Source organism: Nibrella saemangeumensis (genome assembly GCF_039541915.1).
Classification (GTDB): Bacteria; Bacteroidota; Bacteroidia; order Cytophagales; family Spirosomataceae; genus Nibrella; species Nibrella saemangeumensis.
The window spans coordinates 1-57671 of record NZ_BAABHD010000074.1 but is presented as its reverse complement, the minus strand read 5'-3'; the positions used below and the strand labels follow the sequence as shown (position 1 = coordinate 57671).

Genomic DNA, 57671 nt, shown 5'->3' with positions numbered 1-57671 from the left:
CTTTGTGTTCAGTATACGGCATTGCCCACCCTGGGTGTGCAGGATATTACGCCCGATAAAGACCCCACCCGGCTTTGGGTAGCAACTACCAATGGTCTGTATCTGCTGCGGGCTGCCGACGGAAAAATTCTGCGTTCCTGGAACGAGAAAGATGGACTGCCGCACCGTGTAGTCTACAGCGCCCTGCCCGACCGGCTGGGCCGGCGCTGGCTCAGTACGAACCGGGGTATCGCCGTCCTCGATCCGCAGACGGGGCAGATCAGTCAGGTGCAATCGATTGAACCGGCCGAGTTTAATAACAGTGCTTATCTGCTGACCAGCTCGGGGGAAATGTACTTCGGCAGCACCAGCGGTTTATATCGTTTTGACCCATTGCGGCAGCGGTTTCAACAGCAGGCCGTGACGGTGAACCTGACCCGGCTGTTAATCAACGACCGCCCGATCGATCTGGATTCCAGTCTGGCGGAGATACACCGGATAGTACTACAGCCTGACCAGCGTACGCTGACCCTGCAGTTTGGGGCTATTGATTATTTCAGTGGCGGGCAGAACCGCTATCGCTACCGCTTGAAGGGCTACGACCAGAACTGGGTCGAGAGCGGTCTGGCGAACACCGCCCGATACGCCAACTTACCCCCTGGTGACTATACTTTTGAAGTGCTGGCGGCCGATGCCGAAGGTCGTTGGATGAACCAGCCACGTCGGTTGGCTGTAGTGGTAAAGCCTGCTATTTGGCAAACCGATTGGTTTAAGGCGGTTAGTCTGTTGCTGCTCGGGGGAATTATCTATGCCGGTTTCCGTCGGTACCTGCGCCGGCGTCTGCGGCAGCAACGGCGCGAGTTCCGGTTGCAGGCCACCACCCAGCAGGCCGAGCGGGAACGAATTGCCCGTGATCTGCACGACCACATCGGTCCGGACCTGGTAGCGCTGAAGTTGCAGCTCGAAGCGATCCGGGAGGATAAGGCCGACTTATCCCTCCGGCAAATGCTTAACCAAACCATTGCACAGGCTAACCGCATTGTGACCGATCTGCGGCAGGTATCGCATGCGCTGATGCCCGTCAATTTGCAGCAGCAAGGCTTGATTGATACGCTGGAAGACTTTATCCGGCAGGTAACCGCCGGCCCGAACAGCCCGGAGATAAATTTCACGCACGAGCTGGCAGCGTCTTTACCGGAGACCATACAGCAGTCACTGCTACAGATTGCAAAAGAACTCATTCATAACGCCCTGAAACACGCCCAGCCTACCGTGATTGATGTGGAGTTATACCAGGAGAACGGCCGGGTTTTATTAGCGGTATCAGACAACGGCCAGGGCTATAATCCTGAACTGGTCATGCAGCAGGCCAGGGGCATCGGATTCCGCAATATTCAGGCGGTTGTGAAACAATTAAAAGGGCAACTGGAAATTGTTGCGAAACCTACTGGTGGTATGCGGCATCTGGTGGAGGTATCAGCCTATAAAGAATAGAGAGAAATTCCATCAGATAGTAAAAGCGACCTGAACAAATATATTCAGGTCGCTTTTACAATTTTATAACAGATACTGCCAAATTTAGGACATAGTTTCTCTTTACTCTCAAGTTCTTCTCATCCGTTTACAGTTGTTTCAATACCCGCTGGCGGAACAGCACTCCTTCTGAAGTTTCAATGCTAATGAGGTAAATGCCTTCCGGCAGTTCTGATATGCCTGCTTTCAAATGCCCGGTCCCATCCTCTGGTTCGATCGACCAGTTACCGCGCATACGACCCTGCAAATCATATAGCCTTACTTTAGCTGGTACACTCAGTCCCTGTATCTCTATTTGTATGAACTCTGTAACGGGGTTGGGGTACACCTGCACCTGCACCATCTCGGCAGATATAGTCCCCTGACGGGCATTACTCAACGAACAACTGCCGTCTAGCAATGTTTGGGCGCTACCAGTGAGACCATTCACGTCGGTTACCGTGAGCTGGACTAAATACCCCTGCAACCCGTTGAAGTTACCTTTTGTTCCGGTGATTTCTAGCGTAGGCGAATTAGCTACTGGTTTAAAGGTAACCTGGCCGATTTTGACCGCATTGGTCCCGATAGGCTTATAACTGGTAGAGTTAGGGGCCTTGTACGACCAAGTGTATGTATACGGAGCAGCGCCATTGGTCACGGTCATAGTTATCGGTAATGTTAGCGTGGTTTGCGTGGGAGGGGCCGTTTTGACGCAGATGTTGATTGGCCCCTCCACATTAAGACCGGCGACAATTACATAACCTAGTATCTGAATGGTGCCGGAGTTTGAGCAGCCATTGACGTCGGTAACTGTTACAGAATAAGGCGTTGTGCCTAGTGGTGGATTGATAACAGTGGTTTGCGTGGTGGCTCCGGTACTCCACTGATAACTAGCTCCCGCGCTGGACGTTAACGCCACATTCTGTAACGCCAGTACGACTGTAGTAGCGGTAGAGATAGTTACTAATGGTAACTGGTTAATATCAACGGTAGCAACTGATGAGTAAGCCGGATCACAGTCACTATTGGTCAATTTTGCCTGAAAATAGGTTTTAACCGTCAGGTTACCTGTGTTTAGCGTTGTTCCGGTTTCTTCAGGAATATCCGTCCAAGTGCTGTTGTCGGTACTCTTCTGCCATTGAATATTGCCGATCTGTCCTGTCAGGCTTATGGTTGTGCCGCTACCGGAACAAACCGAAGCAGAAGCGGCAATGGCCGTTCCTCCCACTGGTGCCGGGGTGACGCTTACTGTGGCGACGGAGGAGTAGGCCGGATCGCAACCACTTTCGGTTAACTTAGCCTGATAGTACGTAGTGGTCGTTAAATTACCTGTGTTGAGAGTCGCACTGGTTTCTCCGGGAATATCTGTCCAACTGATATTATCGGTACTCATTTGCCACTGAATGTTGCCGGCCTGACCCGTTAGGTCTATCGTAGTGCCAAAACCTGAGCAAACAGAACTGGATGTGGCGGTGGCTGTTCCACCCACAGAGTTACAGCCCCCAGTAATATTTACCTGTAAGGTAATAATGGTTGTTTTAACCGGACTGCCGTCGTCTGTTGCGGTCAACGTAATGGTAGAACTGCCGATATTGCATTCGGCAGCGGTAAGCTGAAGGTTTACGGTTGAGATTACCCCATTCGTTACCGATGCAGTGGTATTGCATAGTCCGCTGGTGTTAACGTCCGTAGTGACGCTTTGCCCAACTTCAGGGCCGATAAATTCAATGGTATATGATGCTGCCTCACCCACCTGTAAATTAATGGTGTTGTTGGCCGGAAGATTACTGGCAATAGGGGGGATGTTTTCAGCCGAGCTTACGTTAAAGCTAAAGCATTTGCCATCCAGATAATCGACACCATCGTTGGCCCCGCCGGGACCATCATAAGCACTGCCGGGTACATTAAATCGGCCAACTTGGATGTAATTTACACCATCGCCTTTATTAACTCCAACTGTAGCCGGAGACCCCTCAAAACCTCCTGCTCCACCCGATGCATCACCGGTTGTCCATTGCATATCATCGTAATAAAAGGCTACGTTATTGCCTATGCCAATGATAGGGTCTGCTCCGTTACTAATAATGATTTGAAAGGTGTTTACTTTATCCCCTTTTACCTCATAATAACCAACGGCATCCCAAGTAACAATCATGTAGGTAGGTGTGACTTTGTAATAAATAGCTCCTGGTAAGGGGCTTCTGGTATCAACATCAGCCCAGAATGCCGCGACCATTGGAAAAGAAAACGGAAAACCAGTGGGGGTATACTCTTCATAGGGACCCGTAAATGTTAAATTTCCGTTGGTATTTATGTATACACTATTGTAGGAGGAGCCATATAAGTCAAATGTAAATGGTAATGGAATTGGTCCCAAGGAGCCATCATCATTGCGAGGCACAGCGGTATAAGAACCGTCAACAGGAATAAAACAGGTGGAAGCAGCCAATCGGGCAGAAGAGGCTGTTTTCTGTTTAGCTGAAGATTCGAAGACTTGTTTTTGTTATTAGATGTAGCAGGGACAACAGCCATTCGGGCTCTGGTATAGCTAGATACCTTCCTGGCTTTCATTGTTTCATAATCAGGATTTTGTTGCGCAGGGTCATGAACTTGCTGCCCAAATGTAGTGCCTAAAGGAACTGCAAAACTTAACAGAAAGATAAATAATATTTTATAATAATTATACACGCTTATTTGCTTTCTACTAATGCTAAAAAGTGCCCTTTCAAATTTAAAATCAAATTCTCTGTCTGGAAGAGAAGCCATTAAAGGCATTAAAATTTCGATGATGTTTTTGTAAAAAGTTGACATGATAAAGAGGATTTAGTTAAGAATAATATATTTTTATAAATAGTTGTCAATATGATATCTATAGTGTACTCTTCAAGTAGATAGATTTATTCGTGAACAGAAGAATTTAGGTATGTTTTCTACATGTAAAGCTATTTGTTGATTCGATAAAAGTCCATACGCTAAAAGGTGTATTTTTGATATACGTATTTCTACGTGTTCAGCGGGTTTTCTGTTTTAACTCATCCCTGTTTCCTACCTACTTTTAGCTATATACGCCTATAAAATATATTCTTGGAGCTCAGCAGCAATACCCCAAAAGGGTATTTTTCTTATCATAACTTATCGTTATTTTGAGACCTGAAATATTAACTGAAAGCTAAACCAACCTTAGTATAGACAGTGCATGAAAGGAGTTTACTGGAGTTTACTGTTTCTGCTGAGTAGTATACACCTGGTGGCCCAGGTGCCGCTGATGCGTAATTTAACCGTGGGCGATGGTTTACCCAGTTCGTTTGTGTACCGGGCGTTTCAGGATTCGGAGGGATATATGTGGTTCTGTACCGACAAAGGCGTGGCCCGCTACGATGGCTACAAGTTTGAGGTGTTCACCAGCCAGAACGGCCTGCCCTACAATGATGTATTTGGTTTGATTGAGGACCGGAACAAGCGGCTCTGGTTTACCAGTTATGCCTACGCCTTCAGCTACTATGACATCGCTACCCACCAAATGAAGGTGGTACCGAATACCGTTACGCCAGCTACCTCGGAGCATACCTGGGGCATTGTCAGTTTTGCCAGTGGGGCAACTCATATGGTCCTGAGCGACCTGTCGGGAGTAGTGGTTACCCAGCAGAATGAGGTGCTGCCGGCCCGGAGCGACAGTCTGCTGCAGCGGCATTACTTTCTCGGTCCTGTTTTTAGCCCCAGATCGTTTAATAAATCAACCAGCATTTACGAAAACAGTTCTTTCCTGACTTTAGGTGGCAGACCGCTTGTGCCACCTGCCGACAATATGAACCGGCATGCCATTGCTACCTTCCTGTATTATCCGTATGGTACCTACTATTGCACCGATACCCAACTCTTTCTGTGGGACGGGGACCGGCTGGTGTCTAAATCGGTCGCCGATCTGAGCCGGTTCGGCAATGACCGTATTATTCGGCTGAGTAAGATAGGCGCGTCCCGGCACATCCTGGTGATAACCGAAAAAGGGCATTTTGTTATCGATGAGCGGCTGAATCGGGTTACGGAGTTCGATTTTATTGCCGAATTCAAAGTAAACAGCCTGACGCTTGATCGGGATAATAACCTCTGGATAGCGACCAAAGACAGGGGTATTTTTCTGTTGCCCCGCAAGCAGTATAAAGCCTGGATGTATCCAGAGTTAACCGATGTGTCTGTCAAGGCTATCGCCACTGATAAATCGGGTCGGCTTTGGCTGGGCAGTAGCCAGGGGGATGTGTACGTTCTGGAGGATCGTCAGTTGCATAAGATTACTCTAAATATCCACTACCGGTTACCCGTCAAAAAGCTGTTTTTGACTAACAATGAATTGTTTATTACCTGGGAGGACTACCTGAGTGCGATTATCCCGCTGAACCAGATCCGGAACTATACGGTGCCGGCGGTACAGGAGCAGGATGTCCGAACGGCAGACATGCAGGTAATCCTGATCCGTGCCGAGGCCGGTAAACCCTGCGTATTCCGATGGAAAAATATTAAAGACATTTGCCAAGATTACACGGGCAACATTTATCTCTCGACCCCCAACCATGTGTATCGGTTAACCGCTCTCCCAGACGCCAGAGAAATACGGTTTATTCCGGAGACGGGAAGGGTGCTGGCGTTAGCGGCCGACCGCCAGAATACGGTTTGGGTCGGGGCTCCCTCCGGACTTTCTATGATCAGGGACAACCAAGCCAATCGTTTGCCCGTACATACCGCCCGGCATGCTATTACCCAAAAGCCTATCAGTGCCATTGTAACCGATCTGTTGGGTGGTGTATGGGTGGCTACTGACGGTTATGGTTTGTATAAACTCATGGCCAATAGGGTACAGACTATTCCGGAACTGACGGGAGCCAGTATAAAATCACTTAGCTATGATCAAGGCCAACAACGTTTATTTGTCTTAACGAACCGGAGTGTTTATGTGATCACCAACCGGGCCGGAGGGGATGGATATACCCTGAAAGAACTTACGCCGGATGACGGCTTGCCTGCGCACGAAATTCAATGTGTTGCGTACGTTGATACCTTTCTGTATGCAGGTACCGACAAAGGGCTGCTGAGGTTCAACCCGGCGCTTTACATTAACCAGCAAACCAGGACTGACCTTCCGCTGTACATACGAGGCATTGAGGTGAACAACCGCGATACAGCGGTTGCCGATCGCCTGGAGCTAACGCACCGCCAGAATACCATTCGGTTCAATTTTATTGCCTTATCCTACCACAACGCTAAGCAGGTACAGTATGAATACCGGATGCTGACGGATAATGGATTCTTCGATGCGCACTGGCATCCGGTAAACGGCCAGTTGTTCAAGGAGTTTCAGAACCTGCCGCCGGGTGAGTATCAGTTTTTTCTCCGGGCGTCTGATCCGGACGGCAACAAAACACAACGGAAGGCACCCCTTACGCTGGTAATCCAACCGCCCTGGTGGCAGACTAGTTGGGTGGTCATATTTTCAGCCGTGCTACTGATGGCGGGCCTGTATTACGGTGTTCGTTGGTATACCAGCCGCAAATTATTGCACCAGCGAAACGTGCTGAAATGGACTCTGCTGGCTCAGGAAGAGGAGCGTAAACGGCTGGCCGCCGATCTGCACGATGACCTCGGCGCGACGCTGGCGGCTATCAGGGTGCAACTGGAGTCGTTTCAGCAGCCTGCGTCTTTGTTGTCGGGTTCAATTAAGATGATGGACAAAGCCCTGCGTGACCTCCGGTTTATCTCGCATAACCTGATGCCGCCCGAGTTCTCGCAATTAGGGCTGGCGGAGGCTATTCACGATGCCGTCAGCCGGCTGGAGCGTGTTTCGGGTCGCGAGGTAGTATTCGTTTCGTACGGCGATGAGCAGAGGCTTTCGGCCGAAGTGGAGCTGACGGTGTATCGGATTGCGGTAGAACTGATTAACAACGCGGTAAAACACGCCAACTGCCGGGTAATTAATGTTCAGCTTATATTCTTCCCAAATCGGCTGACGCTCATGGTCGAAGACGACGGGAATGGGTATATAAAACCGGATTCCGGCATAAAGAGCGGAATTGGCGACCGGACAATTCGTTCCCGCGCTAAATTTTTGAATGCTAAACTACAGGTCGACTCCGGTGCTAGAGGAACAACTGTAAGTCTGGAAGTGCCCGTCTGAGTAAATCAGCCGGTACGGGACACCTACTCGGCCGGTAGGTACACCGTGAAGACTGAGCCCTGGTCCGGCTGGCTGCGGACGCTGATGTGCCCGCCATGATTGTCGACTACTTTTTTGCAGATCGCCAGGCCCATGCCGGTACCTTCGTACTGGCTGCGGCCGTGCAGCCGCTGGAAAAGCCGGAAGATACGGTCCTCGTACTTCTGGTCGAAACCAATGCCATTGTCAGCAACCGAAATGGCGACGTAGGCCGGATGCCCGGTGAGCAGCACATCAGCGGGGAGCTGGTCGGCCGGCAGTTTATTCACTGTAATATGGATGACCGGTGGCTGGTCGGGTTTGGCAAATTTAAGGGCGTTGGACAGCAGGTTCTGAAAAAGCTGGCGTAACTGCATTGGATCACCGTTGATACGGGGCAGTGGTTCTGAATCAATCGTAGCTTCCTTCTCCTGCACAATGGTTTCCAAATCGCTTAATACCCCAGCAATCACTACGTTCAGGTCGATAGGCTCAAACGCCTGCTGATGCGTAGTCAGCCGGGAGTAGGTGAGTAGGTCTTTGACCAGGGCCTGCATACGGCCGGTCGCTCCCTGCATCCGCGTGATCAGGTCGGTTCCGGTACTACCCAGGTCTGGGGCAAACTGATCTTTCAGAATATCACCAAACGACTGAATTTTGCGGAGAGGCTCCTGCAGGTCGTGGGAAGCCACATAAGCAAACTGACTCAATTCAGCATTGCTGCGGTTCAATTCACTAACGGTCGACTCCAGTTCGCGCTGCGATTGTTCCAGCCTCTGTTTGGCCAAAGCCAGCTCTTCGTTCTCCCGGAGGGTCTGGCCCACAATCTTCTGGGCGTGGATATTGACCACAAAGCCTGTCCAGGCGGCTATTTTATCCGGTTCGCTCTTAATCGGCTGCATCGAGAACAGATGCCAGAGGTACTCCTGCGTGGCAGCGTTTTTCAGTCGGCATTCCTGATCAAAGGGTTTCCCGGCGGCCGCCTGTTGATTCCATAAGGTCCAGAATCGGTCAAAATCATCCGGGTGAATGACCTTCGCCCATTTCGTCTGGTTTAGGGCCTGGATAGACTGCCCCGTAAAATCAGTAACCCAGGCGTTGGCGTAAATAAACTGGCCGGCCAGATTAGCGGTAAAGATCATCAGCGGGAGGGCGTCTGTTACCCGCTTATAATGGTGTTCGCTATCTTGCAGACGTACGGCTAACTCCTGTAACTGCTCGTTTTTGCGTTTTATCTCGTCATAAGCCGATAGCGGCTGGTCACTGCTGAACTGAGACCGCCAACTGTCAATCAGCCCGGCATTGATTTTACGGGAACCCGGCAGGCAATAGTGTAAAGTAATCCGGCTGCCCTGATCTGTATTGGTTACCTCCAGTCGCTCTACCAGCCGCTGGGCGTACAACAGGCTTTGGTTGGTGGGATTGTCGACCGATAGATTCGAGTCTTCGATGACTGCTACCAGGTATTGATTTTTGCGGGAAGCTCCGGAGGGGCGCCATTCGGTGGCGTACAGCAACAGGACCGGTGCGGTTCCCTGTTCGATCACATAACGGGCTACCTCCGATACCGCCGTGGCAAACGTAGTTTGCGCTGCCAGGGATAAGCCTGCCAGTTCCCCCAGTTTCATAGTCCGTTTGTGGGCCAGAATCAGGTCCATTTCGTTGCCCAGTGATACGCTAACTAACTCCTCCATAATCTCTCTGCATACGGCCGATAAACAAAGATGAATCATCTGTTTGGCGGGCGTAGTCTTTATATAAGGCGGCAGCCAGAATGGTCAAATCGTACCGGAGAATAAACGGGTACTTTAAATGATCCCAGCGGGATTGCAGCCCATCGGAACACATCACCAGAAGTTGTCCCCGTTCAAGGGGTAATACATGATCGTTCATCGTATGGGGAAGGTTCATCCCGATAATTCCGTTATACGGCAGAAAATTTTTGGTAATCATGGGACCGCTAAGCCGGGTAGAAATGTTGCCGACTCCGCACCAGGTCCACTGCCGCGTTTGAGTATCATAGACAACAACGGAGCCTACCAATCCGCGGGTTTTGTTTACCGAACGGTGGATATGCCGGATAATATCAATCGGGCGATGATCCGGACACAGCCGAAATGCCTTGATGGCGGCCTGGACGGCCGCGTTAGCCTCGGGTCCATGTCCCAAACCGTCGCCCAGAAACAATTTAATGTGACCAGGCATCAGTTTAACAGAGCAGCCATCGCCACACAGGGTTTCGCCCGGCTTGGGGACTAGCAGTGACCGAAACTCAAAGCCAGGAGGGGTATTAGCTACCGGGTTTCTGAATATCCTGACCAGCAGAATAGTCCCCCAGCCTTTGAGCGAATACAGTTGCGCCTGATCGGCCAGGCGCTTAATCGAGCCCAGTCCGTGGCCTAATGTACCGGTGGTAGAGACCCCATCCTCCATCATCTTCGCCGGATCAGTCATGCCGGGGCCGTTGTCGATACTGATGAGCTCAAGACCCGAATTGTCGTTTGTCCGGAAATGCCGGACCAGTACGTCTCCTCCTCCGGCGTGTTTGATCAGATTGGAAGCCATTTCGGCAACAATCAGATCTATTTCGCTGAGCCGGTGGGGCTGAAAGCCCACCTGACCTGCTATTTGACTAATTCCTTTTTTGAGAAGAGCCAGATAACTCCGATCGGTTGCCTGAAATCGTACATGCGGGGAGTTATCCATTTTTCCATTTGATAATAGTTACAGTGGTGCCTTGCCCAACCGTACTTTTGATGTCAAATTCGCTGGCGAGCCGTTTGGCACCGGGCAAACCCAAACCCAGACTCTTACCGGTGGAGTACCCGTCCTGCATCGCCAGATTAATGTCGGCAATACCCGGACCTTTGTCGGAGAACGTTAGCCGGACACCCGTTTCGCGCCCTGTACTCACAACTTCGATCCGGACTTCGCCACCGCCGGCGTAGCGAAGCATATTCCGTACGAGTTCGCTGGCAGCCGTAATGAGTTTTGTCTGGTTGACTACCCCCATCCCGATCTTTAAGGCTACTTCTTTTACGCGGTTTCGAAAGGGGACTACATCCTGTTCTCTCGTAATGGGCACGCTGTCTTTACTCAGTGTCGTCAGCATCGTCATCCGCCATTTCATCATCAGCATCAGGGCCAAGCTTAGTCTGCAGGAGGGCCATACCTCGTTCTACGTTGAGGGCGGTATGGACTCCGTTCAAGGATAAGCCCAGCTCAATAAGCGTAATGGCGACCGCCGGCTGCATACCTACTACTACGGTTTCGGCATCAAGCACGCGGGTCATACTGGCAATATTGCCCAGAATGCGGCCCATAAATGAATCGACGATGGATACTGCCGAAATATCGATCAGCACACCACGGGACCCTGTTTTATGAACCATATTGATTAGGTCGGTTTCCAGGCTCAAAGCCAGCCGGTCATACAAATCAACCTGAATGGTTACCAGCAGAAAAGGCCCCATTCGCAGGATGGGTATTTTATCCATATGCAGGCTGATTTAAAGGGCCTTTTTTTCGATTTCCTGCCGCTTCACAACCAGTTTATGCATACTGAAGGCTTGCTTGAGCGCACTGGCCAGCGAGGCTTTAGTGGTGATATTGGATAAATCGATACCCAGGTGAACGATGGTCTGAGCGATCTCGGGCCGGATGCCGCTGATGATGCAATCGGCACCCATCAGCCGGGTGGCACTCACGGTCTTCATCAGGTGCTGGGCCACCAGGGAGTCAACAGCCGGCACCCCTGATATATCCAGGATGGCAATGCTGCTGCCGGTGTCAACGATCTTCTGGAGGAGGTTTTCCATCACCACCTGCGTCCGGGAACTGTCGAGGGTACCAATAATAGGCAACGCCAGAATGCCTTCCCACACCTGAATAACCGGCGTAGAAATGTCGCTGATTTCTTCGGTCTGCCGGAGTATAAGCTCTTCACGACCTTTAATAAAAGTCTCGAACGTAGTGATGCCGAAATTATCCAGCAGCCGGTTGACCTTTACGCTTTCGTCAAATAACAGCCTGGGGTCGGCTGCCATTTCCCGCTGGAGCAGTTCCAGAATAGCCTCTTTCAGACTAAAGATGTATTGCCCGGTTTCGCGGGGAGAAAACCCTTGCCGGGCACGGGAAATAGAAATACCGGATAATATCTCAAATACCTCGTCAAAATCCGTTGACTCCGCATTACTGATATTTTCGTCTGTCAGTGTCCTGGATAAGCCATCGATGAGATCTTCGGACTGCGCACGCAATTCGTCATTCGTCATCAGATCGTCTCGAAGACTGTCACTATTGAGTTGTTTTTGTATCCAGATGTCGAGAAGGTCCTTCTTGTTACTACGGATTAATCCGGTGACGCTATTGGCCATGTCTATTGAATTTAAGCAGGCTAAAAGTAGCTCACAAAAACATATTTATAAATTGAAATTATTCAATGGACCGGCCAACGGGTAATTGCCTACTGTGAGCCGCCCTTGCCTTTAACGTCAACTACATATAGAATGGCAAGCGAACCCGTCGCAATCAGGAAGAAAAGGAGGGCTCCTCCCGGTATGCTGGTAATAGTCGGAGCCTGTTGGGGCAGCTGCTGTTTATTCGAAAAGGTCAGGTGCTGAACGATCAGGAGGCTTAGGGCAAAGAGCACCATAAGACTAAAACGGAGCGTCTCATTTTTGATTTTCATAAACGCTTTCTCTTTAAATGTCGTGGTGTGGCTGGTGATTGGCACAAAGAAAACATTTATGTATGAAAAAAGTATAGCCAATTTAGTGAAAGGTTTGGGCTGAGTTACCGGATGGTGCGGACTTTGGCAGGGAAATTGTAAACAGATAGTGTGCAGAGGCTGCTTAACGGCTTTCTCCGATAAGCGATCTGATCCGGAGGTCCGGCAAGTGCTGACAGGAAGTGGAAAACGATGCCGGAAATGCCCTGGGTAGGGCACCTCTGATTTACTCAACAAATACACAACGTTATGAAAGCTGAAATCTTGTATAAACTGTGTGTGGGGACATTGGTACTCGTTTTTGTAGCCATGCTTCTCAACTGTTTTATGGTAAAGGATTATGGTATGGGCACGCTGGTGTGCTTTGGTTTCCTAGTGGGCTATCGGCTTTTTGATAAGAAGACCGTGTTGCATGAGGAGCAACAGATTGTGGAAGAATTGAAACAGCGTGACACATCCAAACGACATTAATGGGATGCACTAACAACAAAACAGCCCGGCAGACTAGTCTGCCGGGCTGTTTTTATACCCATTGGGCGCTACAGATAATCGACCAGCCGCCGACCATCGAGGGCGTTCTGAAATTCTTTGCGCAGTACCGCCCGCCGGCGTCGGGGGTGCGTTGAGACATAAAGTGCCCGCATCTTCAGCAGAAAGCCTGCCAGGAGATAGACGAAAAAGAGTGCCCCCAGAATCAGCAGCGACTGGGTGTTGGTGATGTTGCGGTGAAACATAAAGAACAGCACAATGTTGAACAGCGAGGTACTGCACAGAAGCGCTGTAGCACCGGCATGCGACAGGCCGTTGTCCAGCAGAATATGGTGCATGTGGTTACGGTCGGCCGAGAACGGTGAACGCCCGGCCAGGATGCGCACCATAAATACCCGCAACGTATCGAAAATGGGGATGATCAGAATTACAATGGCAATAATGGGTGCGTCGAAGAATGAGGTTGGATCGAAGCGGTACGACGAGTTGAGGTTTACAAAGCGAACCGCAAAGAATGCCAGCATAAAGCCGATAATCAGCGAACCCGTATTGCCCATGAATATCTTGCTGGTCTTGGAGAAGTTGAACCGGAGAAAGCCGATAAGGGCTCCCGCCAGCGTAAAGGCCAGACAGGCCATGGCAAAATGATTGGTTACCAGAAACCAGACGCCAAATGTGCCACTGGCAATGGTGGCCACTCCCCCCGCCAGCCCGTCGATACCGTCGATTAGGTTGATGGCGTTGGTCAGGGCGATAAAAATAAAACAGGTAAGCGCTACGCTGATCACCTCCTCAATATGATTGAAGCCCATAATGCCGTACAGGTAATCGACGCGCAGATCGCCAAAGAAAATCAAAATGAGCGCCGGCAGTACCTGAAAGAAAATCTTTTTGTTGGGGTCAATGCCAACCAGGTCATCTTTGATGCCGATAAAGAACAGAATTGTCATACCGACAATCGACAGGTTGGTCCGGTATATATCCGTCTGGTCGATACTTGGCCAGAGAAAATAGCTGATGAGCACGGCCGCAAAAATGGCAATGCCACCAAACGTCGGCGTCGGCGTTTTATGCGCCCGGCGCTCGCCCGGTTTTTCCATCAGGGCCTTTAATTCCGAAATTTTAATCACCACCGGAATCGATACCACCGATACAAAACAAGCCACCAGAAAAGACAGCATACACTGGTACAGACCCAGCATAAACAGCTCGTCGTTAAGCTTATTCTGAATAAAGGCGAGTAGTAGATCAAGATTCATACGATTGGTTGCTTATACGGTATAGGTATTGCCGGTACAGCAAGCAGACAGGCTGCAAAAAATTGCATTTTTTCTGTATTTATCAAGTAACCGGCCCTAAGTTATGGTTGTTTTTACCTTACGGTATGCTTAACTGCCACTGGGACCTTTGCTTATAAACTGTCCAATCTTGCGTAAGGGTTTCAGCCATAGTGTAAATATATACGGTTTTAATCCGTTCAGTTCCCAGGCAAGCTGGTCTTCACGGTTCGCCTTTAACCGGTTTTTCAGCGAACTGTTGCTCATGCCACCTTCCCGCATCACTACCAGAACCTCATGCAGATAACTAACACTGATTCTGTGTTTATGGATGAAGCGGAGCATCAGTTCATAGTCGGCTGCGCTACGGAGCTGAAGATTAAACAGTCCATACTGATCATAAATACGTTTGCGGGCAAAGAAAGCCATATGGCCGGGCATCCAGCCCCACAGGAAAGCTCCGTCGCGGTACGGCCCGGAATTCCAGTACCGCTTTACCTGCTGAATATTATCGCGGTTAACGTAGAGCATATCGCCGTATACGGCATCGCTGCCGGTTTGCCGGAACCGCTCTGCCACATGGGCAATGATGTCGTTGTGCGGGTAAAAGTCGTCGGCGTTCAATAAGCCGATTATATCGCCCGTTGCCATCCGGATACCTTTGTTCATGGCATCATACAAACCCTTGTCGGGTTCAGACACGAACCGGGCGAGCCGGTGTTCATACGACCGGATAATGTCGACGGTACCGTCGGTCGACTGCCCGTCGATCACAATGTATTCAATATCCGGGTACGACTGATTCAGAATAGATTCAATGGTGCTGCGGATGGTGGCAGCGCCGTTGTAAACGACTGTTATGAGGGAAACTTTCACGCGATAATGGCTCTTTTTCTGACAAATAGCGCCGGATTGCCCTGGTATATGCCGTAGGCTTCCAGCGGTCGGGTTGCTACGGAGCCAACGGCCAGTACGGCATGGGAGTGGCAGGTAACCCCCGGACACACCACCGACCGGGCACCAATCCAGACACCGTCTTCCAGCACAATGGGTTTGGTCGTCAGGTCGAAGGCCGGGCTGCGGTAATCATGATTGCCTGTGAGTAGCATAGCCCCCTGGGAAATGCAGACATGACTGCCGATCGTAACCGGCGACAGGTTGTCGATCCAGACGTTCTCGCCGATCCAGACATGATCGCCTAGCTGCAGAAACCAGGGATATTTGATGTTCACGGCTGGTTTAATAACGGCCCCGGTACCAATACGAGCGCCAAACAGCCGCAGAATTGCCACCTTAACGGCTACGGGTATAGGTAAATAGGAATTCAGAAAAACGGCGTTGGTCAGGAACCAGAGCACAATTTTCCATTTTGGCCCCGGCTGGTACCAGTCGTTATTGAACCGGGACAGGTCCGTTCTGGTGCTGGTCGTCGGGGAGAAGGTCTTTTCCATATTCGTCTTTAAAGAACTTAACGATAGCGGCTTTGTCGCGGCCGGCCCGCAGGTATACCTCCAGCAGCTTGGCATCGACCAGAAAACGGTACCACAGACCCTGTAGAAAATGCCAGACGAAGCCTTTGCTGCCATCCAGAAAACCGAGCCGGATCAGGTAGCGATACACAAAATACAGCACCGGCCGGGTAAACAGCGGCAGACTGGCATACCGTACCTTGAGGTATCGTTTCCGCTGCTCCTGGGTGCCAAAGAGTTTTGGGTCTACCCGAATGGTTTCGTCAAAGTTATACCGAATATTCAGCAAATCGATGACTTCCCGAATGGCGTACAGATTGTGTTTCTGGGTCCACCAGGTCAGGTTATTGAGGTTATGGTCGACAATATCGTGGGCGAACTGGATGGGTTGCCCGGCGGTGAGCTTAATATGCTCGTCCATCCAGGTCTGTTCGCACAGGCCCTGGCCGCGACGCCACAACCGCAGCAGCCAGATGGGGTAGTAGCCACCGTACCGGATCCATTTCTCCATAAACACCACCCGTCGCTTGACATAAACGCCACTGACGCCGGCCGGTAACGTGGTCAGGCGCTGGCGGATTTCGTCGGCCAGTTCGGGGGTTACGTATTCGTCGGCATCCATACGCATCAGCCACTGCGTCTGGTAAGGTGTGTGCTCAATGCCGAAGTTAAATTGGGTAGCGTAGGTGATCCAGGGATTTTGCACCACCTCGGCCCCCAGACTGCGGGCTATCTCTACGGTTCGGTCGGTCGAGTACGAATCCACGATAAATACCTTGTCCGTAAACCGGTGAAGGCTTCGGAGGCAGCGGGCGATGTGTTTCTCTTCGTTATGCGTCAGAATGATAACAGATACATCGGTCATCGGCGGAGAATTTTGTCATACTCATCCAGCAGCCGTCCGGCAACGACTTCTATATCATATTGTTCGCGAACCAGGTTCAACGCATTCTGCCGGACTTGTTCCCGGTACGCATCGTTGTGCAGAAGTTCTTTTAACCCGGCATATACACTATCGGTATTTAACTCGACCAGACAGGCTGCTTTCCGTTGGCGAATCACCTCACCAAACCCCACGCGGTCAGACAAGAGTGCGGGCAGGCCGGCTGCCATCGTTTCCAGCACGGCCATCGAGAAGCCTTCTGAATAGGACGGAAGCACAAAAATGTTGGCATCCGCTAAAGCCGCTTTCTTGGTATCGCCGGTAATCATACCAACCCGGATTATCCTGTCCTGAAGACCATGGTCTGCAATATAGGCATTGGTGGCTGCCTGATAACCATCATCCGGGCCGGCCAGTACCAGTACCGCATCGGTATAGTCCCGGGTGTACCGATGAAAGGCAGGCAGAAGCAGGTCCAGCCCTTTTTTACGGTTCAGGCGACTCATAAAGAGCACCATCTTTTTATCGGCCGGTATGCCGTACTGCTGCCGGAAGGAACCCTTTGGCGGTAGCACCGCGAAATCCTGCAACGGAATACCGTTTGGAATGATAACGGTGTTTGGGTGGCGATGGCCCAGGTACCGTAGCAAGTCCTGTTCTTCATCGGTATTGTTGATCTGAACCAGATCGGCCCGTTCGACAAGTCGTTTCTGGAGGACGAACGACATAAGTTGTTTCTTCCAGTAGCCGACGCGGTAGGTCCAGCGGTCGAGCAGGCCGTGAATGGTAATGACTTTCGGAACGGTTCTGTCAATCAGGAAGGGAGCAACACTGCCAAAGTGCCAGATGCCGTGACAATGGATAATGTCGTACTCGTGAATGTGCTGCTTAAGGTACCGGTACAACTCAACCGAGAATTCTTTAAAGTAGTTGCTCACCGGTGGGTTTCGCAGGCAGGGGATAACGCGGGCCCCTTCCGGTACAGGGTAAATTTCGTCGCCCGGAGACATCGGACTTAAAATATCAACCTGATGGCCCCTGGCAATGGCTACCTTAGTATGATCGTAAATAATTTTGGGCGGACCGCCTATTGACCAGGTGTAAGCACAAATGTTGAGTATCCGCATAGGGGAGCAGGACGTATCGCTGGTGCAGAGCAGCGCATAAAGCCAGATGTTGAGTGTATATTATTGAAAAATTGCCGCAAGTAACTATGAACCGTTGAGTTTCACAAATCCCTGAAGCATTTCCCGGGCAACGGCTTCGGGAGCATAGGGTTCGATGAGTTGACGGGCAGCCTGACCCATTTGCGCCCGGTTTACGTCATTGTTCATGAACATTGTCATGTAGTTTGCCAGTTCTTCGGGCTTATAGGGATTAATTACAAAGCCATTACGGCCATGCTGAACCAGATCAATAGCGCAGCCACAACGCTCTGAGACAATAACAGGCATGCCGCATACCATAGCTTCGTTGACAACGAGCCCCCAGGTTTCAGACCAGCTCGGCAATACCAGCACATCGGCTAGTGACAGCGATTCCGGCACACGGTACCACGGCTGGCCGGGCAGAAACCGGACCAGATGCTGCAGGCCCAGTGCCTGAATGCGTTGGCTGAGCTTTTCCTGAAGCGGGCCCTCCCCAAATAGAATCAGACCCCACCTGGACAACGCTGAGTCTGTAGTCGCCTGAACCTGCTGATTGGCCAGGGCAAAGGCTTCAATAAGAGTTTCCAGATTTTTTACGTCGATCAGACGCCCAACAAAAATGAAGTTGTTGGCGGGGAGCCCCAACTGTTGCTGGCGCTGGGTTCGGGACGGCAGCGATTCCTGGTATGTTTTCAACAAAACGTGATTGTCGACCGCATTTTTCCGCAGCAGTATTTTGTTGGGGGGGACCCCGAGTTGTATCAGGTAATCTGCCGATCGGCTGCCAAAACAAAAGAAGCCATCGCTAAGCCTGGTAATGCGCCGTTTTACCCATTCTTTCCAGCCACCTCGCTGGTGATCGGCAGCGGTGCTCTCATTTTGTATAACAACCCGGATATTCTGCCATCTGGCATAAAATAGCAGGAGAATCTGCGCCGGATCATAGTAGCCTGTGAGATAAATAACATCCGGCTTAAACTGTCTGGTCTGGGCCAGTAAGCCCCGGAACCGGTCCCTCACACTCAGATCTTCGATGAATTGGTCGTACAGCAATGTGTAGGGATATGTATAGACGGGTGCATTTGGGTCTGCCGCTGCTTCAAAACTGGCCCGCGACCTTTCGTTGCGGGCAATTTGTACAACTTTGATCGATATATCTGGTGACGACTGGGTTTGTTTAAAGAGCTCCTGAAAAATTAAAGATTTATAGTGCGCCCAGAGAATATTATGAACTACCAAAACTTTCATGAGCCTGAAGATGTGACAATTTATGTCAGGATGCTAATCCGTTGGACGCCACAACCCCATTTGGCTGCTCAACAGCCGTAAGGGGTGGATGATTCATTAAACGAGCGGGCAACAGATGGTCTATTCCCAGAAAACGGATCATCAGGCACAACGGGTGCCAGAACGACGTATCATACGGCCGCCCGTTGGTAAATAATTGGACAAAAATAAGGAGATAAAAATAAGCCAGAAACGTTGCCAATGGATTTGGATTACTCTTGATTGTCCGGAAGGCATGATACAGGATTATGCAATTCATTCCGGCAAATAAAAAGAAACCTAGAATTCCATGATTAATTAAAGCCTCCACGACTGGTATATCCAGATAAAGGAATTTGTAGCCTGCTCCTAGTATCAGCAGGTGCATATGGCCAATCAGAACGTTATTTAAGAATGTGGCACTAACGGCCCGGTTACCGGCGGAGGCATCAAACTCAGCCTTATAGCTCCCTACTTTTAAGCCTAACAGGGCGTACATGTTTTCCAGATTACGCTCAACGAAGGCGATGATGTAACTGTACAATAACCCGTATATTTCGTAGTATCGACGAAAGAAGAAGATAATACCGATAAAGACAATACCCATTGTAATGATCGGTAGCGGCCTGAATAAACCACGGACTGCCGACTTGATCTGAGCTGGCCTGGCATGAAAAAATATGAAAGCCAGAACAACCAGAACGAGTGCCACAATGCTGGACCGCGTCTGGGTCATAACCAGAATCGCCATGCTGAAAACACCGGCGAACAAAGCCATAATCCTGCCGATGAAATTGGTTTGCGGCCTGAACACCCAGACACTACAGGCAATTACACACATCAGGGCATTACGGGCAAATACGTGCGGGTTTCCCGAGCGTTCATCATCTGTTCCGTACGTAATGGCCGCCCGCTGTCCCAACGCCCAGGTGGGGTCGGTAATCATCGCATAAACCAGCGCCAGGTTAGAGATGAGGGTAAAGGCAATAATGACTGGGATACATACCTCAATGATGTCATTGGGTATATTGATAAGCAGGAACAGGAAAATGAAAATATACAGAAAGTAAAGGAGGTCTTTTGTATAGTCGCTGAATAAAGGATCTCCTCTGAATACAAACATGTAAAAAATGCATAGTAAAATGAAGGCTATCCCCATCCACATTACCGTAAAATTGGGTTTATAGAGCCTTCTAAACAGCGTGAATGGAATCATCAGCGCAAAGCCTAATGCTAAAACCAATGCTGTAAAGGCCGTACTGCCGGGGGCTAAGCGTAACGTTTCCTTGAAAAAGAAAATGAGAGGGTACCCATCTATAACGATGCAGATGCCTAAGACCATCCGCATCCAATCCAGTCTTTGTAAGAGCCGCATCATTCTGTTAACTGTCAGTAGGCTTCCGGGCCATTTTTCCGGAAAGTTGTAGCCTGTGTTTTATATAGCCAAACTCGCCCTGTAGGATAAACTTTACTATTTTTCTTAATCTGCAGTAGCGTCGCCAGAAGGACTCGCCTAACCCGCTTTTCAGTTGCTGGCGGTACTTTTCCTTAACCTGTTGGTGTTCCTGTTGTCCGGTCTCGGCTATGTTCGATGATTTAGCCTCGGGCTGAACACGAAAACCACCCCAAAGGCCGGGAACGTGCTGAAAACGAACGTCAGACTGAACACCTAAACGGGTAATAATTTCATAGTCAAGCACAAAACGTAACCTTTCGTCGAGCAGACCATACCGGGTCAGGACATCCCGTTTCAGAAAAAGCGATTGATTAAAGACCTGCATACCCTCGTACAGCTGACAGGCTGCACAAAACGGAAGCGAGCGCATTTCCTCAATGATAACGTCCTGCTCGTCAATAAAATATAAATTTCCGTAGAAAACGTCCGTGTCCGGAGCTTTCTGCCAGGCTTCGGCTATCCGTAAAAAGGTATCAGGGGCATACACGTCGTCGGAGTTCTGAAATGCCACCAGATCGCCCGTGGCCCGCTGGAACCCTTTGTTAATGGCGTCGGTCTGGCCCCGGTCTTTCTCGCTGACCCAGCCGGCCAGGTAGGGTTCGTATTTCCTGATAATATCAAGGCTACCGTCTGTCGACCCCCCATCGATGATAAAATATTCCAGAGCCGGGTATTGCTGGTTCAAGACACTCAAAATCGTACGCTCCAGGTAACCGGCCTGGTTATAGGAGGGAGTTACTACCGTAATTTTAGGGATAGAGCCCTTGATTATCCGGGTATGGGTTGTCGTGAACCGGGGCTCGTTTACAAACTTACGGAATAGATCGGTGGGGCCGATTTGCATGTCAGACAAGTTCTTTATAGACCTGATACGTTTGCTGCGCGGTTTTCTCGCAGGAAAAAAGCCGGATTCGCTCAGCGCCCTTCCAACGCAGATCATTGCGCAGGGAATCGTCTGTGATGATGCGTTCGACTACATCGGCCATTGAAGCATCATCGTCAGGATCGAAATAGACGGCTGCGTCGCCACCAACCTCGGGCAGTGAACTGCGGTTGCTCAGAACGGCCGGACACCCGCAGCTAAAGGCTTCCAGGACGGGTATGCCGAATCCTTCGTTCAACGACGGGAATACAAACGCCAGCGCATGCTGGTATAAGCCATACAGAGCCGAGTCGGTAACGGGCCGGTAGTGTACCCGGTGACCCAAACGAGCAGCATGAAACAGATCCTGTTCGGCGCGGGTGAAAGCTCCTCCACCGGCACAAACCAGATGAATGTCTGAATGCCGGTGCAGAACCGGCTGAATGGCCCGAAAAAAATCAGGAAAGTTTTTGTACAGCGGGCGCTTGCCTACATACAGCAAATACGGGAACTCAAAAGGGGCCGTTACCTGCTTGGGCCGGTAATGAGCAAAGGATGTACCCAAATGTATAACCTTAATCTTATCCGGATCAATGTTATAAAATGTCAGCAACTCCTGTTTCGAATATTCTGAAACAGAGATGATGCGGTCAGCCTTTTTAATCAGGACTTTTTTGACCTCGTTCAGGTTTTCACCAAGCTCCGGATATTGATGTCCATAGCGCTCACTGGTTGCATCATGAAACGTCAGTACAAAGGGCTTTCCGTTAATATAATTCAGAAAATACTTGTGGTAATACGTCGGATGAAAAATATCAAACTTCGCTTTCTGTAACCGCTGAACACTGTGGATGCGGTTGAGCATAGATGCCAGCCGGTTGACGTTCTGCAAATGGGCTAGCGGGCGGAACCGGAAATGACGGCTGAACGATTCCTGATCCAGGTATTCGTTATTGGAAAAGCGAAGCGATAGTTCAAACTCGATATCGTCTCGTTTGGCAAATGACCGCAGCAGTTCGAAAAAGTACCGGCTGACCCCCCCATAAGACGCTCCCGTAAATGACTGATGGTCATACAATACCTTCATACCAGCGGAGTCACGTTAGGATTTTTTTTAGAAAATTGCCCGCAAATAAATAGATTTATATTATAAAACCCAAGCAGTTGAGCAAGAACTGAGTAACGGCTACCGCTTTATGGCTGGTAAAGGTACAGAATCAATAAATAAATTTACTTTTTGTATAGACTGAACCAGGTGGCGTCGCCAGCCGCGTACTATCACTGGCTCAGGTTGCAGACCGTAGGCGGGCGGTATCCGGTAAAGGTCGCTGTACAACTGGCCCTGCCTGTACTGCCGATATTGTTGAAGCAATGGCTGTACATCCGGCCGATTCGCCAGCCGGAAGCGGTTCTGGTACGGGAATAGTCCTTCATCAGGATCATCCAAGCCTTTAAAATTGGCGAACAACAACCGGCTTTGGCCGTTTACGCGCCAACCCTGTGGCTCCTGGGTCAGCCATCGCTCGTGGAAATTCCAGACGGCTACATGCCAGGCAGGGTCTTTTACCACGCCTACTCCTTCAAAAAACGTGAGCGCATGCATTAGCCAGATCTGGTCCAGGCAAAGCCCCGCGCAATAGTCAATCGCTGCACGCGTGGTTACCCGATCCTGCCACCAGGTCAGCAGCCGGTCCGTTTCCGCAGAACGCCGGAACGCCAGGAAGTCGGTGCTGTACAGGCCGGTGTTCTGAAAGTACTTTTCGTCGGGAAAGAAATTATCGGTCAGCGGTTGGGTAATATGGGGCGTTATGAGCAGGGTATGGGTAGTCAGTTTCTCGAAAACAGTATCCAATGATTGATAGATACGAATAGATGGATCGGCGTACAGGACCTGATTTACGGCCGGATACCGCTCGAAAGCAGTCCTGATAAAAGCGGGTTTACAGGCGGCTGCAAATTCGGCAGGTGTATACTGCGCCGACAGGGCCGGTAATTGATCGCCCAGGCAGTCGGCCGCTGTAATGACCGGAAAGGGAATCGTATGAGCAGGTGGTAATTGTGAGCCATCGTCTGCCAGGCCAATAACAACGGGGAGGTCCGGGTGATACTGAGCAAAATTAGCGCCTAAGGCCAGGGCCTGGGGTAATTGTCGTAGGGTACAGGTCGTTAGTAACACTCAATCAGAAAATTTATTCCAGCAAATCACCCAGAGCCGCCAGGTAGGGGGCATACCAATTAGCGGATGCATCGGTATACCGGTGGTAATTACCCTGCCAGACATTTTGCATAACCGGCGAGATACGTTTTAACCGGTTGGCCGGCAGGCTGCTACGCATCTGATAATGGGCCAGCCGGCGCTGTATCTGCGGCATACCCGGCGCGTTGGCCGGTACACGTTCAGCAAGGCTTTGGAAAATAAACTGTAAGGCCAGGTGTTTCTCCTGGAGTGGCTCCAGTTTAATAGTACGGTCCCGACTGAACCGGTGCCACAGCGAAACCGGTTTACCGCCGGTGTTTTCCTGGCTTACGCCTACCTGTTGCCTGACATGGATGCGGTACAGTTGCATCGGCTTATCAACAAAGTCGATAACCCCATAGGCGGCCGCAACCATAGCGAGCCAGCCATCATAAATGTATCCTGGAATGTGTACCGGAATCGGCAGAAGTCTGGGCAAAAACTGCCGCCGGATAACCGAGGCACACCCCATCATACGGTTACCGTCGAGGAGTACGTCCAGGGCTTCGCCGGCTTTCCAACGGCGTTGGGTGGTGGTATCAAACCGTACCTGATCCCAGAAGAGCAAATCCATCGGGTTGAGGTTCTCGTCGGCTACCCAGGCATTGTTAAACGCCAACTGAATAGCCGGCCGTTGATTCATAAAGGTAACCATGGTCTGCACTTTTTCCGGTAACCAGAAATCATCCTGATCGCAGATGAAAATCAGATCACCGGTGCAGAGTGACAGCGCCTTTTCAAAATTTTTGTTGAAGCCTAATTGGCTGCGGTTCGTGATGATACGTACCTCAAAGGGGGCATTGGCCGACAACCGGTGTAGCAAATCTACAGTCTGGTCAGACGATCCGTCGTCGCAGATAACGACCTCATCCGGCAACCGCTGCTGCTCCAGCAGGCTCTGCCACTGTGCCTGCAGATAGTTTTCACCGTTGTAGGTACATAACGCAATGGATACCTTTGACTTTTCCTGATCAGTCTGATTCATAGTTTAAATTTCGTACCCGTACCGGGCAAAAATCGGACGCCAGAAATCCGTGCCGTGAATATCCCAGGCATGACAGCCAAAGGGCAGATGGCCTTTATTGTAAATCGTTACGGCCCGGTCCGGGTAAAATTCTATCGCAAATTGCATCGCTTTCCTAAAGTCCGGTATTTTCAGCAACGGGAAATACCGGTTTACCTCAATGCCCCAGAACACGTCTTCGTTGTATTGGTGGGCGTGAATGCGCTCGTAATTTTCAATCTTACGCCGAAACAGTTTGAGCCATCGAAGCAGGGCCGGAACCCGGCGGAGCGAGAAACCACCGTTGCCGACGCTGTTCAGGCTGATGATCTCGCGGGGGGTAATCCCGTCCTCTTTTTTTAGATCCAAAAGCGTAGCAATTTTCTTTTTGATGCCAAACACTGCTTCGTCCGACCAGCTTGTAAAGTCCCGGTCCCGCAGCCACGGGGCACCAATGTAGTCGTATCCCTGCCGACACCAGCCAAGCAGGTCATCCCGGAAGACAAACGCGTCGAGCTGATGGATCAGGATGTACTCAAAGTCCAAAAAGCCCTGGTAAAAGACTTCGGCCAGCATCAGCCGGTTATAGGCCTGGACATCGGTGAAGTAACTATCTGCAAAGCTGCGGGCCTGTAAAGTTGGGTATTTTTTGACAAGTTCGTCAATAAGGAGTGATTCGGGCTTGACAATAATAACCGGATGATGTCCCAACACCCGCATACACTGCGTCAGCGCAATCTCTTCGTAGCGGGTAAAGCTGGATTTATAGATTGGGATTACAACACAAACGCTCGGTTGGTCAACTACTGTCATACCTGGTTTACTTGACTCAGCCGGTACTCAACAGCCTCCTGCACCCATTCGTATGGCAGGTCGGCGCAGGGATGACCGTGGTAATTAAGAATGGTCGCCCCCTCTCCACGCTTGTAGCGTCCGGAATACGGCATATATTCTACAAAGTCGAACAGTTGACCCAATAAAATAATACCGTCGGTGCCAGCTGCATTGGCCAGGTGGGCCGGACCACTGTCGATGCCCATAAACAACTGGCTGCGCCGAATCACTTCGGCTGTTTCGAGGAGTTGTAACCGGCCGCACAAATTATGAAAGCGCGGATGCTCTATGTGAACAACGGGGTTAAGGCCTACCTCAACCACCGAATAAGGATAGGCTTCAAGAATCCACCGAACCAGCCGCGTCCAGTTGGCTGCCGACCAGTCGCGTGGTCCGTAGGTAGACTGACAGTGGATCACAACTGTGAGCGGAGGAAGTTTCAGGCTATCTACCCGGCGGCTTACGGCCTCCGGAATGTACAGCCTGGGTTCATCCTCAATGGGTGGTAGCCCGGCCGCCTGCGAAAAAACATACAGGAGGTTGCCTTTGTGATAATAATTGACATAAGTAATGTCCAGATTGTCGGCGATCGGATTTGTAGGATCCTCGAAACAGTACTTACATTTCCGGTGGGAGAGGTGAAGGTTATAAAATTTATCCAGTATGCCGGAGCGAAGAAGCCTCTCCCGCTCACCCGGACATTTTTCGATCAGATACCCGTCCAGATCCGGGTGGTGAGCCACCAATTCGACATAAGCCTTGCGAACAAACCAGATGATGTATGCATCAGGGTGGTGCTGGCGTACCTCTCGCGCAATAGGCTCACAGGCTACAATATCGCCAAACTGTTCGGACAATATAATACCAATCAGCTGCCGGTCGCCGAGGCTGGCTTTCAGGCGCCGTAACTGGAAGTATTTGACAGAGAAGGAAATAAACTTCCCCGCAATATGGGTGTATTTATGGTAGCGGTGAGTCCAAAGAGCAACAAAGCGTGACCATGACATCATAACTTTCCTGATTCTAACACAGCAATTAATTGGCTAAGCGGTGCCTTTAACCATTTACGCACCCGCTTATAACGTACAATTCTGGGTGGTTTTATGTATACGCACGGGTATTGCCGATAGATTTCATTCTGGTTCGCCAGCAGACGCTCCCGGTACAAACGAAACAGAGAAACTACATCAGGCCGCTCAGCAAACGTATACCTGGTTTGATATTTGGATATTTCTGTTGGTTTATCTGGGTTATAACCGCTGTAGTGGAAAAAGAACAAGGTTTCCGTTCCATTTATTAGCCAATGGCCCCTATTCCCTGACTGCTCAATCGGGCTACCCGTAAAGTGGCGCTCATGCAGGTTCCAGTACGCCACATTATAACCCGGATGTTTTTCAATCCAGACGCTATCCTGGTAAACCGGTGCAAAATTGACCCAGTGCTGATCAACAAACAGGCCCGCACAGAGATCAATCCGGCACTCATACACCAGCCGCTGCGCCCACCAGGCCACAAACTGACGGGCATCTGCCGTATTCCGGAGCCCAATAAACCCCAGGTTGAAAATGCCTGTGTTCAGGTGGTGCAGATCGTTCGGTCGCTCCCAGTCGTCGACCGGTGAACAGGCATGCGGGGTAAGCACCAGACTATATCGATCCAGGTGATCAGTCAGCCGGTTCATCGGCTGAAACACGATAATATCCGGGTCGAAGTAAATAATTTTATCGGCTTTTGGATACTTATCGTAAAAATAATTAATAAAAAATGGTTTAACGGCCGTGTTGAGTTCCGTAATATCGTAACGATCACACATACCTGCAAAATCGGGTATACCAATTTTGTCCACCTCAAGCATCGGGTACGGCGGATACAGGGCTTCAGGTAAACCGGCCGCGTCCAGCTTATCGACTAACCCAATAATAAAGGTCCAATCCGGATTTGTTTCCCGCAGCGAGTCGCCCAGGGTGCGGGCCTGAGCCAGGTAATTGACGGAACAAATGGTAAACGCCAGCGTCATCAGTAGTACTTCTGGAGTAAATAATGCAGATACTGCTCCGGACGAAGGTCGTGCTGCCTGTCTGCCAGAATGGCGGCACAATCTGACGTATCAATGGCGAATGGACTACCCTTCGCTATCAGCCGGTAATTTCCCTGCCGACGGGTATGGGTCTCTACCGCCCGGACGATCTGCAACGGACTGACACTATAGGGGTTGGCTACGTTCAGAATACGATTCCAGCGGTCTTTTTGCTCCATAAAATACGTAACCACCCGATACATATCGTCTATATCAATCAGGTTACGGGTAGCCCCCTGCCAAATGTCGAACGGTTCTCCGCTGGTCACACGGTTCAGAAAATAATTCAGGATCGTATGCGGGTTGCCGGCTCCACCAACAACGTTGGAGGCTCTTATGATCAGGTAGTGTTTTGTATGGGTTGCAATAAACTCTTCGACGGCTAGTTTATGCTGTACATACGGGGCATTTTCCTCGGTAGGATCGGCCACGCTACAGGTACTGAAATAAACAAACAGCCGGTCGCCGGCCTGCGCCACCCACTCCTGCATCAGATTCCATTCGCGCAGGAATGGCTCCGGACGGGTTTCTTTGGAGTTGGATACCCCGGACGCAAAAATAAGAACGTCATCCCGTTCGGCATACTCCTGAAAGTGCCGGGCGATCATGCCATTACCGACGACCATGGTGGTGAGACAATTCATGCAACATTGAGTCAAGGATAGTTAACAAATTGGGCACCAGCGTTTCTGTATCGTGCGCCATAGCCCGTTCGTAAAAGATGGCTCCCAGGCGGGATCGTTCGGCCAGGTTGTCTGCCAGGTGCCGGATTACCTCCGCCATGGCCGATACATCGGAGTAGGGAACCAGGCAGCCTGTATCCTGACCGACATAATCCGGGCTGCCGCCCGATTGCTGAAAGCACAGAACCGGGATGCGATTCAGTCCGGCTTCCAGAATTACGAGTGGGTATGGATCCTCGCGTGATGTCAGGGTAAAGATGTCGAAACAGGCAACGTAGTCCAGGTAATTGGCACCGGGTTCAATGAGGTGTACGCGGGTTTGGAGCCCCATTCGTTCCAGGTCATACATCAAGTTAATATAGCCTTCGCTGGCTTTAGGAACGCCTACCCAGATAAAATAAGTGTCGGGGTGGGTCTTAATCACCTGCTGGGCCAGCAGTACGAAAAGATCGACTCCTTTACGCCACTCGGCATTGCCGCAGCCACCCACCACCACGGCATCGGCGGGAATGCCCAGGCGGGTTCGTACCGCTGCCTGATCAACATGTTGCAGTTTATTGCGTAAGACCTGAGTCTGGATGAATGAGTTCAAAACTGTTGCTTTCCGGGCGGGCAATCCGTGGGTACTGATCAGATTGCTGCGTACGGCTTCCGACCCGCAGAGAAACAACGATGCATTATCGAGTTGGTACCGCAGTGCATCTGGATGGGTGTAGATCCGAATTGACGTTTCCAGTTCGTGGACATACGCAACAAACGGGATATTCAGCGGCTGAAGCAGGCGCAGCAACTCGCCATTGGCGATGGTGTTCGAGAAGATCAGGTCAAACTGCCGGGCTTTCAATGCCGGCAGCAGTTCTTCCAGAACTTTCTTTTTCGTGTCCTGCCCGTTCGTGTTTCCCAGCCCAACCTTCCTCAGGGCCCGGCTTAGCAAACCCGGTTGGCTGTTCTGTTCCGCCGGATCAAATCCCGCATAGACGGTAGTCACCTGCTCGTATTCCGGCCATAACGGTCCTCCGCTGCCGAGCAGCAATGCCGTCTCGATACCCGCCTGACGCAGATAAGTCAGCAGGTGGAGCAGCAGGTACTGCGCTCCAGCACGGTTGGCGTCGTGGCCGATAAAGAGGATTCGTTTACTCAATGGGTCAAGATTTTGGTTTAAGCCGGCTGGCTCAAACGCTTAATAGGCTTCGTGGCTTGGCTGAGGGAGCTTTTTGGCCGGATTGCCAATGTATACCCCCCACTCTTCGGTGTTTTTATAGATTGCGGCTGCCATACCAACCAGCGTCCCGGTCGCAATATGCGTGTAGTCGCGGATGGTGCTGTTGACGCCAAAGAAACAATACGATTCTACTACGCAATGGCCTGATAGCACCACGTGCGAGGTAAAAAACACATGGTCTTTGATCTGTCCGTGGTGACCGATATGGTTACCGCTCCAGAGCACGACATTGTTGCCAATGGTTGTAAAAGGCTGGATTGTGTTATCTTCCAGGATAAAACAGTTTTCACCAATGGTGTTGCCAAACAGCGTAGCTTTCGAGCTGATGTAAGAAATAAACTCGTAGCCTTTGGCTTTAGCCTGCAGATACACGCTCTCCCGGTTTTTATTCATCTTCCGGCCGGTCATGGGTGCAAAGAACTTGAAGTCCTGTGGCGGATACAGCGTCTCTACCTCTTCAAACGGTACTACCGGCAGGCCCTTAAACTGGTTTTGTTCGAGGTACTCCCGGTTAACCGTAAAGGCTGCTACCTCGTGATCCGAGTCGTTAGTCAGGTAAAAATGGGCCAGCTCGGCCGTGTCCAGGACCCCAAAAATGACAACTTTAGCCATAGGTTCGTTTCAGATCACAACAGTTCGTATTTATCTAACATGGTCCGGATCGTCGCCGGCTCATTAAACATCAGAATATCCAGAATGGACAGCCAGGGCACAAACTCGTTCCGGAATTGTGGATACGTCACCGGTTGCGACCGGATAAAGCTAAGCTGTATGTCTGCTCCGGCAAAATCTTCTTTTCGGTAAAGCTCCAGGCCGCCGATTGGGTTAATGTAATGCGTCGCATTTTCCTGGCGGCAAATAGCCAGGATTCGCTCCTGTGCCTTCAATTCGGTATTGGCGTATATCGTTGATGAAGGCACCAGTTCCGTCTCAATACCCAGGTAAGGGTTCAGGATGGTGAAGCTATGCCGAATATAACCGGCTATATTTTCCGCCCTAAAATTGATCATTTTTGCGGTCAACGGAAAAACCGTTTCATAAAAAGGTGCTTTCCGGTAAGCTTGTTCAATCGTTTTTAGCAACTTATCCTGCCACTTTGGATCGTCGGCCAGGGCAATGTCGCAAATCCGTTTGTTCTGACTGGCTTCTTTCAGCGGGATGGTAAACAGATGTTCTTTGCCGTTGAGCAGCATTCGGTTACGGTTCACCCAGCCCCGGTTAATGAATGCTACGTCGTCGTACAATACGAATTTATCGACCAGATTCATCAACTGAAAATACCCGATATAGGGCAGAAAATAAGGCTGCATGATAGCTAACTTCATAGCGATTTTAGTGGGCAGTTTGCAGTGGGCAGTAGGCAGAACATTGACAATAGGTCGCTTTTGATCTGCCCACTACTCACGGCAACCGCCTGCTCATTTCAGTTTCCTTAGATAATAGTCCTCAGCCGGTACAATCATTTTGTCACGCTGGGTGGTGTCGGTGCCGAGCCGGATGTCGCCCGGTTGCGGAGTGATTACGCTCTTGGCAAAAAACAGGTAATCGGCTTCTTTCGGAATAGGCTGAACCCCTTTTTCAAAGGGGTTAATGGTAATTAGTCGCCGGGACAGGCCTTTACCGTAGAGCGGATACTCATAGTCGTCATTAATGGTTCCCAGCGCGACGGTAGCGTTTGGGGGCACAATAGAGTCGAAACGGCTGTAGGGCACATAGATGTCCGGGCGTCCGACTGTCATCTGGCGAATTCGGTTGGCCGTAAAGGCCGATTCGTAGCCGTTCCAGCTGAATGGTAGCGCCCGGATGTTGAAAAACACGCAGAGTAGCGCCGAAAGGCAACCCAGAACGGTAACCAGCCCGACGTAAGCCTTACCGCTAGGTCGGCCGGGTTTGTCAACAGAAACCCGGGGACTCAGGAACAGCAGCGCCAGAAACGTTACCCCAAACAGGCCCGTTTCGATGAAATAACGGCCTTTGAACGGATCGTACGGAGCTGAGTAGGAGAGAGCCGCAAAATGCAGAAGTGCCGCAATACCCAGGTACACATGAGGTACCGACCTGACAATTCCTGTCAGAGTCAATAGTAACAGGGGGATAATCAGGCCAAAGCCGAAAACACCCCAGTATGGATTTGCATTATAAAAAACAAACTGGCGGTTAAAGACGAAGGGCCTAATCGAGAAGTCGGTCTCTTCGTCGAGCCGCATCCGCAGTTTATCTTCGAGCCATACCGCTGGCTTGCGCATTTGCACGTTCAGGTCAACACCCTCGGGCAGGTTACGAATACCGTCGAGGTTAAAGTGATCGTAGGCGTAGCGGACTACATTGCGGCTGCCCTGCTCCAGCAGGTTGCCCAGCGAACCGGCACGCTCCACCGACTGATGCTTTAATGCCGTAGGGGGCCCAATCGGGTGGCCAAAGACTTCAATGTTTTTCAGGTAGCCCGTCGGAAAAGTCCATATGCACATGCCCACGATAATCGCCAGCGCCAACCGGCGAACCCGTCCGAAAAACTGGCCGAAGTTCTGAGCCAGAAAGACGGTATAGATCATAACGACAAATACCGACGGCAAGAGCAGTGTGAATGTTATCTTATGCCCGTAAGCAATCCCGAACGTCATGCCAGCCAGGTAGAGATAACGGCTGTTGCGGGTGTGGCGGTAGGTAAAGAGCATATACAGCAGCACACTCAGGTAAGCTGTCAGAACAATATCGGTTTCGGTCGTGATAGCCTGCATTAAAAAATTGGGCAGCAGGCCATAAGCCAGAGCGCAGAAGGAACTGGCACTGAGGTTATTCCCGATACGCTGGATAATCCCAAACACAGCCACCATGCCAACCCAGTAGGACAGGTGGTGAATCAGCCGAAAAGCGCTCTCGAAGCGGCCGGTGATCAGAAACGAATAAATCTGGAGAGTACATACACTCTTCGGGTAGGTATCCATGTTCCAGTTGGTGCCACCGAAATGCCGCATACTGCCTCGCTGGATGTACTGCATCACCCGGTTGAGGTGCCCCGTCATACTATCCCACTCGTTCGGCACCGTAAACAGCGACAGCAGCAGATTAGTAAAGGCAATAATCGCCAGCGTCAGGAACATGGTCGTAAAAATCCCTTTTAGGTACGGACTGAGCGACCCATACCACCGGCTGAAAAGTTGCCGGCGTTCCCGCAGCAATTGTCTGACTGAAAAAGGAGAATGATCCGGTACCAGCCTGCGTATCAGCCAGCCGATAACCGAAGCCGTTATAAAAACGCCAACGGCCCAGGCCGGTGTTGTAGCCGTCAGGTACAGCGCAGACAGGATGAAGCCGGTCAGGATGACACTCCCGGTAAACAGCAGGAATGAGGTAAGCAGCCAATCGGTCAGGGAGGGCCGGCTGATGCGGGCCGCCAGCCAGCCTACATAGCCGACAAAAAGAATAAAAGACAGCAAATAGAGAGCCGTCATAGCCAAATCAGGTCAGGTAGCAAAGGTGGATAGTTTCGTTACGGACGATAAACCGTTAAGCCGTTATATAGGCGGCTTCATTGACAATCGAACAAATGCGGTCTACGTCTTCTTCCGGCAGGTCCGGGTACAATGGCAGGCAAAGCACCCGCCCCGCAATATCCTCGGACACCGGACAGGGCTGATAGGGCTGAATAAACGACAGCGTATTCAGCGACGGGTAAAAATAGCGCCGGGGAAATATAGCCTCTTTATTGAGTGCATCCCGAACCTCAAACAACTTCTGTTCCGACTCCAATACCACCGGATAATAGGCATAATTGTATTCCAGACCCGGTAGCCGGGTGGGGCGGGAAATCCGGTCAAAATCCAGACGGTTATCATACCAGGCCGATACTTGCTGGCGGGCTGCAATCAGTTCCCCAATTTTCGGCAGGTTGCATAGCCCCATAGCCGCGTGAAATTCGGAGTTTTTGGCGTTGATGCCAATGCTCTGATAGTCATCGTTACGGTGTCCAAAGCTCCGGTAAAAGTGCAGCTTGCTGGCCATTTCATCGTCGTTCGTGATAATACAACCGCCTTCGACGGTATGAAAAACTTTGGTTGCGTGAAAGCTGCAGGTACTCAGGTCGCCATAACTAAGCAGTGCCTTATTGTTGTGTTGAACACCAAACGCATGAGCCCCGTCGTAAATGACTTTAAGGTTGTATTTGTCAGCAATGGCCTGAATCTCATCAACGCTACAGGCATTACCATAAACGTGCGTTGCCAGAATCGCCTGCGTGTTTTCGGTGATGAGCGCTTCTATTTTAGTGGGGTCAATACAAAAGTCTTCCGGGTGAATGTCCGCAAAGACCGGCGTACAGTTTTCCCACAGAATGGCATTGGTGGTAGCACAGTACGAAAACGGCGTGGTAATGACTTCTTTGGTAATCTGAAGGGCTTTCAGAGCCATTTGCAGGACCACGGTGCCATTGCTGCAGAACTTCAGGTGTTTTACGCCCAGATATTCCTTCAGACGATCTTCCAGTTCGCGCACCAGCGGACCGTCGTTGGTCAGATGAACACGATCCCAGATGCCTTCCAGATAGCGACTATACTCATTAAAGTCGGGCAGGTACGATTTAGTAACATTAATCATTTAGCGAATGCCTCCTCTTCTACCATTTTCATGTCAAACGGAAACTGCGGACGTACATAACCCGGCCACTTTCCATACCAGGCAACTCCCTCCCGGTAATCTTCTACCTCGAAAGTAATGCCTTCTTCCAGATTGAACAACGGGGTAACCGTATCTTTTACGACCATTACAGAAATAGAGTACGATCCATCGTTCAGGAAATACCCCGGAATATAGCATTCGCCGGCAATCAGCCCTTTGCTGTACGGCTTCGATTGTGTGCCGACGTTGAAAATGCATTCGCCGGTCAGGGAGTTCAGGTGCAGGCTCAGATTCAGGTTGGCCCGGTCCATCATGTTCCAGAACTCAAAGCGTACCCGCATGGGCGTCCGCACATCTATGTGGGTAGTTTTGTCGGGGTATTCCGGAATCAGCTCGACGCGCCGGATGCGTACCTGATCGTTGCCGGGTGCTTCTTCGGGCGTTTCCCAGGTGCGAATCAGTTTTGTTTTCGATACTCTGCTCAGGTAAGAAGCAATGACGTGGTTTGTTTCGCCCTGCTCCATCAGTCTTCCCTTTTCAAAGTAAAAAGTCTTGTTACAAAGTGCCTGAACGGCGGTCAGGTTATGACTGACAAACAGGATGGTGCGTCCGCTGGCGGATACATCACGCATTTTGCCGAGACATTTCTTCTGGAACTCGGCATCGCCCACCGCCAGAACCTCATCGATAATCATGATTTCCGGATCGAGATGAGCGGCAATAGCAAAGCCCAACCGTACGTACATACCCGACGAGTACCGCTTAACGGGTGTATCGAGGAACTTCTCAATACCGCCGAAATCCACAATCTCATCAAAAGCCTTCCGGATTTCTTCCCGCTTCATGCCCAGGATAGAACCGTTGAGGTAAATGTTTTCACGGCCCGTTAACTCCGGATGAAATCCGGTGCCGACTTCCAGCAGGCTAGCCACACGGCCCTGTATCCGGACCGAACCCGTAGTTGGCTCTGTGATCTTGCTGAGGATTTTAAGCAGCGTCGACTTGCCGGCTCCGTTATGGCCGACGATCCCCACACGGTCGCCCTGGTTGATGCTGAAGTTGACATCACGCAACGCCCAGAACTCTTCTCTTTCCAGCGTTTGATCCGGGTCTTGTTTGCGGCCAAACCAGTTACGGAAGCTCTCCGTTACCACGTCGCGTAACGTATTGGTACCCTTGCCCCGTTTATGATCTATGATGTACCGTTTGCTGATATTTTCTGCTGCAATGACCGACATAAAGAGTGTAGCGCCAGTAGATAGTAAGTTTATATATCATCGACAAAAGTATTTTCCCGCTTTCGGAAAAAGTACAGAGCCAGACTAAGGCAGAGACCTATAATGAGGACCGAAGCAAGAACACTTTGTGGATTAAAATAAGCTTTGCCGCCGAGCAATGCCCAGCGGAAGCCGTCAATAATTCCCACCAGGGGATTTAACATATAAAGTGTGTACCAGCTCTCACCGGAAACCAGACGGCTGCTATAAGCAATCGGACAGGCATAAAAGCCCACCTGCACCAGGAACGGGATCAACTGGCCCACATCCCGGAACCGGACATTAAGTACGGCGAAAAACAAACCGAATGCAAAAGAAGCCAGTAAAGCCAACAGTATAAACACCGGCAGAAACAGCAGGTGCCAGTCTGGCGATACCTGATACCAGATAGCAAAGATGACGAACAGACTCAGTGAGATCAGAAAATCCAGAAAACTCACCATGACCGAACTCATCGGCATTATTAACCGGGGAAAGTAGACTTTTGTTACCAGGTTGGCATTGGTAGTGATACTGGCGCTTACCTGAGTAAAAGCATTTGAAAAGAATGTCCAGATCGTAAGCCCGGACAGCACCATCAGCGGATATGGAATACCGGGGTCAGCGGGCAGCTTGGCCACCTTGCTGAACACGAATACCATAATAAGCATGGTAGTCAGCGGGCGGATCAGGCTCCATGAGACACCCAGGGCGGTTTGCTTGTAACGAACCGAGATATCGCGCATGGATAAAATCAGGAGCAACTCGCGGTTGCGCCACAGATCACTCCAATAATGCCGCTCCGACCGCCCGGACTGAATAACTACTTCGTGGGTTTTCACTAGTTGAATGATGAATTATAAGTTTTGCGGTAAGCGGGCGTCCGACCATAAAGCCATTTTCAACGCTTAACGCTCAGTTTTATCCCTCCTGCATTATAGAGCGGTATGTCTCCCGCAGGAAAATGATAATGATACTCAAAAAAAGCCCCAGCGCAATGCCTGCCTGCATACCTATCGTTGCTTTAACCTCTTTATACAGCGGCAATGCCACGGGTTCAATAATGGTAAACAGGGGCGACTCCCGTATCAACGAAAGTCGCATATTTTCTTCATTTTGCAGCGCCTGAAAATATACGGATGTCAAAAAAGTTGAGTTACGGGTCAGTTTGGTCTCCTGAATACGACCTTCGGCTACAACCACCTGCTGATTCTGATCCTGGTAACGGGCCAGCCGGGTCTCTGTCATTCCCAACGCCCTGCCGAGCGAGTCGGTCCGTTTTTTCAGCAGGTCGTACATCTCCCGGGTCTTTTTGGTCTGCTTCTGCCGATAGTCCTCCTCAATAGTCTCCAGGTGCGTTTCTACAAAGGTTTTGGTCAGGTCCTCATTCTCCATACCGGCCCGTAATTGCATAAACGACGATTTCCGTTCCGGCTGGGTTACGCCCATTTCTCCCTGGATGCGGGTGTAAATCTGCGACAATACCACATGGTCTAATTTATTGTATTCTTCCGGCTTTTTAGCCCGTGGAAAACTATAAGCCTGCAGGGTGTCGTTCTCCTCCCATTCTTCATCCCGGATACCGCTGTGCTGGATATAATAGTTTACCAGCAGGGTATCTTTACCATTGATGTTGACGGTCTTCATCAGGGTTTTCTCTACCACCGGCCTCGACTTGGCGTAGATCATGAAATTGTCGCCCACAAAGATATTGGCCTCAGGAGCGGCTTGCCCTAAGCCAAAAGCACCGGCTAAAGAGCCTAGGTCGCCAAAGCTGTTGCTGCTGCCTCCTCCGAGGTTGAAGGTCATGGTAGCGGTATAAATTGGCTTTCGCTCCTTGGTAATGTCTATTAAAAAGCCGATGATTCCGCCAGTAAGAATAAGCCCCAGCATTAGCTTCCAGTTTCGTCTGAACACGGACTTCAACCGAAAGATACTTAGCATTAGGGCCTTTGGAGAGATCTGATCCGGCGGTACGGGTCGTACTGCCATATTGTTGGTCTCGGTCGAGTTAACTGCACTCATAAAGTATACACTATTTTCTTATTACCGAATGGTCCGATAGGCCAGGATCAGCGTGATCAGCGTCATCACTGAACTGGTAATGGCCGTTGCCTGACCAAGTATCTGCTGTGGCGTAAGCGGAGCTGCTGTCCGGGTTGGAATCACAATCTCAGAGCCGGGCTCTACCCTGGGGTAGATGTTGAAGAACATAAACTTACGGGTCCGGTCGGCGGAGCCATTGGCATAGACAATAAACGACTTTTTCCGCTGCGATTTCGAGGTAAATCCTCCCGCCTGCGCTATATAATCCTGAAAGGTTTGCCCCGGCCGGTATTTAACGGTGGTGGGTAACAGAACCTCGCCCTGTAAACGTACGGTCTCCAGGCGTTTGGGTATTCTCAGGATATCATTTTCCTGGATCAGCATATCTTCCGGCGAGCCGGGATTATCTAAAATACGCTTTAAATTAATGCCGATGGATTCTTCTTTGCCGGGTGCCAGTGGATCAACCTGAACGACGGTTCTGCGGGAATCATCCGCCAATTCGGATACTGAGCGTTGCTGTTGCGCAATTTCGTCGGCACTTAACCGCACCTGGCGAACCAGCGTGGCTCCTTCGACGTAGGCGTATGGAGTCAGACCCCCAGCCATGTTGACCAGGTCCGAAATCTTCTGGTCTTTACTACGAATGGGGTATCCACCCGGTAAAATAACTTCTCCTTCAATCGTAGCGAACGTCTGGACCTGGTAATTGGGCGAGCGCCGAACGATTACCTGATCAAAAGGCTCAAGCACAAACTGACTTTGGTTTGGATTGATTGACAGATCGCGGCTGATAGGAATTCTGAACGTTTGGGCAACCTCCGCGGTGGTTGATTTGGGGTCTACATCCTTTTTCCGGCGTACGACCTCAATCTGTGAAGCGGCCGCTGATTCTTTTAAACCACCAACGCGCAGCAGCAGATCTTCCAGCGTCATATTGGCCATATACGGAAGCTCATTAGAGCCCGGCGGACTGTTTACTTCACCGATAATGGTAATCGTTGCGGGCTCGGCCAGGTCGAATCGAGATGGGATGACCACCTTGTCTTCGCGCTGCAGGGGCACATCCTCGCGGACGCCGTTTATGATGTCGGCATAATTGACGGTAATATTCTCGATAGCCAGGTCTTCCCGGGTCCGAACAATGGTAATTCGTCCGACAAAAGCATCACCCTGCAAACCATCCGCATTGGTAATTAGCTGCTTTAGGGTTTTGCTTTGGTCCAGCGAGTACTGTCCCGGCCGGAATACGGCTCCCTCAATGCTTACCTGATTTTCATACCGCTCCAGAATCTGCTCTACCGTCACCTGATCTCCATCCTGCAGGGTAAACGTTTCAAATTGATCAGCCGTAACGTCGATGACCTTGCGTTCCCGTTCAGTCAGCCGGGTTATCTTAATCCGGCTTTTATAAGCGTTAGCGGCAAATCCACCGGCAAAATAAAGCAGCTTACCCAGGTTCTCATTGGGTAGCATTTCAAAGATTTTGTTGCGCTTTACGGGCCCGGTAATTTCAACCCGTTTTTCGAAGGTCTGGAAACGAATGTTATCGTTGTCCTGTAGTCGGATGTCGTTTCGTTGAACGCCCAGCAGTAAGAGATCGTACAGGTCGAGCGTAGCTATAACTTTGTTATTGCGTATGATCTGCACTTTGCGGAATGAACCCAGTTCATTCGGACCACCCGACTGGTAGATGGCGTTCATGGCCGTCGATAACGACGAAATGGAGTATGTGCCTGGTTTAACGGCTTCTCCTAAAACAGATACCCGGATGCTGCGGATATTACCCAGCGTGAGTTCCAGGTAGGTATTAGGCGCGCCATAGGAGCTATTTTTGAGGCCTACATACCGGCGAGCCAGGCGATCGGTTATTCTGGCTTTTGCCTGTTCAATGCTCAAACCGGTTACCGAAACCGGACCAATACCGGTCTGATCAGCAAAATAGATATTCCCTTCAGGAGAAACGGTCTGGGTAAAATTGGCTTCAGAATAGCCATACAACCGGATATTTAACTGATCACCGGGTCCCACTATATAGTTCCGTGGAGTCGCAATATTGATATTCGGCTCAAAGGTGGAACGCAGGTCAGGATTACCAAAAATTTCATACCCGAAGAGTTTTCTGCGAAGTTCCTGCCGTTCCCGTTCCCGGGCTGCCTGGATGCTTTGCTCCATAAACTCCTCGTTCGTCTGCTGATTTTTCAGCCCCTGGTCTTCCTGCGACTGCCGTTCGAAGTCGGGAGAGTTTGGGTCGGTTGCTGTCTGATTTGACTGCTGCTGTTGGGTCCGGCCGGTTTGGGGTTGCTGGCCCGGTGCCGACTGGGTAGAAGAAGGCTGTGGCTGACCGGCAGGCGTTCGGCCGGCGGGGCCCTGAGGGGTAGTCTGGCCGGGGAGGCCACGTCCGGGTTGCTGACTTTGAGTAGGTAGGTTGCGGGGCAGGTTACCCGGTTGGGTAGGCAACGTGGTAGGCGCCGGTGTCGCCGGACCCGGTAAAACCTGCCCGAAGGTATTGCCGGAAAGCATACCGGCCAGGATTAACCCCATTCCCAACTTGTATCCGGATATTCTGATATTTTTTCTGAAAGATTTTTCCATTGAAACGTGGAAAATTCGGCTATTTTGCATATTTTTAAGAAGTGTACCGCTGAATAGCGCTTTTCTGCAAACACTTTTTTTTAAACGTTGGTATAACTCGTAGTAGTATTTTCAGAACGGTTCAGTTGGCAAAGTAAACGAACTTTTACCGTATTTTAAATAGTTATCTATTCAGTGGATTAATTTCTTATAATTGCTGCGAACGTTTATTTTTCCCAATTATTAGCAAGCCGCATCGGGAATTTTATATTCTTCAACAACCAGTCTAATTGAACAATTTAAGGACCACACATGGCTGAAACAACAAATCAAAACGTACAATACACCGAAGACAGCATCCGGTCTCTCGATTGGCGTGAGCATATACGTCTGCGGCCGGGGATGTACATCGGTAAGCTGGGCGACGGCTCAGCCGCCGATGACGGTATCTACGTGCTGCTAAAAGAGATTATTGACAACTCCATCGATGAGCACGTGATGGGGAATGGCAAGATCATTGACATTAAAGTTACTGACCACCGTGTGGAGGTCCGCGATTATGGCCGGGGCATTCCCTTAGGGAAAGTGGTCGATTGCGTCTCTAAGATAAATACGGGTGGTAAATACGATTCCGGCGCTTTTCAGAAGTCGGTCGGGCTGAACGGTGTCGGTACTAAGGCAACCAACGCGTTGTCAAATTATTTCAAGGTGCAGTCGTTCCGCGACGGAAAGTCTAAATGGGCGGAGTTTAAACGCGGTGAACTGGTGGCCGAGTCGGAGCTGGAAAACACCAGCCAACGTAATGGTACCCAGATTACCTTTGAACCGGATAATACTGTGTTCAAGAACTTCCATTTCATCCCCCAGTTTCTGGAGAACATGATCTGGAACTATTGTTACCTAAACGCCGGCCTGACTATTCAGTTTAACGGGCAGAAGTTCGTGTCCCAGAATGGTCTGCTCGACCTGCTGCGGAACAAAACCGATGAAGATGCGCTTCGGTACCCGATCATTCACCTGAAAGGGCAGGATCTGGAAATTGCACTGACCCACGGCAACCAGTACGGCGAAGAATACTACTCGTTTGTAAACGGGCAGTATACCACGCAGGGGGGAACCCACCTGGCAGCCTTACGCGAAGCCATTGTCAAAACGGTTCGGGAGCATTTTAATAAAGATTATGACCCCTCCGATGTACGAGCGTCGATTATCGGAGCCATCAGCCTGCGGGTGCAGGAGCCGGTATTCGAATCGCAAACCAAAACTAAACTGGGATCCATTAATATGGCACCGGATGCCAGTGCACCCACGGTCCGGTCGTTTGTGCTGGATTTTGTAAAAGACCGGCTGGACGACTACCTGCACATGCACACCGAAACCCGCGATGCGCTGAAAAAACGGATCGAACAGTCGGAGCGGGAGCGAAAGGAACTGGCGGGTATTAAGAAATTGGCGAATGAGCGGGCCAAAAAGGCCAACCTGCACAACAAAAAGCTGCGCGACTGCCGCATTCACCTGCCGGACAGCAAAGCCGACGACCGGTATCAGACCACGCTGTTTATCACTGAAGGGGACTCGGCCAGCGGATCGATTACCAAATCACGCAACGTGCAGACCCAGGCGGTATTCAGTTTGCGCGGTAAGCCGCTCAACTGCTTCGGCTTGACCAAGAAGGTCGTATATGAAAACGAGGAGTTCAACCTGCTACAGCACGCACTGGATATTGAAGATGGCCTGGACAACCTGCGTTACAACCGTATCGTGATTGCCACTGACGCCGACGTTGATGGGATGCACATCCGGTTGCTGATGCTGACGTTCTTCCTGCAGTTCTTCCCGGATCTGGTGCGGAATGGTCACCTGTATATTCTGGAGACGCCCCTCTTCCGGGTACGTAATCCAAAAAACCACAAGGAGACCACCTATTGCTACTCGGAAGAAGAGAAACAGAAGGCAATGAATAAGCTCTCATCTGGTGGGCGGAAGATTGAGATTACCCGGTTCAAAGGATTAGGTGAGATTTCTCCTGAAGAATTCGGGCTGTTCATTGGTGAAAATATGCGCCTGGAGCCGGTAATTATGGAAAAGGAGACCTCTATTCCGAAACTGCTCAGCTACTACATGGGCAAGAACACACCCGACCGCCAGCGGTTCATCATCGAAAACCTGCGCGTTGAAAAAGATATAGAGGAAGCCGCTTTGGTATAGGAGTTAAGAATTAAGAGTTATGAGTTATGAATTTTGGTGGTCAGGATAGTAGTTTTGTAGCCTATCACACCGAACTCTTCACTCATAACTCTTAATTCTTTGATGACGCTCGAAACCCTCCGTAACCAAATTGACTCCATTGATGACCAATTGCTAAACCTGCTCAATCAGCGCATGGACCTGGTGCGTCAGGTTGGCGAATTGAAACGGTCCAGCAATGCTGTTATCTACCGTCCCGAGCGGGAACTTCAGATTGTGGACCGGCTCTCCCGGCAGAACAGCGGCTTACTGAACCGGGCTGCCATTGAGGCTATTTTTCTGGAAATCTTTGCTGTATCGCGCAACCTCGAATTACCGGAGCGCGTTTCTTTTCTGGGGCCAGAGGGGAGCTTTACCCATCAGGTAGCCGAAAGCCGGTTTGGGGCCATGAGTTCCTACATGGCGTTGCCCACCATCCGGTCGGTGTTTGAGAGCGTAGAGACGGGCCGGTCGCGGTTTGGTGTGGTGCCGATTGAAAATAACCAGGAGGGCGTTGTGAACGAAACCATTGACCTGCTGCTGGAAAAAGATCTGACCATTGCGGCAGAGGCTCAGATTCCGGTTCATTTTACGTTTGCCACCCAATCGGACAAACTTAACGAAATCACCCACATCTATTCCAAAGACATTGCTTTCCGGCAGTGCAGTAAGTTCCTGAGCGAATATTTTGACGGCACCGATGTGGAGATGGTACCAGTCGAATCTACCTCAAAGGCCGCTAAGCTGGCCGCTCAGCAGCCGAATGCAGCCGCCATCTGTTCGCACATTGCTGCCAAACTGTTTACCGTTCCCGTTCTGTTCGATAATATTGAGGACAGTGACCTGAACCGGACCCGCTTCCTGATTCTGGCGAAAGATTATATGAATCAGCCCAGCGGGCAGGATAAAACCACGCTGATTGCGCGGCTGGCCAATACCAACAAACCGGGTGTACTGGCTGAATTTCTCCAGGAGTTCAACGCCCGCAACATCAACCTGACTAAAATCGAAAGCCGGCCGCTGCGCGAAGGAGCCACCTTCCGCTACTGGTTCCTACTTGAGTGCGAAGGGCACGTTGATGATCCAGCTTTGAAGGATATTTTGAATCACCACACGGCCGAGGTGAAGTGGCTGGGCAGCTACGTGCGGGTGTCCTGAATGGTTACGTTACCGGTAGTATATCTTCAGTGTCGGCGTAAGCCACCGGCATGCTGATTGTCAGATCGATGCTGGCTAAATAGATGCTTTCATTAATCGATTGGGCTTCTGACGCCAGGAACCAGAAATCGTTTTCGCCTTTCCGGAACACCTCAGCCCGGACGGTTTGTGAATCAATCAGCAGGTACTCGGTGAGTGTCGGAATCCGACGGTAGAAGGAAAACTTCTCGCCCCGGTCGTAGGCTTCAGTGCTTTTTGACAATACCTCAATAATGAGTGTAGGGTTAGTTACGGTATCGCGTTTGGAATCAGTGTATTGATTCGGGCCGCAGATAACCAGTAGATCGGGATAGGTGTACAAAGTAGTCTCTGGTATGTGCAGGCGCAAATCACTGAAGTATCCCCGGCAGGATGAACCACGCAGCTTAATCCCAGTCTCAATGGTGAGATTAGCCGTTATACGAACGTGATTAGGTGAAGCGCCGGCCATGGCAAAAATCTCGCCGTTGTGGTACTCACTTTTGTAAGCGGCTTCTCGTTCCTGTTCCAGGTACTGCTCCGGGGTGTAGTAGATTTTGGGTTGTGCGGTCATCGGTAATCAGGTTTCCTGCCAAAGTTACCAATTTCTCAGCCAATTTGCTGAGTGTGAACTTTAACCCTATACAGCGGTTTTCCTACTAAGAACACACCTGAAGACAAATGGATACCTACGAGAAACTGGATAAAATTATTGACGCCCGGATGAAGCTGAAGCGCCGGTTTGAAGAGAAAATGGCGCAAACGCCCTCTATGGCGGACGATAAACCGAGAGGCTCAGGGCCGCTTAACCGCCACGGCATGCCGCAGGTGCCGGTGGGGCAAACCGTTACCAAAAAGTGGCCGGTGCTGGATTTAGGTTACCAGCCAAACATCCCCCTGGATAAATGGCAACTGGCCATAGACGGTGAAGTAGAAGAACCCATGCGGCTCAAATGGGTAGACCTGATGGCCTTGCCGCAGGTAGAAGATGTCAGCGATTTTCACTGTGTAACTACCTGGTCGCGGCTGGATGTGCCCTGGGGTGGTGTTCGGTTCATGGACTTGGCTGCGCTGGTACGCCCTAAAGAGACCGCTACTCACATCATGTGTTACGGCTACGACGGCTATGCTACCAATATTTCGCTGGAGGAAGCTTTGAAGCCCGATGTACTGCTGGTGCATACCGCCGATGGTGAGCCATTGCCCCGTGAGCATGGAGGACCACTCCGCATGATTACGCCCCAGTTATATGCCTGGAAAGGATCCAAATGGATTAAGCGTATTGAGTTCCTTGCCGGCAACCAACTTGGCTTTTGGGAAGAGCGTGGCTATTCCAACACTGCTTACCCCTGGCGCAACGATCGGTATAGCTGAGCGTTAGACGTCCTGCTCCATAAACGTGTAGCACAGCATATGGCAGATGGTCATGTGCGCATCCTCAACGCGGCCGTAGTGTTCGGAGTTAATGACAATGACCTCCTGCGCCAGAACAGCCAGTTTACCGCGTTTGCCGCCGACAAGAGCGATGGTTGTCAGCCCCTGTTGATTGGCCCAGTCAATGGCTTTTACGAGATTGGGTGAACTGCCGCTGACGCTCATGGTCAGGACCAGATCGCCGGGACGGGCGTAGTTCTGCAACTGCCCAACGTAAACGTCGTCGTAGGAGTAGTCATTGCCCAGGGCTGTGAGCCAGGCAGTGTTGTCGTTCAGCGACAGGCAGCGGAATCGCTTGCCCAGTTTGTCGGATGCTCCTTTGCCAAGGTCGGTAATGAAGTGCGATGCATTGGCTGCACTGCCGCCATTGCCGAAGACAAATAGCTGCCGGTCTTCCTGCCAGCACTGCTTCATCAGCTCGGCGATGCGGGCCACCTGTTCCACAGGAATGGAATCGTAGGTTGCTTTTTGTTGGGTTAGGTAATCCTGAAAGTAGTTCATGGTGCTTATAAGAGTAACGCCCCAACCGGCACGGCGTCTTCGCCTAGTTTAGCCAGTAACACAATGGGCGCGGGGTGAAACGCCGACATGACAAACCTCGGCAACGCGGTGCGAACGGCAGCCCGCAACGGTTCACCAATCAATGATAAGCCGCCACCCAGCACAATCGCCTGCGGGTGAAACAAATGTACGACGTGCGACAGGCCAAACGCCAGCACAGAACCAATTTGTTCGATCAGCATCCGCGCTACCGGATCGCTCTGCTCATAAGCCGGATGCAGAGAGCGGGCTTCTCCGCCAACCGTGTTACCAACCAGCCTTTTTAGTGGTGAATCAGCATCTAACTGCGGAAGCAATTCCCGAATCTGCCGGTCGACAGCCCAGCCCGAACAGGTTTGCTCGATAGTTTGTCCCGGATTACCGGACGCATCCGGCGGAACCAGCCAAAGGTGACCAATCTCTGCTTCGCCGGGAATAGCCCCGTGGTAGATTTTGCCGTCGACAACCATACCTCCTCCAACACCACTGCCCAAAGTCACGTAGAACACCTGATTAAACGAACTCGCCACACCTCGTACGGCTTCGCCCAGAGCGGCTACATTCGCGTCGTTTTCGATTCGGATGTTATCAACATTAGTACGCTCCCGAAGCCACTCCGCTAAATTGAATCCTCCCCAACCTGGTACCTGGTGGGAGGTGGCGATGCGGCCGGTACGCCAATCGACCGGTCCGCCAAAACCAACGCCGATAGCCGTAGGAGTTTCTGCTACCTGCCTTAGTGTCTCCTCTATCGTTTCCAGAATGCCGGTTGCCCCACGTTCTTTATCTACGGCAAAACGATGCCGGTGAATAATTTGCCCGTTATTGTCGCCGGTGACGATTTGCAGCTTTGTGCCGCCTATTTCGATGCCTATACGCATAGCTAATGGAACGCGGATGACGCGGATTGAACGGATTTACGCAGATATTATAAATTCTTATAAATCCGCGTCATTTGCGTTCTATCAAACCTTTATAATCAATCTCCCTAAAATCCTTTATAATCAAACTCGCTCCTGTATTTGCCAACTCCTCCCGTGTATGGGTCGTGGCTAAGGCGATAACGCGCATCCCGGCCCGTAAACCTGCGTCAATCCCCGAGAACGCATCTTCAAAGACCACACATTGCTCCGGCGGTACACCAAGCCGTTTAGCAGCGGTGAGGTAGATCTCCGGGTCCGGTTTACCCCGCGAAATCATGGACGCATCGACCACTGTGTCAAAATAAGACCGCACCTGAATGCCATCCAGCGTAAACGAGATGTTGCTGACCGGCGCTGAGGTACCAACCGCCATCGGCACCTGATTGCGTTTCAAGTCCTTCAGAAAAGGGATTAGTCCTAGTGTCGGTTGCAGGCGCGGACGGTACATTTCCCGGTAAATTTCTTCTTTCTCTTCGGTGTAGGCTACAATCTCTTCCGGGGTTAGCGAACGCTGGAACACATACACTAGTGAGTCGGCGGCCACGCGACCATTCATATTTGTCGCGTATTGGTCCGGCGTAAGCGTACGTCCGTAGCGACCTACAAACTGAAGCCAGGAGTCGGTATGGTAGCGGTGATTATCGACAATTACGCCGTCCATATCGAACAGCGCGGCTATCTGGTGCGAACTCATACCGCGAACTTATAGGTTTTCGGGCAAAGCAAAAAGTGCCTGGGCCAATTACCGAACTACAACCGGCTTCTGCCAGGGTACAGAACCGCCCGTGCGGATATGCTCCATCAGCATCTTAACCAGTTCGTCGGCTTTTCTGCGCTCTTTGGTAAACAGATCTGTTGTTTCTGCCGGGTCTTCCTTTAGGTTGTAAAGCTCATAAGGGGCAAAAGGCGTGGGTTGCAGCAGCTTCCAATCACCCAATTGCAAGGCATGAATCTGCAACCCTTTGTACGTATCCTGTCCTTCCCTGCGAACAAAGTACAGCGGGCGCTCCGGTAGGGCACGGGCGTTAGCATTTGTCAGTTGATCCAGGAACGAGGTGGCATCCAATCCGGATGGCACAGCAGTACCGGCAACCTGCATCAGGGTAGGCATCCAATCCATCAGCAACAGTTTTTCCGCTGATACTCGTCCCGGCTGAATATGGCCCAGCCACATGGCCCCGGCCGAAATGCGGATGCCGCCTTCGTACATGGTGCCTTTGAAACCGCGGTATGGGCCTACGTTAGGTTTGCCGGGTTTCCAGCCCCCGTTGTCACTGGTGAAAATAACGAGTGTATTGTTGAACTGCCCGTTGGCTTTTAGTGTCGCCATTACCCGGCCTACGTTATCGTCCATGTGCTCAATCAGCGCGACCAGTTTTGCCCGCATGGGGTCGATATTCGGCTCCCGCTTTTGTACCCGATCAAGGTACTCAGCAGGTGGTTGCAGAGGGTCATGCGGAGCGGTGTAGGCCAGGTAAAGAAAGAAAGGCTGATTGGCTTTTGCGTTGCGGCCATTCAGGTAGTTAACAGCTTTATCTGTAAAGAGATCAGTGACGTGTCCAGGTGGATCAACAGTCTGTTTGTTATGCCGGAGGAAGTTGGTATTGTGCCGGCGCTTGGCTACGTAATCATCCATCATCCCTTCCAGCAGGCCGTAAAACTCCTGGAAACCCCGCTCGTTAGGCAGGTTGGGTGACTCCAGTCCTAAATGCCATTTACCCACCAGAGCGGTATGATACCCGGCTTTAGTCAGGTAATTGGGCAAAAGCTGACCGGGAGCCAGGTACCCCCAACTATCCCAGGTTTCGTCCCGAATCACACCCGGCACCCCCATCCGTTCCGGCCACCGGCCCGACAGCAGGGCCGCCCGGCTTGGTGAACAAACCGGACTGTTGGCGTAGAAATTAGTGAACTTGACACCCCCGTTGATAATGCTATCGATATGTGGCGTTCGCAGGTCGGGAGCGCCAAAGCTCGACAGGTCACCCCAGCCGAGGTCATCGGCGAGGATGAAGACAATGTTGGGGCGAGAGGGGTTGGGTTGGTTTAGGAATGGATTTGGTCGTGTAAATGCCCAAAGGCTTGAAAAGCCAAGACTTATGAAAAGCCAGAAGAAGAACTGTTGAGTTTTAGGAAATAGTCGCATACACAAATCAAGTAAAAATTTGAGTATGGATTGGGTAGATACTCTTCAAAAACAAACCGGCTAATCATCGTCTGTTTTGCAGAGAGGATGATTAGCCGGTTTTGTACCCCGGAATTACATTCCGGGATTAATTTACGCATTAACGCGCATTTTGATCAGGTTCAGGGCCGAGCCGGCTTTGAACCACTCGATCTGCCCCTGGTTGTACGTGTGATTGACCGGGAACTCGTCGATTGAGCCATCAGCGTGGTTCAGGACTACCGTCAGCGGCTTACCGGGAGCAAACTCGGTCAGGCCCAAAATGTCAATCTTGTCGTCCTCCTGCACTTTGTCGTAATCGGCCGGGTTGGCAAACGTCAGGCCCAGCATACCCTGCTTCTTCAGGTTGGTTTCGTGGATACGGGCAAATGAACGCACCAGTATCGCCCGAACACCCAGGTGACGCGGCTCCATAGCCGCGTGCTCGCGGGATGAACCCTCGCCATAGTTTTCGTCACCCACCACGACCGAACCAATGCCAGCCGCTTTGTATGCCCGCTGAACGGCCGGTACTTCGCCGTATTCACCGGTCAACTGATTTTTCACGGTGTTGGTCTTTTCGTTGTAATAGTTGACCGCACCGATCAGCATGTTATTCGAGATGTTGTCGAGGTGACCACGGTACTTCAGCCACGGACCTGCCATCGAGATGTGGTCGGTGGTACACTTGCCTTTCGCCTTGATCAGCAGTTTCAGGCCTTTCAGGTCGGTGCCTTCCCAGGCCGGGAATGCGTCGAGCAATTGCAGACGGTCAGATGTAGGACTTACCTTAACCTGAACCTGGCTGCCGTCTTCGGCAGGGGCCTGGTAACCGGCATCTTCTACATCATAACCTCTCGGCGGCTGCTCAATACCCTGCGGCTCGTCGAGCATCACTTCTTCCCCGTTTTCGTTGACCAGTTTGTCGGTCATCGGGTTAAAGGTCAGGCTACCAGCGATAGCAAAAGCCGTAACAATTTCCGGTGACGCCACAAACGCGTGGGTGCTGGCCAGACCATCGTTCCGCTTGGCGAAGTTCCGGTTGAAGGAGGTAATAATGGAATTCTTACGATTCGGATCATCAATATGCCGCGCCCACTGACCGATACAGGGACCGCAGGCATTTGCCAGTACCACACCACCAATACCTTCAAACGTCTGTAGCAGCCCATCGCGCTCGGCCGTAAACCGAACCAGTTCAGAGCCCGGCGTTACCGTAAACTCCGATTTTGTTTTCAGGTTTTTCTCAGTAGCCTGAGCCGCGATTGATGCCGAACGGGTAAGGTCTTCGTACGACGAGTTGGTACACGAGCCGATCAGACCGACATCCAGTTTCTCGGGCCAGCCGTTTTCTTTCACCGCTTTGGCAAAGTTAGACAGCGGCCAGGCCAGATCCGGTGTGTATGGGCCATTGATGTGCGGCTCCAGTTCCGACAGGTTGATTTCGATCAGTTGGTCGAAGTATTGTGCCGAATCAGCGTATACCTCGTCGTCTGACCGCAGGTGTTGTCTCACCGCATTGGCGGCATCGGCAATATCGGCGCGGCTGGTAGCCCGGAGGTAGTTGGCCATGCTCTCGTCATAGGCGAAGATGGAGGTGGTAGCCCCGATCTCAGCACCCATGTTACAGATGGTAGCCTTACCGGTCGCCGACATGCTTTCGGCACCTTCACCAAAGTACTCAACGATACAGCCGGTACCACCTTTTACGGTCAGGATACCCGCCACGCGCAGAATCACGTCTTTCGGTGCTGCCCAGCCGCTCAGTTTACCGGTCAGTTTAACACCAATCAGTTTGGGCATCTTCAACTCCCAGGGTAAGCCGGCCATCACGTCGCAGGCATCGGCACCACCCACCCCGATAGCGATCATACCCAGACCACCCGCGTTCGGCGTGTGCGAGTCGGTACCGATCATCATACCGCCGGGGAAGGCATAGTTTTCCAGCACCACCTGGTGGATAATACCCGCACCCGGCTTCCAGAAACCAATACCGTATTTATTCGAGACCGACGACAGAAAGTCGTACACCTCTTTGTTTTTGTTTTTTGCTACATCCAGATCCTGGTCTGCACCTACTTCGGCTTGAATCAGGTGGTCGCAGTGAACCGTGGACGGAACCGCTACTGTGGCTCGGCCAGCCTGCATAAACTGCAGCAGGGCCATCTGCGCGGTAGCGTCCTGCATGGCAACGCGGTCCGGCGCAAAATCGACGTACGTTTTACCCCGCTCAAAAGCCTGGGTCGGTGTGCCGGCTGTGAGGTGGGTGTACAGAATTTTCTCCGACAGTGTCAGGGGACGTCCCACAACCCGCCGGGCTGCTTCGACGCGCTCACCGAAACCGGCGTACACGCGTTGAATCATGTCAAAATCAAAAGCCATAGTATAGAGGGAATACGGTTACTAAAGAGACCATTTATTTGGTTAACCGGAATAACAGCATTCGGATTCCAGGTTATGGCCGCAAAATTAGGACTTTTTCTTAAATGTTGGCCGATACGGTTTTTCGCTGGTGTCAATCCAGTGTGTAATTCGTTCTCCCGGTTACGCCATAGATTCTGTTCGTGGCTGGTCTATGTTTTAAAAAAGCTGCCTTAGGGGTTTTCTACCGTAATTTTTCGAACGTTCACCCGCTACAAGTTGTTACTCTTCTACAATCCATTTAAGATTTTCCGTTTAAAAAGCCGGTACCTGTTCCTTGTACAAGTTACCGGTTTTGCGTCTATATTTGGCCCCTGCCTGAAAAGGGATGGTCCGGAAACGGCTGTTTGAGGGAATGGATGTGCGGTTATTAGCAACCTGAATACCCTTTTATGTCAAAAAACTTAGTCATAGTAGAGTCGCCGGCGAAGGCGAAAACCATTGAGGGTTACCTGGGAAAAGACTACACGGTGAAGTCGAGTTTTGGGCACGTACGCGACCTGCCCAAAGATGGTCTGGCTGTCGACGTGCAGAATGGTTTCCGGCCCTCCTACGAGATTTCGCCCGATAAGCGACAGGTGATCAGCGAGTTGAAGAAGCTGGCCAAAGAAGCCGAAGAGGTTTGGCTGGCAACTGACGACGACCGCGAGGGAGAAGCAATTTCCTGGCACCTGAAAGAAGCGCTCGGACTGAAAGACAATACGAAGCGGATTGTATTCCGGGAGATTACCAAGAATGCGATTCAGAACGCCATCCGGTCGCCCCGCAATATTGATGTAGATCTGGTGAATGCCCAGCAGGCGCGTCGGGTGCTCGACCGGCTGGTGGGTTATGAACTATCGCCGGTACTCTGGCGCAAGATCAGGGGCGGCAGCACGGGGCTATCAGCCGGCCGGGTTCAGTCGGTAGCCTTGAGGCTGGTCGTTGAGCGGGAGCGGGAGGTTGAGCAGCACCAGTCGAAATCGAGCTTTAAGGTCACAGCACAGTTTCTCCTCGCTGATGGTAAAGTACTGAACGCTGAATTACCCAAGTCGTTTGCCAAGGTAGAAGAGGCACGATTATTTCTGGAGAAATGCATTGGGGCGGCCTTTACGATTCGCAATCTCGAAACCAAACCAGGCAAGAAGTCACCGGCACCGCCATTTACCACGTCGACCCTCCAGCAGGAAGCTTCCCGCAAATTAGGCTTTGCCGTCGACCGCACCATGCGGCTGGCGCAGGGGCTGTACGAAGCGGGTAAGATTTCATACATGCGTACCGACTCAACCAGTTTGTCGCAGGAAGCTATTGACAACGCAAAAGGCGAAATCCTGAAGGAGTTTGGTGATAAATACCTGCACACGCGGCAATATAAAACCAAAAACGAGTCGGCGCAGGAAGCGCACGAGGCTATCCGTCCGACCAATTTTGCCGACCGCCATGCCGGTGCCAACAAAGACGAGAAGCGTTTGTATGAACTAATCTGGAAGCGGTCGATTGCCTCTCAGATGGCTGACGCACAACTGGAGCGTACAACCGCTACCATTGCTATTTCTACGACACCCGAAGAACTGGTTGCCCAGGGTGAGGTCATCAAATTCGACGGCTTTCTGAAAGTATATCTGGAGTCGAAGGATGATGCCGAGGACGAAGAGAACAAAGGTATGCTGCCCCCGCTGACCATCGGACAATTGCTGAACCTGGGGCAGATGAAGGCAACCGAGAAGTTCACGCGTCCGCAACCCCGCTATACGGAGGCCAGTCTGGTGAAGAAACTGGAAGAAATGGGCATTGGTCGCCCGTCGACCTACGCACCAACCATTTCGACCATCATCAACCGGGGCTATGTGGTGAAGCAGGACAAAGCCGGACAGGAGCGGGCGTTTAAAGAACTGATTCTGGAGCGTAATGCCGTTCGGGAGACAAGCGGCAAAGAAACCTTCGGCTCCGAAAAAGCCAAGCTGTTCCCGACTAATACCGGTATGGTGGTTAACGATTTCCTGGTCGAATACTTCCCGGAGATTGTCGATTATAAATTTACGGCCACCGTCGAGAAGGAGTTTGATGAAATTGCCGAAGGTAAACTGAACTGGCAGCGAATGCTGGAAGAGTTCTACGGCGATTTCCACAAGAACGTCGAAACGGTGCAGGGCTCGTCTATATCCGCGTCCAAGTCGTCTGGCCGGGACTTGGGTCTCGACCCGCGTACTGGTAAAAAAGTATCGGCGCGGCTGGGTAAATACGGCGCCTACGTACAGATCGGTGAAGCGACGGACGAGGACAAACCGCAGTTTGCCAATTTGCGCAGCGGACAACTCATTGAGACGATTTCGCTGGACGAAGCCCTCGACTTATTTTCTCTGCCCCGTGAAGTCGGCTTCTTCGAAGAGAAAGCCATGACGATTGGTATTGGTAAGTTTGGCCCGTATGTGAAGCATGACGATAAATACGTGTCACTAACTAAGGAAGACGATCCGTATTCCATCTCCGCCGAGCGGGCTGTTCAGTTGATTCAGCAGAAGCGGGCCGAATCGGTAAGCGATACGCTGGGTGAGTTTGAAGGCAAACCGGTAACTACCGGCAAGGGCCGTTTTGGGCCGTACGTGAAATTTGAGGATAAGTACATCTCCATACCGAAAGGCGATACGCTAGCTGGTTTATCGCTTGAGCGGGCCATTGAACTGATTCAGCAGAAGCGTCAGGCGGATAGTAATAAATACATTAAGGAGTTTGCCGAGGATTCGAGAGTTAAGGTAGTCAATGGCATGTATGGACCGTACATTGCCGTCGGCAAGCGAAACGTCAAGATACCTAAGGATATTGACCCGGCATCGCTGACGCTGGAAAAATGTCTGGAACTGGCTGGGGAGCCTGCACCCGGTGCCACTCCCGAAAAATCACCGGCCAAAAAGGCACCCGCAAAAGCCGCAGCCAAAACGACCAAAAAGACTGCTCCGGCTAAGAAGGTTACCAAAAAATAAGAGATTGAAAAAGCCGGTCGTATAATCAACCGGCTTTTTTATTTTGCCAGTGGGCTTATCTTCTCAATATGCAGACACGTAAAAAGATAGTAGTGCTCTCCGGCGCCGGCATCAGCGCAGAGAGTGGTATTGCCACCTTCAGGGATTCAAACGGCTTGTGGGAAAACCACCGGATAGAAGATGTGGCCACGCCCGACGCCTGGCAGCGTAATCCGGATCTTGTGCTGGACTTCTACAACCAACGCCGGAAGCAGGCGCTCAACGTGCAACCCAATGCCGGGCACTTCGCGTTGGTAAAACTGGAGGAATACTACGACGTAACCATCATTACGCAAAACGTTGATAACCTGCACGAAAAAGCCGGTTCCTCGGACGTTGTTCACCTGCACGGCGAACTGTTCAAAGCCCGCAGCACAGCCGACGAATCGTTGATTTATAACATGGAAGGTTGGGAGCTGAATCGCGGAGATGTTTGCGAAAAAGGCTCACAGCTCCGTCCGCATATTGTCTGGTTTGGCGAGGCCGTGCCGATGATGGATACCGCCATCGACATTACCGAACAGGCTGATATTTTCATTGTTGTCGGTACTTCGCTGGTGGTTTACCCGGCCGCAGGGCTGGTCTATTATGTCCGCTCCGGAGCCCCCATTTACATCGTCGATCCCAATATCCCGGATATTTCCTCGCGGAAGAACCTGACCTTTATTCCCGAGCCGGCAACGGTTGGCCTGACCCGCCTGGCCGATCAGTTGATTGAGCAGGCACAGTAGGGTATTGTAATAATCTTACCGCAGATTCAAACAGCTTCTCCAAACCAGGGGTTAACTCTTTGGATCAACGGAATGGTTGGGTGGCTGCAGATGAAGAACTCATACAGAAAACGCTGTGGGCGCATAAAACGCTGAATGTACAGTATGGTGTGCAGGAGTTCTATGAACAGAAGAACCCCATGCGCGAGCTGATCCGTACCATTCTGTCGCACCGCACCACCTACGCCAACGAAATGACGGCTTACCGAACCATGATGGAGCAGTTTGGCACGTGGGAAGGCGTACGCGATGCCCCAATGGCCGAATTAACCGATACCATTAAAACGGCTAATTACCCCGAAGTCAAAGCGCCCTACATTAAAGCGGTACTAGAGGCCATTATTCAGGAGCGGGGAGAAGCCAACATTGACTTCCTGCACGAACTGACCACCCAAGAGGCTATGCAGTGGCTGAACCGGTTGCCGGGCGTAGGTCCCAAAACGTCTACCTTACTGCTCCTGTTTGAGTTTCATAAGCCCGTTCTGCCCGTCGACACGCACGTGCATCGGGTGACGCAACGTGTTGGACTGATTGGACCGAAAGTAAGTGCCGGTAAAGCCCATACGCTATTACTTTCATACTTACCGCCTGATGCAAAAGCGCTGTATAATTTTCATAAGCACTTTTTCTGGCACGGGCAACGCGTTTGCACCTGGTATGAGCCCAAGTGCCCCGCGTGTGTGCTGCAAAGCCGCTGCGACTATTTTCAGACTGGCCGGACGGCCAAATTAAGCAGCACTCCGCAAAAGGTCTCTCGCTTACCCTAATTAGCCTTGGACGCTTTACAGCTTTGATCCGTATTTACGTTCAAAGATTAGTTTGGCCTGGCCTACCCAGTTATCGCGCTCAATCCGGCCAGGGAAAAACTCAATGATCTCGTTTACTTTAGCCATATCCTCCTTTGTAAAATTGGCAATTTGCCGGTAGGTGTAAATGCCCAGGCTATGCAGTTTGCGCTCCAGCAGCGGTCCTATACCCACAATATCCTTCAGGTCGTCGGCCTCAGCCGGAGTAGCCCGGCCGATCCGGTCAAAGTTTAACTCCGGAGACCGCGAGGTAATACGGGCCAGTACGGCTGCTTCCGAGGTAGCGGGAATGTGGGTAACTTCGACTGTTTCCGGCGCATTATAATTGGCCGGAGGTACCGCCAGCTTATTGGGAGAGTCAACAAACTGACCGACCGGTTGGGCTGCTAGGTATCCGGGTTCCTTCTTTTTCGGCACAGCCGTTTTGGCCCGGCGGCAGTCTTCCAGCTCAGATTCTTTTTCGGCAATCTGGGTGCGCAGCGTATTGATGCGGTCATTAAATATAAGACGGGCCAGCAGCCACCCAATACAGGCAGCTATTGCCAGCAGCAGCAGGATTTCGGCAATAGCAACCGGGCGACTGAGGGGGTCAAAGTCAAGCATAAATTCGGTGAGTGGGTAAAGCGTGGTGGGTTGAAACGTAAACCTATCGTTTTCGGCTGATTAATTCAAGCGCTTGCCCTACCCAGTTGTCGCGTTCAATCCGGCCGGGGAAGAACTCAATTATATCATTTACTTTGTCAATGTCCTCACGGGTGAATCGGGCTATCTGATGGAACGTAAAGATACCCAGTGCATTTAACTTTCGCTCCGTGAACGGGCCGATGCCCACAATTTCCTTTAGATTATCGGCATCGGGCGGAGTCGCTCGTCCGATACGCTCAAAATTTAATTCTTTCCGGCGGGCTAGAATTCGGTTCAGGATTGGGTCATCGCCGGTATGAAACGATACCGGCGGAGCCGGCATATTCTGACAGTCTTCCAGTTCCCGCTCCGTGCCCGCTAGTTCACCCGTCAGTTGGTTAATCAGTTTCTGGCGGGATATATAACCAATGATAAACCCAATAATGGCCGATACTGACAACATAATGGCGTGTTGCCAGAGTGCATCAGGGTTGTTAAAGGGGTTGAAGTCAATCATAACGTTCTTGAATTACGGGTTTATTCTGAGGGTGTCTCTTGGGATGACTACGGTTACCCAATTACGTATAGATTGACTATTGGCCATAGTTGCAGAAGGTCTCGGCTGCTCTCCTCCTACAACCCGCATGGTTGTCTGCCCATACACAATACCAAACTCTTTTACCTGACTTCTAACGCGTTCGGCACCCTGACGGGCGAGATACTGGTTGTCTTTACCAGGTTGACTGGTATGGCCCGTAACCAACAGTTTCTTAAACCGGTTTCTATCATCCCGCAGGTAGCGGGCCACTTCTTTAAAAAACCGATTCGTTTCGTTGGTATGAATATAAGTGGCCGACCCCTCTCTGAAGTACAGGCTAACCGGATCAAAAACGGATCTGTATTTTTCGGCTGCTGCCAGGGCTTCTATCGCAGACAGGTCTGGCATGACATTCGGTCCAAGACGTCCTGTGCTGTCGGCGGCCATAAAAGCCAGCGATAAGACGCCGTACAGGGAGTCGCCGGCTGGCGTAAACGAGAGGCTACCTTTCTCAATACCACGCGTCTCAAACTGACTGTCTGGGAGGCCCATATTCAGAAAGTACTGCTTCAGGTGGTCGGCTCTGACTACGCCCAGGTTTTCGTACGGCGTGGGATTTTGCTCTTTAGGCGAATAAGCCCCAATGATTATGAGCCGCCGGTCTGGATTTACCCGCAGGTAGTCAGCAACCGAATCGATAACAAACTCCAGACTGTTCAGATTAATGTCCGGGGACGAAACCGCAAAACTGATGTTATCATTGGCTTTCAGCATAAAGTGGCCGGGGTCCTGAATTACCAACGGCTGAATGTGGGCGGGCAGGGGAGGTGGCGCTTTGATGCTATCCTGATCGGTAACGACAGGAATAACTTTCGTGATTTCACCAGGGCAGAGTTGTTTTACCTTACAGACATGCCACCAGGCGGACACAGCCATCCAGGCCAGCAGCAGAATGATCCAGGGGGTTCGGCTTGTAAACATACAGGGAGGTAGTGGCAGAGTATACAGATCAGTAACGCCGGGCTAGTGCGCATCAGACCTGGTGTCTCTGTAAATATACAGGAATACCTGACGCTGACAAACTTACCACCTGCGCTACCTAAATAGGTGACCAGACTATTATCCACAAAAAAACCCCTTTTGTTTGAACTACCGTCTGGACACATCTTTTGATAAGGTGAAGCCGATAACGATGGCATCAAACTTTTTGAGGCCTAACCAAAACGTGGTGATGCCCGGCTTTCGTCCGGATTG

Annotated in this window: 50 protein-coding genes (1 of these 50 running past the window's edge); 9 read left to right on the top strand and 41 right to left on the bottom strand. The window is 51.0% G+C overall.

Annotation, left to right across the window (positions count from 1 at the left end; all coding sequences use genetic code 11):
• Positions 1 to 1473, top strand: the 3' end of a protein-coding gene (locus ABD949_RS20965) for a ligand-binding sensor domain-containing protein (RefSeq protein WP_345246668.1). Its footprint begins 1578 nt before the window's first position; the window shows 1473 of its 3051 coding nt (coding positions 1579–3051); its start codon lies beyond the left edge, outside the window; the stop codon is at positions 1471 to 1473.
• A 127-nt stretch (positions 1474 to 1600) separates the two neighbouring features.
• Here ABD949_RS20965 and ABD949_RS20960 read toward each other — a convergent pair whose 3' ends face one another.
• Entirely contained in the window at positions 1601 to 3892 is a 2292-nt protein-coding gene (locus tag ABD949_RS20960) for a nidogen-like domain-containing protein (RefSeq protein ID WP_345246666.1), read from the bottom strand.
• A complete protein-coding gene (locus ABD949_RS20955) occupies positions 3802 to 4302 on the bottom strand; it encodes a hypothetical protein (protein WP_345246664.1) in 501 nt (166 codons plus the stop codon). Before ABD949_RS20955 ends, ABD949_RS20960 begins: the two co-directional genes overlap by 91 nt.
• 385 nt (positions 4303 to 4687) lie before the next feature.
• Between ABD949_RS20955 and ABD949_RS20950 the strand changes: the two genes are divergently transcribed.
• Complete coding sequence (locus tag ABD949_RS20950) at positions 4688 to 7654, top strand: sensor histidine kinase (RefSeq protein WP_345246662.1); 2967 nt, start codon at positions 4688 to 4690, stop codon at positions 7652 to 7654.
• 23 nt (positions 7655 to 7677) lie between these two features.
• Here the strand turns inward: ABD949_RS20950 and ABD949_RS20945 are convergent, their stop codons facing one another.
• The 6 genes from ABD949_RS20945 to ABD949_RS20920 all read right to left on the bottom strand — a co-directional run bounded on the left by ABD949_RS20945 (position 7678) and on the right by ABD949_RS20920 (position 12362).
• A complete protein-coding gene (locus ABD949_RS20945; RefSeq protein WP_345246660.1) occupies positions 7678 to 9366 on the bottom strand; it encodes an ATP-binding protein in 1689 nt (562 codons plus the stop codon).
• A complete protein-coding gene (locus ABD949_RS20940; RefSeq protein WP_345246658.1) occupies positions 9350 to 10378 on the bottom strand; it encodes an ATP-binding protein in 1029 nt (342 codons plus the stop codon). Before ABD949_RS20940 ends, ABD949_RS20945 begins: the two co-directional genes overlap by 17 nt.
• Positions 10371 to 10784, bottom strand: coding sequence for an anti-sigma regulatory factor (locus ABD949_RS20935; RefSeq protein ID WP_345246656.1), 414 nt, complete (start codon positions 10782 to 10784; stop codon positions 10371 to 10373). The genes ABD949_RS20940 and ABD949_RS20935 overlap by 8 nt, the downstream gene beginning before the upstream one ends.
• Positions 10765 to 11169, bottom strand: a complete 405-nt coding sequence (locus ABD949_RS20930; protein WP_345246654.1) for an STAS domain-containing protein — start codon at positions 11167 to 11169, stop codon at positions 10765 to 10767. Before ABD949_RS20930 ends, ABD949_RS20935 begins: the two co-directional genes overlap by 20 nt.
• Positions 11170 to 11181: 12 nt before the next feature.
• A complete protein-coding gene (locus ABD949_RS20925; RefSeq protein WP_345246652.1) occupies positions 11182 to 12048 on the bottom strand; it encodes an STAS domain-containing protein in 867 nt (288 codons plus the stop codon).
• A gap of 89 nt (positions 12049 to 12137) precedes the next feature.
• A complete protein-coding gene (locus ABD949_RS20920) occupies positions 12138 to 12362 on the bottom strand; it encodes a hypothetical protein (protein WP_345246650.1) in 225 nt (74 codons plus the stop codon).
• Between the two features lie 288 nt (positions 12363 to 12650).
• On the opposite strand from ABD949_RS20920, the gene ABD949_RS20915 reads away from it, so the two are divergent.
• On the top strand, positions 12651 to 12872 hold the full coding sequence (locus ABD949_RS20915; protein ID WP_345246648.1) for a hypothetical protein: 222 nt from the start codon (positions 12651 to 12653) through the stop codon (positions 12870 to 12872).
• 68 nt (positions 12873 to 12940) lie between these two features.
• Here ABD949_RS20915 and ABD949_RS20910 read toward each other — a convergent pair whose 3' ends face one another.
• The 24 genes from ABD949_RS20910 to ABD949_RS20795 form a co-directional block, all read right to left on the bottom strand.
• Positions 12941 to 14149, bottom strand: a complete 1209-nt coding sequence (locus ABD949_RS20910) for an MraY family glycosyltransferase (protein WP_345246646.1) — start codon at positions 14147 to 14149, stop codon at positions 12941 to 12943.
• A gap of 129 nt (positions 14150 to 14278) precedes the next feature.
• Complete coding sequence (locus ABD949_RS20905; RefSeq protein WP_345246644.1) at positions 14279 to 15043, bottom strand: glycosyltransferase family 2 protein; 765 nt, start codon at positions 15041 to 15043, stop codon at positions 14279 to 14281.
• The gene (locus ABD949_RS20900; RefSeq protein ID WP_345246642.1) at positions 15040 to 15618 is read right to left on the bottom strand and encodes a WcaF family extracellular polysaccharide biosynthesis acetyltransferase; all 579 of its coding nucleotides are present in this window, start codon (positions 15616 to 15618) and stop codon (positions 15040 to 15042) included. Before ABD949_RS20900 ends, ABD949_RS20905 begins: the two co-directional genes overlap by 4 nt.
• Entirely contained in the window at positions 15560 to 16501 is a 942-nt protein-coding gene (locus ABD949_RS20895) for a glycosyltransferase family 2 protein (RefSeq protein ID WP_345246640.1), read from the bottom strand. The genes ABD949_RS20900 and ABD949_RS20895 overlap by 59 nt, the downstream gene beginning before the upstream one ends.
• Positions 16498 to 17646 carry a glycosyltransferase gene (locus ABD949_RS20890; RefSeq protein ID WP_345246638.1) on the bottom strand — a complete coding sequence of 383 codons (1149 nt, stop codon included), beginning with the start codon at positions 17644 to 17646 and terminating at the stop codon, positions 16498 to 16500. The genes ABD949_RS20895 and ABD949_RS20890 overlap by 4 nt, the downstream gene beginning before the upstream one ends.
• 84 nt (positions 17647 to 17730) lie before the next feature.
• Positions 17731 to 18915, bottom strand: a complete 1185-nt coding sequence (locus ABD949_RS20885) for a glycosyltransferase family 4 protein (RefSeq protein ID WP_345246636.1) — start codon at positions 18913 to 18915, stop codon at positions 17731 to 17733.
• A 25-nt stretch (positions 18916 to 18940) separates the two neighbouring features.
• Complete coding sequence (locus ABD949_RS20880) at positions 18941 to 20056, bottom strand: hypothetical protein (protein ID WP_345246634.1); 1116 nt, start codon at positions 20054 to 20056, stop codon at positions 18941 to 18943.
• A gap of 259 nt (positions 20057 to 20315) precedes the next feature.
• Positions 20316 to 21233: a glycosyltransferase family 2 protein gene (locus ABD949_RS20875; protein ID WP_345246632.1), complete on the bottom strand. Its 918-nt coding sequence runs from the start codon at positions 21231 to 21233 to the stop codon at positions 20316 to 20318.
• Between the two features lies 1 nt (position 21234).
• Positions 21235 to 22338: a glycosyltransferase family 4 protein gene (locus ABD949_RS20870; RefSeq protein WP_345246630.1), complete on the bottom strand. Its 1104-nt coding sequence runs from the start codon at positions 22336 to 22338 to the stop codon at positions 21235 to 21237.
• 99 nt (positions 22339 to 22437) lie between these two features.
• On the bottom strand, positions 22438 to 23427 hold the full coding sequence (locus ABD949_RS20865; protein ID WP_345246628.1) for a hypothetical protein: 990 nt from the start codon (positions 23425 to 23427) through the stop codon (positions 22438 to 22440).
• Positions 23428 to 23440: 13 nt separating this feature from the next.
• Positions 23441 to 24472, bottom strand: coding sequence for a glycosyltransferase family 2 protein (locus ABD949_RS20860; protein WP_345246626.1), 1032 nt, complete (start codon positions 24470 to 24472; stop codon positions 23441 to 23443).
• Positions 24473 to 24475: 3 nt separating this feature from the next.
• Positions 24476 to 25303, bottom strand: a complete 828-nt coding sequence (locus tag ABD949_RS20855) for a DUF5672 family protein (protein ID WP_345246624.1) — start codon at positions 25301 to 25303, stop codon at positions 24476 to 24478.
• Complete coding sequence (locus ABD949_RS20850) at positions 25300 to 26334, bottom strand: glycosyltransferase family 9 protein (protein ID WP_345246622.1); 1035 nt, start codon at positions 26332 to 26334, stop codon at positions 25300 to 25302. Before ABD949_RS20850 ends, ABD949_RS20855 begins: the two co-directional genes overlap by 4 nt.
• Positions 26331 to 27341: a glycosyltransferase family protein gene (locus ABD949_RS20845; protein ID WP_345246620.1), complete on the bottom strand. Its 1011-nt coding sequence runs from the start codon at positions 27339 to 27341 to the stop codon at positions 26331 to 26333. Before ABD949_RS20845 ends, ABD949_RS20850 begins: the two co-directional genes overlap by 4 nt.
• Entirely contained in the window at positions 27341 to 28045 is a 705-nt protein-coding gene (locus ABD949_RS20840) for an NAD-dependent epimerase/dehydratase family protein (RefSeq protein WP_345246618.1), read from the bottom strand. Before ABD949_RS20840 ends, ABD949_RS20845 begins: the two co-directional genes overlap by 1 nt.
• Positions 28014 to 29225 (bottom strand): glycosyltransferase family 4 protein, encoded by a 1212-nt coding sequence (locus ABD949_RS20835; protein ID WP_345246616.1) that lies wholly within the window; start codon positions 29223 to 29225, stop codon positions 28014 to 28016. The genes ABD949_RS20840 and ABD949_RS20835 overlap by 32 nt, the downstream gene beginning before the upstream one ends.
• Before the next feature lie 39 nt (positions 29226 to 29264).
• On the bottom strand, positions 29265 to 29918 hold the full coding sequence (locus tag ABD949_RS20830; RefSeq protein ID WP_345246614.1) for an acetyltransferase: 654 nt from the start codon (positions 29916 to 29918) through the stop codon (positions 29265 to 29267).
• A gap of 14 nt (positions 29919 to 29932) precedes the next feature.
• Positions 29933 to 30631 carry a WbqC family protein gene (locus tag ABD949_RS20825; RefSeq protein WP_345246610.1) on the bottom strand — a complete coding sequence of 233 codons (699 nt, stop codon included), beginning with the start codon at positions 30629 to 30631 and terminating at the stop codon, positions 29933 to 29935.
• 93 nt (positions 30632 to 30724) lie between these two features.
• On the bottom strand, positions 30725 to 32758 hold the full coding sequence (locus ABD949_RS20820) for an ArnT family glycosyltransferase (protein WP_345246608.1): 2034 nt from the start codon (positions 32756 to 32758) through the stop codon (positions 30725 to 30727).
• 55 nt (positions 32759 to 32813) lie between these two features.
• On the bottom strand, positions 32814 to 33899 hold the full coding sequence (locus tag ABD949_RS20815) for a DegT/DnrJ/EryC1/StrS family aminotransferase (protein WP_345246606.1): 1086 nt from the start codon (positions 33897 to 33899) through the stop codon (positions 32814 to 32816).
• Positions 33896 to 35158 (bottom strand): ABC transporter ATP-binding protein, encoded by a 1263-nt coding sequence (locus ABD949_RS20810; protein WP_345246604.1) that lies wholly within the window; start codon positions 35156 to 35158, stop codon positions 33896 to 33898. The genes ABD949_RS20815 and ABD949_RS20810 overlap by 4 nt, the downstream gene beginning before the upstream one ends.
• Positions 35159 to 35187: 29 nt before the next feature.
• On the bottom strand, positions 35188 to 36018 hold the full coding sequence (locus tag ABD949_RS20805) for an ABC transporter permease (protein WP_345246602.1): 831 nt from the start codon (positions 36016 to 36018) through the stop codon (positions 35188 to 35190).
• A gap of 79 nt (positions 36019 to 36097) precedes the next feature.
• Positions 36098 to 37201, bottom strand: coding sequence for a GumC domain-containing protein (locus ABD949_RS20800; protein ID WP_345246600.1), 1104 nt, complete (start codon positions 37199 to 37201; stop codon positions 36098 to 36100).
• A 21-nt stretch (positions 37202 to 37222) separates the two neighbouring features.
• Positions 37223 to 39766, bottom strand: coding sequence for an SLBB domain-containing protein (locus ABD949_RS20795; RefSeq protein WP_345246598.1), 2544 nt, complete (start codon positions 39764 to 39766; stop codon positions 37223 to 37225).
• Positions 39767 to 40108: 342 nt separating this feature from the next.
• Here ABD949_RS20795 and ABD949_RS20790 point away from each other — a divergent pair, with 342 nt between their 5' ends.
• Complete coding sequence (locus ABD949_RS20790) at positions 40109 to 42004, top strand: DNA topoisomerase IV subunit B (protein WP_345246596.1); 1896 nt, start codon at positions 40109 to 40111, stop codon at positions 42002 to 42004.
• 102 nt (positions 42005 to 42106) lie between these two features.
• Entirely contained in the window at positions 42107 to 43180 is a 1074-nt protein-coding gene (pheA, locus tag ABD949_RS20785; RefSeq protein ID WP_345246703.1) for a prephenate dehydratase, read from the top strand.
• Between the two features lie 4 nt (positions 43181 to 43184).
• Here pheA and ABD949_RS20780 read toward each other — a convergent pair whose 3' ends face one another.
• Entirely contained in the window at positions 43185 to 43772 is a 588-nt protein-coding gene (locus ABD949_RS20780; RefSeq protein ID WP_345246594.1) for a Uma2 family endonuclease, read from the bottom strand.
• 107 nt (positions 43773 to 43879) lie between these two features.
• Here ABD949_RS20780 and ABD949_RS20775 point away from each other — a divergent pair, with 107 nt between their 5' ends.
• Positions 43880 to 44572 carry a sulfite oxidase-like oxidoreductase gene (locus ABD949_RS20775; RefSeq protein WP_345246592.1) on the top strand — a complete coding sequence of 231 codons (693 nt, stop codon included), beginning with the start codon at positions 43880 to 43882 and terminating at the stop codon, positions 44570 to 44572.
• 3 nt (positions 44573 to 44575) lie between these two features.
• Here the strand turns inward: ABD949_RS20775 and ABD949_RS20770 are convergent, their stop codons facing one another.
• The 5 genes from ABD949_RS20770 to ABD949_RS20750 all read right to left on the bottom strand — a co-directional run bounded on the left by ABD949_RS20770 (position 44576) and on the right by ABD949_RS20750 (position 50641).
• On the bottom strand, positions 44576 to 45133 hold the full coding sequence (locus tag ABD949_RS20770) for a D-sedoheptulose-7-phosphate isomerase (protein ID WP_345246590.1): 558 nt from the start codon (positions 45131 to 45133) through the stop codon (positions 44576 to 44578).
• Between the two features lie 5 nt (positions 45134 to 45138).
• Positions 45139 to 46053, bottom strand: a complete 915-nt coding sequence (locus tag ABD949_RS20765) for an ROK family protein (protein ID WP_345246588.1) — start codon at positions 46051 to 46053, stop codon at positions 45139 to 45141.
• Positions 46054 to 46123: 70 nt separating this feature from the next.
• Complete coding sequence (locus ABD949_RS20760; protein ID WP_345246586.1) at positions 46124 to 46789, bottom strand: HAD family hydrolase; 666 nt, start codon at positions 46787 to 46789, stop codon at positions 46124 to 46126.
• Between the two features lie 48 nt (positions 46790 to 46837).
• On the bottom strand, positions 46838 to 48241 hold the full coding sequence (locus ABD949_RS20755; RefSeq protein ID WP_345246584.1) for a sulfatase family protein: 1404 nt from the start codon (positions 48239 to 48241) through the stop codon (positions 46838 to 46840).
• 132 nt (positions 48242 to 48373) lie between these two features.
• Positions 48374 to 50641, bottom strand: a complete 2268-nt coding sequence (locus ABD949_RS20750) for an aconitate hydratase (RefSeq protein WP_345246582.1) — start codon at positions 50639 to 50641, stop codon at positions 48374 to 48376.
• Between the two features lie 431 nt (positions 50642 to 51072).
• Here ABD949_RS20750 and topA point away from each other — a divergent pair, with 431 nt between their 5' ends.
• The 3 genes from topA to ABD949_RS20735 all read left to right on the top strand — a co-directional run bounded on the left by topA (position 51073) and on the right by ABD949_RS20735 (position 55216).
• The gene (gene topA / locus ABD949_RS20745) at positions 51073 to 53640 is read left to right on the top strand and encodes a type I DNA topoisomerase (protein WP_345246580.1); all 2568 of its coding nucleotides are present in this window, start codon (positions 51073 to 51075) and stop codon (positions 53638 to 53640) included.
• 68 nt (positions 53641 to 53708) lie between these two features.
• A complete protein-coding gene (locus ABD949_RS20740) occupies positions 53709 to 54410 on the top strand; it encodes an SIR2 family NAD-dependent protein deacylase (RefSeq protein ID WP_345246578.1) in 702 nt (233 codons plus the stop codon).
• Positions 54411 to 54469: 59 nt separating this feature from the next.
• The gene (locus ABD949_RS20735; RefSeq protein ID WP_345246576.1) at positions 54470 to 55216 is read left to right on the top strand and encodes an endonuclease III domain-containing protein; all 747 of its coding nucleotides are present in this window, start codon (positions 54470 to 54472) and stop codon (positions 55214 to 55216) included.
• Between the two features lie 15 nt (positions 55217 to 55231).
• Here ABD949_RS20735 and ABD949_RS20730 read toward each other — a convergent pair whose 3' ends face one another.
• Genes ABD949_RS20730 through ABD949_RS20720 form a run of 3 tightly spaced genes read right to left on the bottom strand, consistent with a single transcriptional unit; the run spans position 55232 to position 57398 of the window.
• A complete protein-coding gene (locus ABD949_RS20730; protein WP_345246574.1) occupies positions 55232 to 55858 on the bottom strand; it encodes a hypothetical protein in 627 nt (208 codons plus the stop codon).
• Positions 55859 to 55901: 43 nt separating this feature from the next.
• A complete protein-coding gene (locus ABD949_RS20725) occupies positions 55902 to 56396 on the bottom strand; it encodes a hypothetical protein (RefSeq protein WP_345246572.1) in 495 nt (164 codons plus the stop codon).
• Between the two features lie 12 nt (positions 56397 to 56408).
• Positions 56409 to 57398: an OmpA family protein gene (locus tag ABD949_RS20720; RefSeq protein WP_345246570.1), complete on the bottom strand. Its 990-nt coding sequence runs from the start codon at positions 57396 to 57398 to the stop codon at positions 56409 to 56411.
• Positions 57399 to 57671: the final 273 nt, after the last annotated feature.

Excerpts from the sequence above, each read along its gene's own strand:
- ABD949_RS20955 (WP_345246664.1), bottom strand. The coding sequence starts at position 4,302 with ATGTCAACTTTTTACAAAAACATCATCGAAATTTTAATGCCTTTAATG.
- ABD949_RS20950 (WP_345246662.1), top strand. The coding sequence starts at position 4,688 with ATGAAAGGAGTTTACTGGAGTTTACTGTTTCTGCTGAGTAGTATACAC.
- ABD949_RS20945 (WP_345246660.1), bottom strand. The coding sequence starts at position 9,366 with ATGGAGGAGTTAGTTAGCGTATCACTGGGCAACGAAATGGACCTGATT.
- ABD949_RS20940 (WP_345246658.1), bottom strand. The coding sequence starts at position 10,378 with ATGGATAACTCCCCGCATGTACGATTTCAGGCAACCGATCGGAGTTAT.
- ABD949_RS20935 (WP_345246656.1), bottom strand. The coding sequence starts at position 10,784 with ATGCTGACGACACTGAGTAAAGACAGCGTGCCCATTACGAGAGAACAG.
- ABD949_RS20930 (WP_345246654.1), bottom strand. The coding sequence starts at position 11,169 with ATGGATAAAATACCCATCCTGCGAATGGGGCCTTTTCTGCTGGTAACC.
- ABD949_RS20925 (WP_345246652.1), bottom strand. The coding sequence starts at position 12,048 with ATGGCCAATAGCGTCACCGGATTAATCCGTAGTAACAAGAAGGACCTT.
- ABD949_RS20920 (WP_345246650.1), bottom strand. The coding sequence starts at position 12,362 with ATGAAAATCAAAAATGAGACGCTCCGTTTTAGTCTTATGGTGCTCTTT.
- ABD949_RS20915 (WP_345246648.1), top strand. The coding sequence starts at position 12,651 with ATGAAAGCTGAAATCTTGTATAAACTGTGTGTGGGGACATTGGTACTC.
- ABD949_RS20910 (WP_345246646.1), bottom strand. The coding sequence starts at position 14,149 with ATGAATCTTGATCTACTACTCGCCTTTATTCAGAATAAGCTTAACGAC.
- ABD949_RS20900 (WP_345246642.1), bottom strand. The coding sequence starts at position 15,618 with ATGGAAAAGACCTTCTCCCCGACGACCAGCACCAGAACGGACCTGTCC.
- ABD949_RS20895 (WP_345246640.1), bottom strand. The coding sequence starts at position 16,501 with ATGACCGATGTATCTGTTATCATTCTGACGCATAACGAAGAGAAACAC.
- ABD949_RS20890 (WP_345246638.1), bottom strand. The coding sequence starts at position 17,646 with ATGCGGATACTCAACATTTGTGCTTACACCTGGTCAATAGGCGGTCCG.
- ABD949_RS20885 (WP_345246636.1), bottom strand. The coding sequence starts at position 18,915 with ATGAAAGTTTTGGTAGTTCATAATATTCTCTGGGCGCACTATAAATCT.
- ABD949_RS20880 (WP_345246634.1), bottom strand. The coding sequence starts at position 20,056 with ATGTTTGTATTCAGAGGAGATCCTTTATTCAGCGACTATACAAAAGAC.
- ABD949_RS20875 (WP_345246632.1), bottom strand. The coding sequence starts at position 21,233 with ATGCAAATCGGCCCCACCGATCTATTCCGTAAGTTTGTAAACGAGCCC.
- ABD949_RS20870 (WP_345246630.1), bottom strand. The coding sequence starts at position 22,338 with ATGAAGGTATTGTATGACCATCAGTCATTTACGGGAGCGTCTTATGGG.
- ABD949_RS20860 (WP_345246626.1), bottom strand. The coding sequence starts at position 24,472 with ATGAATCAGACTGATCAGGAAAAGTCAAAGGTATCCATTGCGTTATGT.
- ABD949_RS20855 (WP_345246624.1), bottom strand. The coding sequence starts at position 25,303 with ATGACAGTAGTTGACCAACCGAGCGTTTGTGTTGTAATCCCAATCTAT.
- ABD949_RS20850 (WP_345246622.1), bottom strand. The coding sequence starts at position 26,334 with ATGATGTCATGGTCACGCTTTGTTGCTCTTTGGACTCACCGCTACCAT.
- ABD949_RS20845 (WP_345246620.1), bottom strand. The coding sequence starts at position 27,341 with ATGACGCTGGCGTTTACCATTTGTTCCGTCAATTACCTGGCTCAGGCC.
- ABD949_RS20840 (WP_345246618.1), bottom strand. The coding sequence starts at position 28,045 with ATGAATTGTCTCACCACCATGGTCGTCGGTAATGGCATGATCGCCCGG.
- ABD949_RS20830 (WP_345246614.1), bottom strand. The coding sequence starts at position 29,918 with ATGGCTAAAGTTGTCATTTTTGGGGTCCTGGACACGGCCGAGCTGGCC.
- ABD949_RS20825 (WP_345246610.1), bottom strand. The coding sequence starts at position 30,631 with ATGAAGTTAGCTATCATGCAGCCTTATTTTCTGCCCTATATCGGGTAT.
- ABD949_RS20820 (WP_345246608.1), bottom strand. The coding sequence starts at position 32,758 with ATGACGGCTCTCTATTTGCTGTCTTTTATTCTTTTTGTCGGCTATGTA.
- ABD949_RS20815 (WP_345246606.1), bottom strand. The coding sequence starts at position 33,899 with ATGATTAATGTTACTAAATCGTACCTGCCCGACTTTAATGAGTATAGT.
- ABD949_RS20810 (WP_345246604.1), bottom strand. The coding sequence starts at position 35,158 with ATGTCGGTCATTGCAGCAGAAAATATCAGCAAACGGTACATCATAGAT.
- ABD949_RS20800 (WP_345246600.1), bottom strand. The coding sequence starts at position 37,201 with ATGAGTGCAGTTAACTCGACCGAGACCAACAATATGGCAGTACGACCC.
- ABD949_RS20795 (WP_345246598.1), bottom strand. The coding sequence starts at position 39,766 with ATGGGGTTAATCCTGGCCGGTATGCTTTCCGGCAATACCTTCGGGCAG.
- ABD949_RS20790 (WP_345246596.1), top strand. The coding sequence starts at position 40,109 with ATGGCTGAAACAACAAATCAAAACGTACAATACACCGAAGACAGCATC.
- pheA (WP_345246703.1), top strand. The coding sequence starts at position 42,107 with ATGACGCTCGAAACCCTCCGTAACCAAATTGACTCCATTGATGACCAA.
- ABD949_RS20780 (WP_345246594.1), bottom strand. The coding sequence starts at position 43,772 with ATGACCGCACAACCCAAAATCTACTACACCCCGGAGCAGTACCTGGAA.
- ABD949_RS20775 (WP_345246592.1), top strand. The coding sequence starts at position 43,880 with ATGGATACCTACGAGAAACTGGATAAAATTATTGACGCCCGGATGAAG.
- ABD949_RS20770 (WP_345246590.1), bottom strand. The coding sequence starts at position 45,133 with ATGAACTACTTTCAGGATTACCTAACCCAACAAAAAGCAACCTACGAT.
- ABD949_RS20765 (WP_345246588.1), bottom strand. The coding sequence starts at position 46,053 with ATGCGTATAGGCATCGAAATAGGCGGCACAAAGCTGCAAATCGTCACC.
- ABD949_RS20760 (WP_345246586.1), bottom strand. The coding sequence starts at position 46,789 with ATGAGTTCGCACCAGATAGCCGCGCTGTTCGATATGGACGGCGTAATT.
- ABD949_RS20755 (WP_345246584.1), bottom strand. The coding sequence starts at position 48,241 with ATGCGACTATTTCCTAAAACTCAACAGTTCTTCTTCTGGCTTTTCATA.
- ABD949_RS20750 (WP_345246582.1), bottom strand. The coding sequence starts at position 50,641 with ATGGCTTTTGATTTTGACATGATTCAACGCGTGTACGCCGGTTTCGGT.
- topA (WP_345246580.1), top strand. The coding sequence starts at position 51,073 with ATGTCAAAAAACTTAGTCATAGTAGAGTCGCCGGCGAAGGCGAAAACC.
- ABD949_RS20740 (WP_345246578.1), top strand. The coding sequence starts at position 53,709 with ATGCAGACACGTAAAAAGATAGTAGTGCTCTCCGGCGCCGGCATCAGC.
- ABD949_RS20730 (WP_345246574.1), bottom strand. The coding sequence starts at position 55,858 with ATGCTTGACTTTGACCCCCTCAGTCGCCCGGTTGCTATTGCCGAAATC.
- ABD949_RS20725 (WP_345246572.1), bottom strand. The coding sequence starts at position 56,396 with ATGATTGACTTCAACCCCTTTAACAACCCTGATGCACTCTGGCAACAC.
- ABD949_RS20720 (WP_345246570.1), bottom strand. The coding sequence starts at position 57,398 with ATGTTTACAAGCCGAACCCCCTGGATCATTCTGCTGCTGGCCTGGATG.